Raw genomic sequence first — 41,829 nt, 5'->3', positions numbered from 1 at the left:
GGGGATTGTTACAGAGTGCTGTGATTTGCATTAAAAACCTTTATGTGTATAAAAGCCAAAGTAAATCTTTCTGCGTATAGAACAAAATAGCTGCACTAGTGTTGTGATGTAGTAGATTGCCGGACAAAAGCCAAGAACACAGACTGAGGGTAATACTGCGCCATCATAGCTAAATGTACACAAGAATTCGTGACCCGTGTTAGTATGGACACGGCAAGTATTCGCAAGCGTAGCAACAGGTTACGACCCTTTATGGGGATCGATGGCCTTACCCAACTGGCACAGAACCTGTCAGCACAACAGCACCACATACAAGAATTAGCGCCTGCTGGTAACACACAAAGCACCGCAGCCAATCCCCAACAATTGCGGAGTTACTATTGAAATTGTGACGGTGAAGATGCAGTTAAACGTAATGAAATCACTTGTTGACTCTGAAATGTATTACATCTCCGTCTTGAACAATGTAATCTCTTCCCTCGAATCTCACCTTGCCTGCCTTCTTGCATTCCGCGATGCCTTCGTACTTCACGTAGTCATCAAAACTGATGGTTTCAGCCTTTATAAATCCCTTTTCAAAGTCTGTATGTATTGTTCCGGCAGCCTTATCAGCGCGGGTATTTTTTACAATAGACCACGCCCTTGCCTCTTTGGGTCCAACTGTGAAAAAAGTGATCAGATTGAGGAGGCTGTACATAACCCGCACTGCGGTGTCTATGCCTGATTCTGGTAATCCTACTTCCCGCAGAAAATCATTGCGCATTTCTTCATCTTCTAAATTCATGATCTCTGCTTCCAACTTTGCAGATAAGCAGCAGCACTTACTTCCAGATGCTTCCGCCATTTCTTTTACTGCATTTGACAGCCTATTGCCGGTAGTGACGCTCGTTTCTTCAACATTGCATACATACATTACAGGCTTGCTCGTAATAAGTTGTAGCTGGTGCAGCTCCTGCTGATCTATTTCGGTCACGCTTCGCGCTGGATGTCCATTTTCTAATGCTACTAGTACCCTTTCCAAGGAGTCCTTTCTGCGCTTAATGTCCTTGTCCGAATTTGCAACTTTGGCCATGCTGGTTAGGCGGCGTTTGACGCTTTCAAGGTCTGCAAGCATTAGCTCCATATCTACAATTTCAGCATCATGAACCGGATCGACATTGGAGTGTACATGCCGTACATCGCCGTCTTCGAAGCACCTGAGAACATGAAGTATCGCATCTACCTCACGTATATGGCCTAAAAACTTATTTCCCAATCCCTCGCCAGCGCTTGCTCCTTGAACCAATCCAGCAATGTCAACAAACTCCACCTGGCTGTAGATGGTCTTTTCTGAATTCGCTATGGCAGCAAGGCTCTTTAGCCTGGCATCACGCACTATAGTCTTGCCGGTATTTGGTTCTATAGTGCAAAACGGATAGTTTGCGACTTCAGCAAGCGATGACTGTGTCAATGCATTAAATAACGTAGACTTACCAACATTTGGCAGGCCCACTATTCCGCAGTTCAATCCCATCAAGCAAAACAGATTTCATAACATGGAAGTATTCTACCATCTAATGTCTTTTGGCGATACCCCTACGTTACCTGGTCTGAGCCTGCAAAGCGCATGACACAATAACTTCCTGTGTATTAACTCCGAATACAAAGAGCAACCGCATGGGCAGCTATTCCTTCACCACGTCCTAAAAAGCCAAGTTTTTCTGTGGTAGTGGCCTTTATACTCATACGCGCCGTTTCCAGACCCAACAGGTCAGACAAAGTGTCTTTCATACTTTGCACATGCGGTGCTATCTTAGGGTGCTCACATATTATGGTTATGTCAAAATTCAATATTGAGTAGCCTTGAGCCTCAACATGTTTTGTTGCTTCAACCAGAAAGTGGCTTGATGACATATCTTTCCACAAAGGGCTGTCGTTAGGAAAGTGCTGTCCTATATCCCCTGCGCCTACGCATCCCAGTAATGCGTCCGTCAGCGCATGAATTGCAACATCGCCATCAGAATGCGCTATGATTCCTCTTGTATGGTTAATCTTTACACCACACACGGTGATAAACTGAGCATGTGTTGTTATGTCTGCGAATCTGTGAACGTCATAACCCATTCCTACACGAAAAGGCATATAAAGTGCCATAAACAGGAAAAATACTTTTATACACATAAAGGTTTTTAATGCAAATCACAGCACTCTGTAACAATCCCCCATTGCGCGGTAAGGCTAGAGAACTGCAGGTGTATATGTGCTCATGTACTCTGCAGCTCTGACAACGTCCTGTGCTGTCGTTATTTTGAAATTGTTATAGTCGCCTTCAATCACTGCAACGGACTCACCGCAAGCTATGAGGACAGACGATTCATCTGTAAAGTACCTTTCCGGGTCTTCGTCGTACACTTTTCTGTGGCATGAGAGAATATCTTTGTACCTGAATATCTGTGGTGTTTGGATTACCCTTAATGATTCTCTATCTAGCGTGCCTTCTAAGGTACCATTGTTAATACTGCTAATGGTGTCTATGGGAACTACCGCTGGCACTACTCCTTTGTGATCTGCTAGGCGCTGCAGAACAGCGTCGATATAGGGCAGGCTAGCAAAAGGCCGGCAAGCATCGTGAATCACCACGAATTCAGGATCCTCATCCTCAATGCTTTCCAGGCCTATTCTTACAGAGTCTTGCCTGCGTGTTCCTCCGTAAACTGGCGCCATGAGTGAATACGAAGCGCCTTTAGGAAGAGAAAGCATGGAGTTTTTATACAATTCCTCGTGCCCTTTCTTTATCACGACTCTAGTGGGATACCCATATCCGGAATTCATGTTTACTATTGTATGTGCTAGCACAGCACGGTGATTAATATGCAGATACTGTTTGGGACATCTATCAGCGCCTAATCTGCTACTGTTCCCCGCAGCTACTATCAACACATAGAATGTGCTCATCTCAAATCTTTCCTGCTTTCTGTTGGGTGGCTTTGGTGATGCTCGCATCACCCGCTTCCTGCCCTACGCTACTTTATGCCCGAGCTATGGCACAGGTGCTGTAATGTACGTAACAACCGTACGCCATCACATATCTGTCCCGCCGACTGTGATAGAGTCTATCTTTAGCGTGGGCTGCCCAACACACACGGGGATACTCTGCCCGTTCTTGGAACATGTACCAGTACCCGGATCCAACTCCAGATTATCGCCCACCATAGAGACCCGTTTTAGAACCTCTGGACCGCTGCCAACTAGAGTAGCTCCTTTCAGGGGGGTACCGATCTTACCATTCTCTATCATGTAGCTCTCAGACGCGGAAAAAACGAATTGACCTGAGGTGATATCAACTTGGCCTCCCCCAAAATCGGCAGCATATATACCCCGCTTGACGCTAGAAACTATTTCATCATGAGTATAAGTACCAGGCAGCATGTAAGTATTTGTCATCCGTGGTATGACCATACTCTTATAGCTAGCACGCCTACCATTACCCGTAGAAGATACACCCATAAGTTTGGAATTCATATTGTCGTGCATATATGAAACAAGAATTCCGTCTTCTATGAGAACGTTATACTGTGAAGCTGTACCCTCATCGTCAACATTCAGCGATCCTCTGCGACCGTGTACAGTGCCATCATCCACCACCGTTATACCTTGAGACGCAACCCTTGTACCCATGGCCTCTGAAAACGCAGACACCTTTTTGCGATTGAAGTCGCTCTCCAAGCCATGCCCAACTGCCTCGTGCAATAATACCCCCGGAAAACCTGGACCCAGAACTACGGTGATTTCGCCCGCTGGCGACGCTACAGCATCCATGTTTATCATTGATTGCCGTAAAGCCTCATCGGCGACCTTTTTCCATTGCTCTTCCTGAACAAATTCCGAACATAGAGATCTGCCACCCAAGCCTCCTCTTCCATGTTCCTTCCTTCCACCCTTTTCAACAAGTACATACACATCAAGCCGGACTAATGGGCGTAAATCGCCAACGCAGCTGCCGTCGCGCTTGATAATCTGCACAACCTGCCACTGCGTATTAAGCGCAGCTTTTACTTGCACTACATGTTTACTGGAGTCTCTAAGATATGCATCTACGTTCTGCAGAATACGAACCTTGCTTGCAAAGGAGATTTCACTCACAGGGTTATCTGCGGTATACAGCTGTCTCTTCTTGTCAGGAGCCTCACAGCTGACCACTCCTGTACCATGCATACCGGGTTGTTTAACCAAGACAGCGGCTTTTTTGATTTCTTCATCCCCTATTTCAGATGAACACACCATTGAGGCAACACCTCCAGTAAACGCTCTAAAGCCAAAACCCTTGCGAAAGCCAAAGTCAGCGTTCTTTATCACACCGTTCTCTATGCTCAGAGCTTCCGAATGGCAGAACTCTAAAAAAAGCTCTCCCCCATCTGCATTACGCAGAGTATCCCTTACCAAATCCTGTAACTTACTTTTATCAGCCCGGTCGTAAAATATCTTCTCCACATCGAATTCTTCCATTCCGGCTCTTTTGTGTGTATAACTGCACCAATATACTTGGCGGTCCTTAATAATCAACTGAATTCCGGGGCGTATTTGCCTCGCTGATTATGTGTTTTGTCCGAATGGCGGAATTGGTAGACGCGCTAGCTTCAGGTGCTAGTAACCCTAAAGGTTGTGGAAGTTCGAGTCTTCTTTCGGGCATGCCAGGTATTCCCGCTGGACTAACACCGTATAGACTTAATCTGCAGTAGACCTGCTGTACACAGTGATCGCGTAGCTGAAACATTGCACAAGTGTACATCCACGGCGTCTCCAACTCACACACAAAAGGTTGTATAGGACATTTCTACATGGTATATGACATATACTGCGATTATCTCGGATATCGCCTGCAAGTATGCATAATTATTGTGATATATCATACATAAGCGTAAAATCCTTTATGATTATATCTCACGCTCAGTACACAGATGGGTTAACTTATCCTTCCGTGCAGCTCATGGGAATGACAGATTAACTGAGCGGTAAAATTTACACCTGTTACGTATTGGGGACCCTACATGACCAAACCTGCTATAAACGACACTGCTGTGTGCAAAGACATGGCACGTAGATTGTTAAAAATTTCACTTACTCCCGCAGTTAAGAATATCTTGCAACTCATAAATATGCCATCACATGTGCCGCCTGCACGTGGGTTAAATGACCAATTACACCCGTTACCAGAGCTGGAATTAAATCAAACAATAGTGGCATACAGCGACGAGATAGATGCTGAAGCGCTAAAAATAGACGCTACAGCACGACGCAAATATGCGGAATCTACTGATGATTTCTCCATGAGAAGCGCTTATTTGCTTTCAAATCTATTCAATGCATACGTAATCCCGACATACCTCATACATACACTTGAGGAGGTTGGAAATTTCGGAACCAGCACCATACCGGCGTGGAGTAGCATGATACATGTGTCTTACTCGGTATACGAAGGCAATTTATTGGTACGTAGACACACCTTGAATACTGACCAACTATTATTACTCGATAACAAAACCGTTGATGGTCGCAGGACAGAGTTCTTTGTCGCTGCAGGTGAGTATCTTAGGCGGGAAATCACGGACATAGTAACCTGCATGGAGCCACGTAGACCTTCTAAGCTGGTACTATCGGTGTCACTCGCTCCTGAGTTTATTACCGACATGACTGTAAAGCATGTTGAGACGTCCGTACCTGCCTTGGAGACTCTCGCCCGCGCCTTACAGTTGCTACCAATATATCGTTCATTGCTGTCTGCTAGCACAAATGATTTCGGAATCACAAACGCACCCTACTATCTTGGCGTCGGTTGCTCATCTATAAATTATGTTGAAATGTGCTCGTCCGCACTAAAGCAGAAGCCGCGTCCTGTAAAAAGACACAAGATGCAGGCATGCATATATCTGTATGGCTCACAAGATCACATATTGCCGTTATCGTCCTTTGACATAGCAACACAGCACATGAGGATGTCTATGCTGTCACTGTATGAAATAGAACTAGATAAAGATAAGGCCCACGTACTCGCAGAAACAATTTTGCCTTTTGAATGTTCTTCAAGAAAAGAAATACCGCACTCAGCAACGTTGGAACCATTTTTTCATGCTCGTGGCATTAAAACTCAAAGCCCCCTTGTAGAGCACAATAAATGCACAGTGCTGGATATAAGAATAAACCCAGCTCGTACCCCTGGCAAAAAAGTTTCGGCTAAAATGCTGTCTTCGTACTTACATCTCATAGTCAACTCTAGCAAAAACTTGTTCGGTCTAGGGCATAGAGCACTCGCATACATCTCTACAGTACAAGACATGGACAAATCAAAAAACGTCACTGTACTTCATGTTCTGGACATGGGCACTCCTCCGTATCCTGGGTCGCCGTATAACGTTTGCGATTCCGTAGATCTCATTGCATATGATGAAGCTGCATACAATGCTCAGAGGGGCCGAAATACGACTGCAACACACAATGCTAAAAAAGGAAGTATTTACGCAGTAGCTTCTGTATTGGAAGCAACTTTTGCGTCCGCAAACAAAAGGTTTTCTGAAAGTTTTATAAACACGATTACTCGTTCTGCTGGTTTTTCAACAAATATTGATGCCTTTCTCAGCTCGGGAACAGCCCAGTGTACTATCATAATACAGGATACACAACACATCCCATACCACCCTATGGCGCCACTGTACGAAGAGGTAGCCAGTGTATCGGATTCTATGGGAGATGCCCCAAGCATTACAGCTTCGTGTCACAGTCCTATGATATCCACAGCCACTGCATCACCTCAATCTGGGCATTGTCTTACACCAAGCGTTGCAGGAATCAGAAATGTTGGGAGGCCACACTATACAGTCACAGGGTTGGGGTTCATACCTACAATTGATGACCAATCCGATTACGTGCAATGCACAAGTTCTGCACCTAGTGCTAGTCCTCTCCCTAGCCCATCACTGCCCAGAGCAGTATCGGCCTCTTGCCCTCATATGCACGAAAGAAGGCGCTGCTTATCGGCAAGCCCACAAGTGCTTCACAGGACTGCGCAACAGATAATCGAAAATGAAGTAAGTCTGGCGCAACAAAGTTGCCATGCGGAACCTATTGCAGAAACTATGGAGCCTGGGACTCCAACAGTTGAGAGCTGTGTTGAGCAGCGCGACACCGCACTTGCTCCCACCGCCTCACCTGCTCCCGATTCTACATCCGTCACAATACCAGACAGTATGGTGTACCTTCAGGTTAGCCCTGACGACGTTGCCATTCAGCGTTACAATAAGACTCGCACAGTGCCAAACCGTATAGGTTGTAAAACTGCTTGTGCAATTTCCTTCTCATGCATAGCGCTTTTCTCTCTAACAACAGTCTCTTACGCGTTTTTCTGGAGAAGAGTCATTGACGTAGCCATTGTGCAACGGTGCGATGCTATTTTTGTCGCGGGTATTTCCCTCGCAATGGTAATGTCTATGGCTATAGCTGTAACTGTAGATCGTCGTTGGAACCACGCATCAAGACAGCCTTTAGTTGATACGCTTACAGAACACACGGACACGGGTTGCCCGAGTAATGATCTAAGTGCACCAGCGCCGTGCGAAGCCATAGACTCAAATATGAGCTGTGCGCGGTAGTGCGTCGTATCAAGAGGCTATATGTATTTGCATTACCTGTCCTTTTAAAGTAGGATGGGCGCTGCAGTTTTTACCTCTGGAGGCATATGGAAGTCATAACTGTAAGGGAGGCTTTGCGCCGAGCTATAGAGGAAGAGATGGAGCGCGATCCCAACGTCTTCCTAATGGGAGAAGAGGTCGGAGAATATCAGGGTGCGTATAAAGTTAGCCAAGGGCTCCTAGAAAAGTTTGGTCCCAATAGAGTCGTCGATACTCCCATAAGCGAGCACGGCTTTACGGGGCTTGCCGTGGGTGCGGCATTTGCCGGACTTCGACCTGTGCTGGAGTTTATGAGTTTTGACTTTTCCATGCAAGCCATGGACCAAATAGTTAACTCCGCGGCGAAAACCTTATACATGTCTGGAGGCCAACTTGGATGCCCCATAGTGTTTCGTGGGCGCAACGGCGCTGCCGCGGGAGTAGCTGCTCAACATTCTCAGTGTTTTGCTTCTTGGTACGCACACATACCGGGAATGAAGGTAATTGCGCCATACTTCGCTGCGGACTGCAAAGGGTTACTGAAGTCTGCTATACGGGACCCTAATCCCGTTGTCTTTTTGGAAAACGAAATTTCATATGGTCACCAGCATGAGGTGCCTGCGGAGCAGCTCAGGGAAGATTATCTAGTAGAGATAGGTAAGGCTTCCATTGCCAGAGAAGGTGCGGACGTGTCGATTCTTGCGTTTTCCTTACAGGTTAGGTACGCGCTGGACGCGGCAGAGACATTGGCTAAGGATAATATCAGTGCTGAAGTCATAGACCTGCGCACCCTGCGTCCCTTGGACTCTGAAACTATACTACAATCTGTGCGCAAGACAAACCGGGTTGTCACAGTTGAAGAGGGATGGCCGTTTAGCGGGATAGGCGCAGAGCTGGTGGCAGTTATTAATGAACGTGCGTTTGACTACCTAGATGCTCCAGTGGCTAGAGTCGCAGCTAAAGATGTGCCATTACCGTATGCAGAAAACTTGGAACGCCTCGCGCTACCACAGGTTTCTGATATCGTAGAAGCCGTTCGTAAGACTTGTGACTATACCTTTGCGTAATTTCGGTGGCTGCGGAGACTGTGTCGATGTCTGCTACGTGCTTGCATATTGGCGGCTCAATGTCTTGGCATAGCGTTGCTTCGCTTTCATCGTACGCTGCGAAGTTCTACTAATTTGTTATCTGAGATTACTTATGCGTTTTCGCTACTAACGCATGCTTTCCTGTCCTATCACCACGGCAACTATTCGTACGTGGTGGAGTGATGCTGCCGGTAAAGTAACATCCCCGTCAGCATTAACGTATGAGTACATTACAAATATTAAAATATAAATATACGTAGCCTCCCACAGGCAAACACATTACAATTATCACTGCTTTCTGCCGTAGCGAGTGTGTGCCGTGCCTTTACATTACGAGCTGTACAGGTGGCTAGAAGCATTCCATGTGATTTCAGTGGTAATGTGGATGGCCGGTATGCTTTATTTACCAAGATTGTTCGTTTACCATGCAAGCACCTCTCCCGGCTCTGAGGCAAGTGCGCTGCTAATGGTTATGGAGCGCAGGCTACTTCTTTACATAATGAACCCAGCAATGGTTTCTACCGCGATATTTGGTACCGTCCTTGCAGTGTCCAGCCAGGCGTATTTGTTCGCGTGGTTCCACATTAAGGCTGTTCTTGTACTGTGCATGTTCGCAATCCATGGGCTCCTAGCCAAGTACAGACGCGAATTTGCTCTTGATAAGCGAGTCCGGTCCTCACTCTTTTTCCGTATTTTAAATGAGACTGTCACAATTTTGGTAATTGGCATCATAATCACTGTTATGATCAAGCCCTTCAACTAAGGCTATCCAAAGCAGAGCTTACTTATACTTTTGCGTGGGTAATCTAAGTGCCATCACGGCAAGATACATATCAAATGCCACGTAATTAATTCAGTAGCAGTTTTTTTACCATCGTAGCTTGCGCGGTGCGTTACTAGCATAACACGAAACTGTTTGACTTTGTGCCACACAGCGAGTTAGAATGCCCAGTCTTGAGAGTCACTAAGTTGGGTAGTCTGTGGCGGCCATAGGTACACCAAAATTGGATCCGGATTTCCGCGCACGCGACTTTTTCCTTAAATCTGTTGACGGTAATTACTACGGGCTTGATGATCTCCGTGGAGGAGCTGCCATGCTGGTAATGTTCATTTGCAATCACTGCCCGTACGTGAAGGCTATAATAGGGCGTCTTGTGCCGCAGTGTGAAGATCTTATGGAAAGGTATGGTGTACGTGTAGTTGCAATTATGCCAAACGACACTGTTGCATACCCGGATGACGCCTACGATAAGATGGTGCTGTTTGCGCGAGGGCATAAGTTTCCTTTCCAGTATTTGATAGACGAGAGCCAGGATGTTGCAAAGAGCTATGGTGCAGTTTGTACCCCTGACTTTTTCTGTTTTAATCGAGATCTTGCGCTGCGTTATAGGGGCCGTTTTGACGATCCTAAACGCGAGGCCGTTGACGAGCCCGGTGGTGAGTTGTTTGAGGCCGTAAAGCACATTGCAGCAACAGGCGAGGCTCCTGAGAACCAGGTACCAAGCATTGGTTGCTCGATCAAGTGGCGTTGCCTTGATGATGTTACAAATTGAATTTGTAGGATGCATAGTTCTAGTTACCTTGTAGATGTCATAGTGCTACTCGCAGCTGCTGTTGTGGTTGCTATGGTATTCTGGAAGCTGCGCATAAGCCCCGTTCTCGGATATTTTGTTGCTGGGGCTGCTATAGGGTCGCACGGCCTTAGATTGGTGGAATCCTCCGTAATAATCAGCAACTTGGCTGAGTTTGGCGTGGTTTTCTTGCTTTTCCTGATAGGCATAGAGCTCACGTTTGAGCGATTAGCCGCGATGCGAATGCACGTCTTTGGGTTCGGAACCCTTCAGGTTATAGTGACCGCAACGTTAATATGGTGCATAGCACGGGGTCTGGGAGTGGACTCCGAGAGCGCTGTTGTCATTGGTGGTGCGTTGGCCCTGTCCTCCACCGCTATAGTGCTCCAGGTGCTACAAGAAAAGGGGCAGCAATCGTCGCAAGTCGGTCGACTTTCCATAGCGGTACTGCTGTTGCAGGACTTTGCTGTAGTCCCACTAATAGTGCTGCTGCCTTTACTTGCTGGAGAGTCTACTAGTTTGGTTGCTTCTTTGCTGCACGCGCTCTTAAAGGCTGGAATCGCCCTGGCGCTAATCTTCGTTACCGGCAGATTACTATTGCGGCCATTGTTTGGTACGATAGCGGCCATGAAGAGCAATGAGATTTTTATCGCCTCCACATTGCTAATAGTACTTGGCGCTGCTTTTATAACTGAAAACTTTAATTTATCCATGGCGCTAGGCGCATTTGTTTCAGGATTGCTTGTTGCTGAAACGGAGTACCGGTACGACGTAGAACAAGTGGTACTGCCGTTTAAGAAGCTGCTGCTCGGGCTGTTTTTCATGACTGTTGGAATGTCGATCAACACAGAGTTGTTGCTCAGCAAGTTACCATTTGTGGCGGCGTTATCTCTGTCGTTGATACTTCTGAAGTCTTGCATTGTTTGCATACTGTGCCGGTGCTTCCGCTTCCCACTTTCTGCAGGGATTCAGGCGGGGCTCTTGCTCTCTCAAGGCGGTGAGTTTGCATTCATACTATTTGGTTTGGCCGCTGAGAAGAATGTTCTATCGCATGACTTAGCGCAAGTTTTGATGATGGCCACTACTGTAACAATGGCCTTCACTCCGCTGTTAGCTACGTTCGGCAACTGGATCACCAGCGTGCTAACTGCAAAAAAGGTATCTTTCTCCGCAAAGGCACTTGTTTTAGACACTAGTGACCTGGATCAGCATGTAATTGTTGTGGGCTTTGGCCGGGTTGGGCGTTTGGTTGCCAAGGTTCTTACCGCCGAGCATGTGAATTACATAGCTTCTGATATACAGCCTAGCGTTGTTGCCGAAGGACGGAAAGAGGGTTACCCCGTATACTTGGGAGATTTAACGAAGCTTGAAGTACTCGAGGCTATGGGTGCGGCGCGCGCTACTGCTGTGACACTTGCCATAAATAATGAAGTAACAGCAAAAAAGATCATAACGTTAGTCTCAAAAAATTTCCCTAACGTTGTAATAGCGGTTCGTATCCCTGATTTGAGTAAGGCCGACATGTACATTAAGCTCGGTGCCCATCATATCATACCCGAGACTTACGAAGCGGGGCTACAGCTTGGTGGTGTTGCGCTTAGTATAAGCGGTTATAGCGACAATGCGATACTTTCGCTACAGAACACGTTTCGAATGGAAGATTATAAGCGACAAGAAAACCGCGATGATACTTAATTATCTGCTCTGACGTGAGCGTGTCTCATACCTCTATTGATGCTTTTTACTGCTTTGCCCTTGTAGCATCAGACTACATGGAAAACGAACTAGGAAAATATGGCGGAACTATACGGCACTCTACGCAACCTGGGAGGAAAGTTAATAGACATTTTTTTCCCGTGGGCTTGTGCAAATTGCGGAGCGCTGCTTAAAACCAATGCCGTTGTATGCGCTCCTTGTCGAAGCATGATTACATTTTTGAAGGGCGACTTCTGCATACATTGTAGTGCACCCCTACTCCCCAGCATGAAATACTGCGCACAGTGCTTGGGTAAGCATTCATACCTTACCGCTCTGGAATCTGTATTAGAATACAACGCAAAGAGCAAAAAACTGATTACACAATTGAAGAAATGTGGGGAGATGGCACATGTTAGGATCTATGCGTCCTGGATGTTTGATAGGGGACGTGCAATGCTCGCTCGGGCCGCTATGCTGGTTCCTGTTCCCATTCATAGACCTCGTTTGCTTAATAGGAAGTTTAACCAAGCCGCATTACTGGCACTGGAGTTAAGTAAACTATGTGGTGTACCCACAGAAATGTTCATACTAAAAAAATACCGAAGCACTCCACCGCAAGGCAAATTGTCTGCTGCAATGCGCTCTCAGAATGTTCAGAATTCATTCTCCGTTTCCAACCCTGCAATGGTCGTTGGAAGGTCTATTCTGCTGGTTGATGACGTAGCAACTACTGGAGCTACCTTGCAGTCATGTGCGCAAACTTTGATACTAGCTGGCGCGACTGAGGTTCAAGCTTTAACGTTGGCAAGATCTCTACGCAATACATGATCATGATGCTATTCTAATCACGCCGCGAATATTTTTGAACTACCGCGCCGTATAAACTGCAATACAGTCATGCACTCTACAAGACGGAGAAGTACAACACACAGTTGGTGGTATTATCGCCAACGCGTGGTCGCCGACGACGGTTGTTAGATCAGCGCCTACCGGCTATCGTGACAGCATTGTATCTCACTAAACATATTTTTTGATGATACTGCAAGATAGCTTCTTGTCTGCATTGCGGGATAAAATAGGCCTTTGAGTATCTGTGTGATTGCGATATTCTGGACGGCACAGCAACGTTATTGTGGTTGCTATTTTAGAGGAGTTCGAGATGGATCATGAAGACATGATAAAGGTAGATGCCTCTGTACGTGAACGGTGTGGCACAGGCAGTGCCAGGGCTTTGCGCGCAGCTGGGCTTATACCTGCTGTAATATACGGGAAGGGTCGCGAGCCCATGAACATATCTTTACACTATGTAGATTTTTTGAAGAAGTGTCGCTCGTTTTCTATATTCTCCAAGCTTATCGAATTGTGCATCGGTAAGGAGAAGGAGTATGTGATAACGAAAGACATACAAAAACATCCGGTGAGTGGGATGATCACCCACGTAGATTTTCAATTTGTGGATAGAAACTCTGAGATGAAGATAGAGGTTCCTCTCGTGTTTCTTAATGAGAATAAGTGTGCTGGCGTCAAGCAAGGCGGCGTTCTGAACGTGATGCATCGCTCGTTGTTGATACGATGCTCACCTGACCACATACCAAAAAATATCGAGGTTGATTTGCTTGACGTTGCTATAGGGCATTCTCTCCATGTTAGCGACTTGAAGCTGCCTAGTACTATGAATGTTGTTATGAAGGAGGAGGACCCTGTTATTCTTGCAGTATCTTCTTCAGACGAAACAACAGAGTCAGCTGAGGAAGCTCCTACTGAGACTCCTGAAGACAACAAATAGCTTGTAGCATGTTGCTCTTTGTTGGGTTAGGCAACCCAGGAAAGCGATATGAGATGACGCGCCACAATGTCGGTTTTATGATATTGGACGCGGTGGCGCGTCGTTTTGGCTTTCCGGAGTTTTGCTGTAAGCATAATGCTGATGTTTCCATTGGAGACTTAGAATCGCACCGTGTGGTACTTCTTAAGCCTCTTTCTTACATGAACAATTCGGGTGATCCCGTGCAACGCGCGGTGAGCCTGTACAAGATGTCACTTGATTCCATAACGGTATTTCATGATGACACTGAGCTGCGACAGGGTGTGATTAGGGTGAAACGTGGTGGCGGTAGCGGAGGCCATAATGGTATTCGTTCAATTGACGCCGCCATTGGGAAGGACTACTTGCGGGTAAGGTTTGGTGTTGGACGCTCCGACGGATGCAACATGTCTGACTATGTGTTGTCCGACTTTACGAACCCCGCCGCCGTACATGAAGCCATCGCCAACATAGCTGAAAACATTCCCATGCTTTTAAACGGAGACGCTGCGGAGTTTATCTCTAAAGTGAGCGTGCCGTTTTAAAACATGCAAAAAAGGTATGGAGGTATTCCATTGCCTAAACTCAGTGAGAGAAACCTATTTTTCTCTTATGCTCGGTTGGTTTTACCATACGTAACATAGTAGACCACTCTACCGCAACACCAGAATCTTTGGTCAATTACGGCTGAATACGTGATTAATGCTAGAGGTAAGCATGCCCCGATGGTAAAATGCTTAATGATGGAGTTTGGGGTAGTGCATGCCATTCGCAAGCGTACGTGAGGAGTGCGGGGTTTTTGCAATTCAGAACCACAGCAACGCGGTACACAAATGTCTGCTGGGGTTGCACGCTCTGCAACATCGTGGCCAGGAATCCTTCGGTCTGGCTGCCTATACAGTAGGCTCCACGATACCTGGCTCATTTTACAAGAGTGGCTGTGTAAGCAGCGTATTTGGTAACAGCGTAGTCGGCTCACTAGATGGTAATCTTGCTGTTGGCCATGTGCGCTACTCTACAAGCGGGGGAGTCACAGCTACTGGGACGCAGCCGTTTATTGTAGATAGCAAATTTGGCCCCCTTTCGGTGGCACATAATGGTAACTTAACGAACGCTAGTAGCCTGCGGGAAGACCTTGTAAAACGAGGTTGCGTCTTTACCTCCAATATAGATACCGAAGTAGTCGCGCACTTGATTGCGACTCACGATTCTTCCACGCTGGTTGATTGCGTCTCCTCATCAATACAGAAGGTTCGCGGAGCTTTCGCGTTTGCTATCGTTGCTCGAGACACGCTGATAGGAGTGAGAGATGCCGCAGGAATTCGGCCGCTTGTGTTAGGCATTGTGGACGGCGCGCATGTCCTTGCTTCTGAAACGTGCGCACTTGATATAGTAGGTGCAAAGTTTGTCCGGAATATAGAACCTGGAGAGTTAGTCGCAATAGACAAGGAAAATAACATCTTTAGTGTGTTCCCTTTCAAAACGGAGAAGTACAGTTTCTGCATATTTGAGTACATATATTTTGCCCGTCCTGATAGTGTTGTAGAGAATAGACCGGTATATGAGACAAGAAAAAACATTGGTGCAACACTCGCTGCTGAAAGCCCACCTCCTAAGAACGTTGATATGGTGGTGCCTGTGCCAGATTCCGGGATCCCCGCAGCCATGGGCTATGCAACAGAATCTGGGGTTCCGTTCGAGTTTGGAATAGTAAGAAATCACTATGTAGGACGTACTTTCATACAGCCGTCCGACAAGGCCAGAAAGCTTGGGGTGGAATTGAAACACAATGCTAACGCAGCAATTTTGCGTGGAAAGAACATAGTTTTAGTAGACGACAGCATAGTGCGGGGAACTACACTGCGCGAAGTCATAGCGCTATTGAGAAGGGCTGGCACGAAAAATATTCATCTAAGGATATCGAGCCCGCCCACCATATATTCATGCTTTTACGGTATTGACACGCCCACAAGGTCTAAATTGGTAGCAAACAATTTGTCGATCAACCAATTAACAAAGATGCTGAACTGTGACAGCCTGTCTTTCATCAGCATTAATGGTCTTTATAGAGCAGTTTGCGGTACGGATAGAAATAATACCGCCCCACAGTTCTGTGATGCCTGCTTTACAGGGCTCTATCCACAGGGAGAAATTGAATAGCACGGCACATGCCATATCCTTCAGCATGGACACTAATTATACATGTCATCTGCACTAACAATGTATTTGTATTCACCCAGGCAGAGTTATACATAAGACCGAGACATACAAACTGGTACCTTGTTACAGGGGTAAACCCTTGTATGTCGTGAAGTAAGCAATATACAAACCCTCTCTACCTCATGCATGTACCTCAGTAATGACACTATTGCCAGTGTTAGGTACTCCTTCAATTCATAACAAACTAAGTGTCCCAAGCAAGGCATAACTGGCGCTCCAGCCTTGAACCTTCGATTAATTCAACATTACGCCTCTCGCAGCAAACCCCGCCACAAGACCTAGTGCTGCACACACCAGCACGCAAGTGCCATAACACTACCACCAGTTTTTACGGTAACTTTTGACAATAATCGTGCCCCACCAAGCGTACTGGCCAAAAAGTCGACAGATACTCTCGAGACAAAAGAGGCAGAGAAAATAAAGATCAAGCTATGTTTTGGTCTTAGAATGTGCAACGATCAAATCCTAAAGTTCGCTGCTACAAGCATTTGTCAGACTATCTGCGCGCTCCGTTGGAAGATTTCATATTTACATTTGTACATCAATTACTGGGCGTCACAGCCGAAGTTTTGTATCCACCTCATATCTGCGCTAAATAAAATAGGACCCTCAGCTATGTTTTCTCACCAAAACCAAACACTTATATGTCAGAAAACTGCACACCTACATAGGCACTACGAGGCTGAGGTTTATAAGCTTTACTGCATAGCGTGCCCATAGATCCGTAAATTTATAGCGCTCTTTTCAGTTCTTCTGCAGTCCTTGTAGGTAGCCACATCTCAAACACACGCCTACAGTATACAGCTCCTTACAAGCAAGAGGCCATACCCACAATGTTGTTTTATCTTCAAGCGTCATGCTTGATATATATATATATTCAAAGTGCGCAACATTGGCTATCTTTTATAAGGTTGTACTACTTCAGGCTACTGTAGACCTGAAAAAGCGAACCACTCACACCACTTTCTGTAATAACTAAACTACAGATTTTAACGCGCCATGCCACGCTGTTAGCAATATCCAACAACACCTAATACCTGCAGAATCTCGAAGATGTATGTCATTTGCGTCTGTTAGGATTCCCCTCCCATATACTCTCCCAGAAGTATTAGCGGATACGAGGACAGCCCCCATATCCCCAGTAAGATGCGTCACAGATTGGTGGTGGTAATGCCATAAATGGGGCCTTTTTCAATTCTCTGCATTCCTATACACAGCAAGATACTCTGGAACTATATGTTCTATTGTACCACTGCCTTTTACAGTGTTTGCGTTATCCTTTGCGATGATATCGTATTTCATAAGTTCTATCTGATCTCGGGTAACAATAGGCTCATTATTGCCCGTTACTGGATGTGTTAGCAGTGAAACTAGCTTTCTCTCCAACAAAAACGCACAGCTTTTAGCGATAAAAAACGGAATAGGCAAAAGGGTTTTTTTTCTGCACGTACTTTCCAGTATAAACTCCATAAGCTCTTTAAAAGAGTACACATGAGGGCCGCATATTTCATACGTACCTTGCTCGTTCTTTGCGATCAAATCCACCACGAGGTCTACGACATCTCCGACATGCACAGGCTGCAGCAAATTTTTACCCCCGCCCAAAACAGGCATCACCGGAGTTATACGTGCGATGTTTGCGAACTTGTTAAAGAAATTGTCTTCAACTCCAAAAATCAGATTCGGCCGTACTATTATTGCGCCTTGATGCGTGTCATTAATGAGCTGCTCACCTTGCAGTTTACTCATCGCATACGTTGAGCTCACAGCAACGTCTGACCCCATTGCGGAAAAATGCACAAGCATCTTGCCGTGTTTTTCAGCAAGCTGTGCCAAATAGCCAGGAAACAGTACGTGAAGGTATTTCATAATCGAAGAGCGTGGCTCACTGATCGTACCCACAAGATTTACAACAATATCGCTCTCTGTAACGAGCTTTTCTATTAACCGGGTATTTGAAAGTTTGCCCACGATGGTATCAACCTGGCCTAGGTGACCAAATAGTTTGAGATCCGAAGCCTTTCTTTGGTCACGGGTATAAACGCTCACACAGTACTTACGCGCCACTAGTTCACACACTAGATACTTGCCTACAAACCCACTTCCACCAAACACTACAACTCTTTTCATGACGGCTCCGTGCAACTCCAGAAGATCTTTACATTATTCATACTTTGACGCACTGTGCAATCTCAGCTTCCCGATACGGAAGTACTAGAGCATAACAGTAAAAAATACGTGGGCACGTGGTGGCCCTGGCAGCACCTGCGCACGAGAGCTACGATCACAAGTCTTTTAAAGAAAACACCAGCTATGGTAACGCCGTGATGGGGCCAAACGCTAGGTGATAAAAGTACACAGTACACCACACGGACCGTACATAGCGTGGGTAACCATATTGGCCCATCTACTTCATACATGCTCCAGAAAGCAGCAGTGTTCAGTACAGGTACGGCAAAAGTTGCCATACAAACATAGGAAATTTTCCAGTTTCATCCCATGAGCGGTTGCTACAAACATGTTTGCACTTCGGTGGTTGTTGCTCAATACATGTCAAAATTGCATACACACATGACAAGACTAAATGGGTCAGTAGACTTGGAAACCATAACGGAACGTATCTGCAGCACAAGCGACAGGAATACGCGGCAGAGGCTAATTCCACCACCTAACCCTCCAAAGTTTTTACCGTAGCATCCGCTGACAATGCCAGGACACATATGCAAAAAGTCTCAAGCATGTTCCAAAATCGTATTCACACAAAACATGGTCTTATAGTAGCGTTGGCAGAAGTTTACATGTTTTACGTATCAGTAGTTTATATATGGGAGCGAGTATCCAAATATCTGCGTAAGGCGATATGCCAGCTTGCGTCCATCTTCTGTTTTTACCATATTGTGAGCATCCGCATGCGCCCGCACCATTGTGCTTAAATCGCAGGGATCAGCGAATTTGAACGCAATAACACCTGACTGCCTACAACCTAACATGTCGCCACCTCCACGCAGTATTAGATCCTGCTCTGCTATGTAAAATCCATCTTGAGAATCTCTTAGGGTAATAAGCTTCCTATATGCAATCTTGCTTACCGGCCCATGGAGTAGAATACAAAATGATTGCTGATTTCCTCTACCAACGCGGCCACGCAGTTGATGTAGCTGTGACAAACCAAACCTTTCTGGGTTCTCTATCACAATGATGGTCGCGTCCGGAACGTTGACCCCAACTTCAATGATAGAGGTTGCTACCAACAACTTAAGATTACCTGAATAAAAAGCACGCATGGCCGAATCATTGCTCGATTGCGGCATTGCACCGTGTGATATACCAACTATATCTCCAAAGATATGTTTCAAAGAAGCAAATCTGTCTTCAACAGAAGCAATATCACTGCCCTCTGACCCCTCGATATATGGGCAGATCCAATACGCCTTATGTCCCTGTGCTATCATGTTCTTTAGCCTCATGCACACATCATCAATGCGGCTTACCTTTACTACGCTAGTCTTCACAGGTAACCGACACTTTGGCTTATCTGTCAGAGTCACCCTGTCCATATTTCCGTATAATATTTGCTCCAATGTTCTGGGTATGGGGGTTGCCGTAATGAACAAAACATCCGCGGATTCGCCCTTTTCTATCAGTTTCATCCGTTGCATAACCCCAAATCTCTGCTGTTCGTCTATGATGACAAGGCGAAGATTATGGAATTTTACCGACTCCTGAAATAACGCATGAGTCCCTATGATAACGTTAATCTCCCCCGATGACAGACGCGCAATGACTGACTCTTTATTCTTAGACCTGCCGGTAAGGAGCTCAATGTGTATATCTAGATCGGCCAAAAGCGACTGAATCCATGAACAATGCTGCTCGGCCAATATTTCCGTAGGCACCATAAATGCCACTTGGCCCTTATCTTCTATAACGTTTAGTAGAGCAAAAAGCGCAACAACCGTTTTTCCGCTTCCGACATCCCCCTGCAGCAGTTTAGCCATTTGCTTATCTGAAGTCTGGTCTGCGGTGATATCTTCAATGGCGGCTTGTTGTCCCTCTGTTAGTTCAAAACCGAGCTTTGTTAGAACTTGCTGCCGGTATAAGCCCCTAACATTTATTGCGATACCCTGCTTTCTGCCGTACTGACGGGCAAAATATATTGCTGCATGGTAACTCAACAGCTCATCATAGGATAGCCTTCCTTTACTTCTCTGTACTTCGTCTAGATCACTAGGCACATGGATTTTGCAAACGCTTTCCTGCCAACTGTACCAAGAATGCTCACATATTAAGTCACTGGGCAGCCATTCATACTGTGCCTGTAGAGACTTTAGGGCAACTTTAATAAACTTATGCACCAATCTTGAGTGTATCCCTTTAGTGACCGAATACACGGGCTCTAACGTGTCGCAGATCTCAGTAAGTTTTCTGAGGTTACTGGTACAATAGTCTGGATGCGTTATCTGCATCACGCCTCTATGCACTTCCAGCTTTCCACTGATAACGCATGGTTTGTCAACAACCAGAACATTCTCTAAGTATTGTCGTGAGTAATTAAAAAATATCAGCCACACCTCACCTATCTCAGTAGCCAAAAGAACCTTGTATGGGACATTTCTTGTACGTTTTATCTTGTGTGGTGCTACATGTTTTTTTACCACAGCCACAAATGTTACTGTATTACCTACCACGCTCCCCCGCGCGGATAGTTCTGAAATCTGGGTGTTGCGCCGGTCCACATAACTGTGCGGGGCATACAAAAGTAAATCCACTATCCGTGAGCCACCGCATAATTTTTCCAACAATGTGCCCTTCTCGTTGTCCACGCCTTGCATATCGTATATGCTGGAAAACATCCCAGGAACTTCTGAGGGGCGTTTTACAGTTTTCTTTGCTTTCTCAGACTGTTCTACGTGGGTTGATGGGCTTTGTGTTTCTATCATAGGACAGGCATGGATGTACTAATCATAATAACAGGAAGCGTTGCTGCATATAAATCACTTGAAGTTATCAGAGAGTTGAAAAGAAGAAAATACAATTTGCACTGCGTACTAAGCAGTAGCGGCGAAAGATTTATTACTCCGCTATCGGTTTCTGCGTTATCTGGAACACACACATACACAGAGCAAGACGCGTTCGAAGAAAACGAAAACATGAAGCACATTTCCCTATCACGAAATGTCGACCTGATACTGGTAGCGCCTGCCAGCGCGAATATAATAGGCAAGGTTGCCCACGGAATTTGTGATGATTTGCCAACAACCATATTGATGGCCGCCAATAAGCCCGTAATCATGGCACCAGCAATGAATACTGTGATGTGGAATTCAAATCCTATGGCTCGCAATTTGGAAATATTAAAGCAGGATAACGTACACATAATCGAGCCCGAGTGGGGTGTGTTAGCTTGTGGAGAGGCAGGATTAGGAAAAATGGCCAGCGTGCCTACAATCGTGGACTTTGTAGAAGGCCTAGCTGCTTCTAGTAAGACCTAGGGTCCAATACTGCTCTGCCGTAGGACATTGTACTGTCACACGGTCATTACCGCAGTGATTCCGACACTGTCGATCACTGGTTCCTATTGTCACTACAAGCATGTGTCATGTGTTCTCTGCATCATACAACAACGTGCCAAGTCCTGCCCTGCGCAGGATTCTCCACCTAACTCACCGTAGACATCGTCAAAGGTGTTACCGCTACGTACGCGATTTCCAATATCTCTATCCCGGGCTACCAATACAGGTGTTCCGGCTAGCCTATAGGCAACATCTTGCTAGCGGCAGCTGCACCGCAGCATAACTCGTCCAAAAGTAACGCACCAACCACCTGTGGAGGTTTTCCTGCGCATATGGCTCCGCAGAATCCCGATTCCTGATGCTTTAGCAAATACACATGATCTGGAACTAGGCCCACATTCTCCACCGATGGTTCCAAAACCAACCTTTGCTACTGCGCCAAAATTCGTCTATGCAGGGAGTCTTTCATGTAGTTTCACTACACAACACCTATGTAGTCCAGAGCATTGCTCGGATCCCATTCCACTGCGTTTTATAGAACATACTCTTTATCATGGATAGATCACGAAAAAAGATTTGCTACCATACTCCATCGCACTGCCCAATGCTTTTCGCATGGCTTGCAATGCATATCCTGACAAACCACAGCGCAGTACGCATAGGCATCCACATGCTAATTAGCGATAAATACATCAGTGTGGCTATCCCAATTTTGGAGTCCAAACTCCACCGGGCCACGCACGCATGCATCGTGAATATTGTAAGAGTTTTGCATACAATCCTACCACTTGATACCTACATGAGATCTGTTTGCTATGTTCTTCCATAGCCGTCCTTGGATATTGTATTAGCTGGACAGACATGGCGGTCACTTGTGAGGTTATTTGTCCAGTTGGACTATTTGTAATCCTCTGATGTTTTCAGCACACAATGCAAGATAACCTCAAAAATGGTCACGCGGACCTCTAAACGCATTTTCTACCTATGCCTCACACAACGCACCGGGTTTTGTCATTGCGCCAAAGATTCCCCATGGCTTGCCGGGTTCATAACTTCGTGTTCCTATCCAGTATTCGGTAATAGTCTAGCAGATATTATTCTGTTTCCCCGTGTAGCGGCTCCGTTTCAATTCAACATGTAGTTTTTCGCACTACACACGGTACGCCGCGTGTCCACTTGTGCTGGTTATTTCTCCCATAAAAACTGTAAGAATCTGTCTTCTGCGTAATTTTTACTCGGCTCCTTACTTACCTATGCAGAACTTGCTGAAGATATCGTTCAGAATATCGTCCCCATATACTACTCCCGTGACCCTGCCGATCTCTTGTGATGCGAGTCTGAGATGCTCTGCAAGAATTTCCACCGGCATATCGTGCGTTATAGCTGAGAGAAACTGTAGAGCCTTTTGCAGATGGCTTCTATGCCTATGAGAGGTTATACATACGTCCTCAGTGCCAGGAAAACTATTCTCCGACTTCTCTTTAATAAGTTGCAGCAGTGTACTGACACCAATATCGCGATGTACTGAAATGGGGTGAAATTTTCTGCCATGTAGCATGACCGGTCCACTCTCACTGCTGTTATCCGCCTTACTGAGAACCCAAACTGTTCTCTCATCGTGCGGGCTACTAATCGCGTCTATACTTTCCTGGAACACCGTTCCGTATGGGCACATGACTATCTTAACATCTGCGTGCTCCGCAGCATTCAAAGCACGTCTTATGCCCTCCTGCTCTATTGAGTCAGAACTATCTCGTATACCTGCGGTATCGACAATAACAAAGGGGTATCCATCGATATCTATCGCGACTTCCAGCACATCGCGAGTCGTTCCAGGCTGTGCCGACACTATAGCAGCATTCCTTCGCGCCAAACTGTTGAACAGTGTAGACTTGCCAGCGTTCGGTTCTCCTAGAATAACAACACGTATTCCGTTACGTAGTATTTCTCCGCGATGATTATCGTCAAGGTACAGTGCTAGGTTCTCACGAAACTGGGATATGCCCCCATATATGCCTCCTAATACTTTGCTTGAATCCACATCCTCAGGGAAGTCTATACATGCTTCCAAAGATGATATTATATCTATCAGCATGTTTCGCCATGACGAGTATTGCCGCTTCAAACTGCCAGTAGACTGCGCCACCGCTTGTCGCAGCTGAGCCTCCGTTTCTGCATTGATAAGGTCTGATATGCCCTCAGCCATAGTAAGGTCAATTTTACCGTTCAAATACGCTCGCAGAGAGAATTCACCCGGGTTTGCTATGCGTATCACCGTGTGAAGCATGTCATATAGGCGCCGGATAACCGCTATACTGCCATGTACCTGCAGTTCTATTACATCCTCCCCTGTAAAACTTCCCGGGGCAGGAAAATACAAAACAACTGCTTGATCTATGGGATGACCCGAGCTGTCGCGTAAGATTTTACATGTAGCCATTCTGGGGCTAATCTCGTCGTATATGCCCAGAGTCCTCAGAGCATCAAGCGCGCCGGTACCAGATATCCTTATAACTGCTACTCCAGACTTTCCACGCGGCGTTGAGAGCGCAAATATTGTGTCTTCTCTTTCTCCCACCATCAGTATTTTTACCAATTTTAACAAACGACAGCACATTGTGCGTTATGCAGCACTACCGAATATCACACAAAAGCCCCTGCGCGAAGTTATATCACCCAACTATGGCTGCGTATTCATATTCACAAGAGAAACGTAACTCTACAATGGAGAGCGCCGCTAAACTAATATTATCACCTTAAAAAACAAAAGCACCTATTCTTAAAGCCTGAACGGACCTGCTACTGGCGCGCCTTTTTCTATACGTTATAGAATTGTGGGCTTAAAGCTCTGATTTTTTGCAAAAATCCATTAGTGATCTTATGCGCTAATATGCCCGAAAGTGCCCACTATTTGGCATGTTACATTGGTCAAAGTCATGGACATTCTTTAAATTATGGTTTATATTTTTTACAGTTGTTTCCCTTTACCTATAGCTTTAATGATCAGGGTAGTGTGTACAAATTGTGGTGCTATGTACAGTGTTGCGAGTACGAAAATACCCGAACAGGGCAAAGAGGTTACTTGTGCGAATTGTCACAATACCTGGCTATATAAGACAGAGGAACCACGCGTAACATTTGAGCATGCAAGAGTGAAGAAGGGTCCGCCTGGCTCTGGCACTGCTCACAAAAAAACAAGATTCTGGAAGTATACCATTCCACAAATCATCATTATGCTTCCCTTGTTGTTCCTATTTTCCTCTTCCTTTCAACAGAGTGTGCCGTACAAGGTCAGAAGAATTTATCGTCTTGCAGAAATATACGATACTTCTCACGTTAGGTTGCTAGAATCAGACGCAAAAGTCCTGAGTATAAAGCCTGACGACAAAATGACGGTGAGCGTGAAGTGGGTGATTACTAATACCTCTGAAGAGGAAAGTTTCATACCGGGTGTGCGTTTTACTTTCTACGATAAACATAAAAACAGTGTTTTTTCGAAGAAAATTGCGGTAGATAAGTACGGGTTGATACGGGGCAATTCAGAGTTGTACTTCGAGCAAGTGCTAGAGGACGTGCCCATCACTGCCGAAACTGTAAAGGTGCGCACAGGTAACGCTTTTGAGATCCTTTTTTACTGACACGGTACCGGAATTTACCGTTACCCAAATTACAGATGTACTCCAAAGGTTACTGCATGAGACGTTTTACTGCGTCAAAGTGCGCGGAGAGATCAGTGGTGTCTCTCGGCCAAGTTCAGGGCATGTGTATCTAACGCTGAAAGACAGCAACTCCATAATAAACGCAGTGTGCTGGAACGGCACACGAATAAAAGAGCAGTTTTGCGATGGACTGGAAGTGGTATGTACCGGACATATAAGCATATATCAGTCACGTTATCAGCTCATTATCACAGACATGGTTCTCGCTGGCCCGGGCAAGCTCGCAGCCATGCTTGCAGAGCGGAAAAAAAAGCTGGAAAGTGAGGGAATTTTTGACCCCGCACGTAAGAAAAAGCTTCCGATGCTGCCCATGAAAATCGGAGTTATAACATCACCTACAGGAGCAGTTATCCGCGACATTTTGAGCAGGATTGAGGAAAGATTTCCCTCGCACGTTGTAATATGGCCAGTACAAACACAGGGCCTCCTGGCAAGTTCCATGGTCATCGACGCAATAGCTGGGTTCAATAACTCAACTGATCCTCCGGATGTGCTTATTGTGGCTCGCGGTGGCGGAAGTTTGGAGGAGCTATGGCCATTCAATGATGAAGACCTTGCCCGTGCAGTTGCGGCTTCAAAAATACCCGTAGTGTCTGCTATTGGGCATGAGACAGACTACACGATAATAGACTATGCGGCAGATGTGCGAGCATCAACACCCACCGCAGCAGTAGAGATTGTTCTGCCTGAAAAGAGAAAGCTTGTTGAAAGAATCTCAAATCAACTAATACGATCTAAAAACTCTTGTGAGCGCGTAATCAAACTTCATGAAAATCGTTTGTTGAAATTTAAGGGAATACTGGCAGAAACGAGAAGTAAAATACTCCACATGGGACAGCTAACGACGGAGTATCGCAAAACGATAAGGCATCTCTTACATGTTATTCTGTTGAAAAAGAGACAGAAACTCGAAGCGTTGGTACAGCGTTTGAACTACTATGACCAACAAAACATCTTAAATGTTGGCTACACGGTTATCTGCGATATAAATGGGAACCAGATATGCTCTGCTAATGATCTATCAGCCAACGATACTGTGATTATTAGATGGAAAGACGGACAACGGCGCGCTCTTATTATAACAGACTAGAGTCCCCTAGCAGACCTTTATTAGCCTTAGCACTCCGTATAAAGAAAGCGCAGAAACACCTCATATCCTCTACAACATGCCCAGAATCGAAAGCGTCAGCCGTAACTTCTCATGCTAACGCTATGTAGGTAGTGCGTAGATCGGCACATAACTCACCGATGCCATGATCATCGGGCTGACGGCAATCTGGTAATGCCTGTTGTTAAGTACCTGGAATACCAGCAGCATGGTGATTAGTACCAAATCCCACACACAAACCTAAAATGCAGTCACTATGCCAACATGCCCACACCTTGGCGCGATGCAATACAGCCCCCGCACTTACGGGGAGCACGCACGCAGCACCCCGACCTATACAAAAAGCACAGAATATAGCACTTTATCATTGCGCAAGCCAGCCATGATAGACTTACGAACACCCATTGCGTGGAACTCAACTACTTCTCAGGCACTTTCTCGTCACTCTCTTCGGTGTCCTCTATTAGATCGTCGCCGTCCTCGTATTCGTCGGCACTTTCGTCACCTTCATCAGAACTCCATGACTCATCTTCAAGAAGCTCTTCATCTTCCAACCAGCCGTCGTCAAGCTCTTCCTGACTTCCGTAAACTTCGTCGAAATCTTCATTTGAGTAACCGTCTTCCTCATCGTCATCTAGAGGAAATTCAGAATCCTCTTCTACGCTGTCGCCTCCATAGAGGTCGTCATATTCATCTCTTTCCACAAAATTACCATTATAATCTTCCCCAGCAGCACCATCATGTGGCGGAACGTCACCGCGACCCAAAAGAGCCTGAAGCTCCTCATTGCTCTCGCCTTCAGAAATGATCTCTCCACCACCGTCGCCCCCATCACCACGTGCCTTATCTGGATTGTAAGGCTCCTGCGTTGGAACAAACGTGCTCTTTAATAACCTACGCGTAAAAGTTTTGTCCTCATAGTATTTTATTTTTCTAGACTTTATAGGATAAGTTGACTCTATCAAAAGAATCTGCTCATCCTTGGGCAGCATAATAACTTCCTGCGGCAACAACAATGCCCTTTGCGTGTCTGATATGTGTAGAGAACGCGACGCTGGATTAAGGTCCAAAAACTTCGGCCTGTTAAGTGATTCCTGACTTACCGTTTTGTTTCCTATAAGCTGTGAAATAAGGTTTGCAGTCTCTATGTTGTTAGCCGCAAATGTTATACGGTAGGTGGAATTCGAGAGGAAGGAGTTCATTCCCGCCTCCTCATAAATACCCTTGAGCTGCTCCGTGTCTTGGATGATCAAAAACAATCTCACCCTGTATCCACGGAAGTACGCAATGCCAGTCTGGAATTGTTCCATTTTGCCCAAAGTCGGAAACTCATCCATAAGGAAAAGCACACCGTAAGGTTCATCATCAGAAGGAAGCGTCCTACACAAAAATTCCGTTGCCTGCTGATAGAAAACCTGCATGAGCGGTCTCAACCTGGTTAGATTATCAGGAGTAACTCCGACGTAAACAGTTACTCTGCGACGCTTGAAGTCCTGAATGTTAAAGTCACTCGATGCTGTAGCAGTGTCTATAAGCGGGTTAGCCCACAGTTCCAGTGAAGAGTTCATGGTAGATATAACACCAGACCGCTCCTTGTCGGCCTTCTGTAAGAAGGCAGCTATGTTCATATACGCCACGGGGTGTATTTGCTTTCCTATAGTATCTAACACAACCGCAAGGTTATACACCACATCGTCGCTACGCATTGTGCGCACGACCTCCCCGAAGGACTTAGTCTTCTCAGGCACGGCTAGCAAGTACAGAACTACTCCCACAAACAGACTGCGGGCCTCATTGTACCAGAAGTCTTGCTCGGGCATTATCAGGTTTGCAATTTTCTGCACATCATCCACCATCTGGCCCGGTTTTTTACTTATCCAGTCCAGCGGGTTGTAACAGTGGCTTATTCCATCGGGTTGCGCCGGATTCCACACATATACATCCTGACCTATCTTCTTACGGTAACCGCTGGTCAGGTCATAGTTCTCAAGCTTTACGTCGTGAACAATGACAGAATCTTCCCAGAACAAAAGATTGGGAATTACAAAGCCCACACCCTTACCGGAACCTGTTGGAGCAAAAAGCAGCGCGTGTTGATATCCATCTGCTACTAAGTACCCACGCTGATCCTTACCTAACAATAACCCCCTTCTGCTCCGTAGCCCTATTTTGCGAATATCCCGCTCCGAAGCCCATCTAGAGTCTCCATGTAAGGATTCCTTCTTTTTAAAAGGACGCCAGTCGAAAAGTATGTGTCTCAAATTCCAAAACACGATGCCCACAAGGCTCAATGGCGCAAAAAATGAACCCCACAACTTGACGGAATTCGATACGCCAAAAACACTAGGGTCAACCCACCACTTGTGTATGTAGTCAAAAATCGTAGGCCATAATCTCGCAGGAAAGTCCGAAAGGCTTGGGTTCAACGAATGGAAGTCCAAGTACTCCATCCCCCACACAAATAGCACGAACATGGCACCTGATGTATAGAAGCAAAACTCCATCAGGAAAAACATGCCTACGAAGAAGACAAGTACATTACGAATATGGTTGGAACTATGCATGCTCTGGCTTCTGCAACACAAAAAAGCACAAAAATGTCCTTGCGCAAAGACTATACATTATTACCTGAACATTTAGTGAACAGTACCTCAGAAACGTGACGCATACCACCCTCTGCCCGCTTCAACTGGATTATAATGTCGATAATATTCTCAATGTAGTCAACAATCTGATCAGGTTGCAACCCCATACCTGCTTGTATGACCATAAGTTTCAGCTGCTCTATCGCCATTCTTGGAGTATCAGCATGCAAAGTGGATATTGACCCCGGGTGTCCAGTATTTATTGCTCGTAAAAAGCTGAATGCTTCTGCACCACGTAGCTCTCCCACTATTATTCTATCCGGTCTTAAACGAAGACAAGCCTCTATTAGATCCTGCGTGGTCACGCGTGAGCGCCCTTGCCCACCTTTAGAAGCAAGCAAATGCACACAATTTGGGTTGGAGAGAGTTATTTCTCTAGAGTCCTCTACCGTAATGATCCGCTCTTCGAGAGGTATAGCCCTTAATGCGGCATTAGTGAATGTCGTCTTACCAGTAGACGTACCTCCACTCACTATAATGTTTTTCTTGCTCCGTACAGCCAATTCTAAAAATTCCTTGAACTTCCCCTTGGACAGTAGAGAGCTCAGTTCACTGTTCACACTCTGAGCCTTATCTTTCATGGCTGTCACATGAGAAAAAGCCCCCATTTTTTCGTAGTCCTCCAAGGTCAACTGTATAGACGAAGGCTTACGTATTGATAGTACAACTTTGTCACTTTCACACGCCGGAGGGAAGACTACCTGCACCCGAAAGCCATTAGGTAGCGATGCTGAAAGAAGCGGGGTTTCTTCACTCAGCTTTTGTTCTGTAGCCTGTGCCACGAGCCTACACAGTGCCTTCAGGTGCGAAATAGTCAGGGCTTCTATACGTTCACACCGTGTTACGCCTCTGTTTTCTACCCACACCTCGCATTCGCGGTTTATAGAAACTTCTGAGACACCTTCCTCGTCAAAGATACCCTTAAGAGGCTCCAGATAAGTCTCTAGTGCAGCACCTCCTCCGCTTGTCATAGTTTTATAACCCCATACCCATTGCGATCACCTCAGTACTGCTTCTCTAGGAAATACTATGTCTTGGTTCACAAACACCCTCATCACAGTACCTTGGTCAACATATACGGTTGGCGTAGTATCGGTGTACTTGTTTATTAACGCCTTCATAGACTCGGAGAAATCTTTCACAGCATCCGTAACGATTTTTGCCTGGACAGATGAAGACGAAGTTGTCTTCTTATCCTTATCCTCCTCGGTTTTCACGACCTCAGACTGCAATGCAGGAATCTTAGACGAAACTACCGCAGTTCCTATGTTAATACCTGCCAAGAGTATAGTAGAAGTAAGTGTTGCTCCCACCTTACTGTCAAAAACTCCAGAAATCCCGTTCCGGCCCAATTCATCCGTTCCTGTGGAGTTTATCTGTACATCTACACCGTGAGGAAGAATAACCCTAGTCCAGTTCACGTTCACTCGCATGCTTTTTCCATTGTCGTCAAAGAAGTAGCTGCCTATCAGCCTGGAACCCTTAGGTATCATAACCGCATTGCCAGCAGCAGCGTACACATCCCTGGAGACTATCGCTCTCAGCACGCCAGGTATATCAGAATTTATCGCAGTTTCTAGGACTGCGTCGATCATGTGACCTTGTAGTATGATGTATCTAGGATCACCCACATGCGTTGCCTTTACGCTAGGAGACGAAGTACCTTCGAGTCCGTGCCATGCCGTAAAACGCTTATCTATGTCCCCCTCGCCTCCAGTGCCACTTTCATCACCGCCACCAGAATCGCCACCTCCCAGCGCAATCATAGGCGCACCACGTTTTTCCTTATCGTAGCCCAAAAACGACGGCATCTTTTCTGCTGTCATGGGGGAGTATGGCATGGGCAATAATGGCTCACTGCGCACATCCTTCGGTGTATTGTCTTCTAATGTAGTGGGCACTTCCAGCTCAGTAGTATCGTCTTCCACTCCCACAGGAGGTTTCACTAACTTCGTCACCACCGGTATGTCCGGCACGCTCGGCATAACCAGCGGCGGCAGCTCAGGCAGTCTTGGAGGAGGAGTAAGTATCCTCGGCGTTGTCTCCTGCGCAGGGGATTCAGCATCCTTTAAAAGTTTTTCTACGTTCCTTTCCTCAATAGACTTCTTAGTCTCGTCTACCACCTCAGCAGGCTTTTCACCCATGAAGAACACATAGTACAGAGCCCCAGTAACGAAAAGGACAATAATGGTGACAAAGAGCTTCTTGCTTTTGTGAACACCTACTATATTGACGTCATCCTCAATGTTTTCTTCAGCGCCTGCGCCCTTAATATCGTCTGACATACGCTACTACCCCAAATTTCTTAACCGAGAGACTGATTCGTTACCGTCACACCCCTGTCTCCAAAATCTAGGTACAACAGCTCATGAACACCCTCTATTATGACGTACCCTTTTAACAGCAACATCCTGCACGGTATTTTTCCACCATCTCTATCCAACAAATAGACTTTCGGGATTACCATGTTGCTGTCACTGAACTTTATATACGTCAGCGCTCCGTCATCGAAAGCGTGCATAGGTGCCATGGCGACATCGGCGCTGCCAGCAGTGAAGACGTAATTAGCACGCGTAGCATTGGGCCTTATGTCAATATCTTCAAGCTCCGGATCGTGCGCAAAACTGGGTGCTGTAATTTCTATCTTCTGCCCACGCATATCAAATTCCCGCTCGCTTTGCGGATAATAGAAACGCACTACGTACGCAAGATCCGAAAGCGCACTATCCTCACGGCCGAGATGTTCGCTAACACCCACTGCGTATGTATCATCCATGGGCAAAGACTTGGAAACCAAATCGAACGCATAGCTCCGCCCCTTACTAGTTTCCAGTAACATGTTTGTATGCCCCTCCTTTTCCAAGGGCATTATATACAGTTTGTTGTCCACAGGCTTTATTTTCCAATTCGCGTTGTTACCAAGAGCCATGACCTTAACAGTCTCACCCTTGGCAAACTCAATGTAGGAGTGATACCCGTAGTTAAATACCACTGTAAACACCTCATTTGCACTGTAGACAAAAGTCTTTATCCTGCTGTCAACCGTCACCGGCGCACCTGGATGCGTGTGCATGCCCTGCGCCTGCCCGCTACCAACAAACAGAACCGCGCAAGATAACAACACGAGAAAATTTTTATAGAAATTCATCATCCGCCCTATAGTAAGTTATTTGGAACCCCAAAGGGTTTACCTGACGCTCTTGTTCACTCATCTCTAGAGAAACATATTTAAAGGAAAGAGTAGCAATTCTGTCCCTCTTTATTTCTGCTCCACTGTGGTTACTAAACTCCAAGGTGAACCTTATTTGCACCTTTCCTACTCCAAGGTGCTGTAGAGAGCGTACCTTCAACGTGCCTGTTACAACGTCTGAGTACAGCGTCATAGGACTGGAGGGGTTGCTGGGCCGAATCCAACTGCGAAAACCACTATACGTGTCTTGTGAAGAGAGAAGGCGTACCTTTGTGTAGTAGTTATACTGAAAGTTGTTCGGGTCATAAAGCTCCCGCGCCTTTACATATTCCACAATAAAGTAATTGCTTAGAACCTCATCCGCAGAGTACTGCTTCACGGACATGGGGTTTACCAAAGTCGTGATGCCGGACTTTTTCTCAATTTCAACAACAAAAGGCTCGATAGTACGTGTCTTTCCTATCCTGAAAATAACAAACGTACTGACTGCTATGCAAAACACAGAAAGAACAACAAGGAAAAGCAGTATGTTGCGCTGCACCACGACAGACCCATAGCGGTCATGGTACCAATCTCCAGCTTTACCAGCAGTCTGGTAATTGACCGTCCTTTTCACAGGTGCTTTTCCCGCCTTTCCAAAAAAAAACATACACAATACCAACTAGCTGAAACAAAACCGCGCAACAGGTGGAAATAGCCCCACTGCAAGTTCGCCCAAACGTCATCAGAACCTACTATGCTTTTATTTATATCAAGTTAACACAAAAATCATCCCCTATTAGCATACCAGGGGCGCTTAGTACAGTTTTTCCATATCCGTCAGTAGCTCACTTTTGCTCCTCGTGGACGCATGTTAGAAATGTTAAACATGATGCCACAGCCTGCCACAAACGGCGTAAGAACAAACCGGAAAATTGGCTTGCAAAGCGGCTTCATCAAACTCATCGGCGAAACTACGCTTAATACTAGGAGGAAGGGAAATCCCAAAAGATGAGTCAAAGTGCTTGCACAGATCTTGCAGTCGCGATGCATAACTCTTCTTCTTGCTGGTAAACTTACTAAATGAAATACCATCTAGTATCTCTATACTCACGGCCTTATTCAATAGTACGCAGTCAACTGATATGTTTATCCTCAAAAGAAGGCTTCTTACCGGGTCATCACCAAAGGTTATTACCCCGCTTGTCCCATATACCTTTATGGAGTATAGGCACGATACTATCGCTAGATTCCCACTGCTATATTTCTTGTTCTTTACAACCTCCCAGTGTATCCCAGGAGGCGAGGCATTCCCCTGGCTGCCTTCTTGCGACTGCTACGCATGGACTAGTTTATGACAGCACCGCTCATGGCACCCAATGCAAACATTTTAGGTAAACCTCAGACGTTGCGTGAAACATTTAGAATTCCATGCTCGAGACAGAAGGCTTCATTCAGTTACAACAGAAGGAGGTAAAACAAGCGGTAGGAAATGGATCACCAGCGCAGTTACTTAGAATATTTTTGCAATCGGTTTGTAACAATAACGTAATGCGACACGCCGTACACTTTGGCATTCAGTGAAAAACGGTGAAATCCGGTTTCCGTTATGCCCGGCACTGCGCAAGACACACATAACTAGTTTTGTTTGGAATGATACTACAAGTGTGCTAACTGCCACATCGTAGCCCTATCAACACCCTGAAGAGACTCCTTCAATCATAAAGCTGCTGAGAATAATGAAGGCTGAGTGGTTTCCGTCGCTTTTTTGCGCTTCATCTGTTAGTGATTATCCTACTGACATGAACATTTAGGCCCCAATGGCAGTACAGCAGGTACACCACTCAAAGATAGCTTTAATCCATACTGGCAGTTTATTGACTGCTAAATCCCATATATACGTTGCCTAGTTTTTGTAGACTGTATATTGCTCACCGGTTAACAGCCCAAATCACAACAAATAGAGAGTAATACAATAACCAGAAAAAGATACTTCGTCACATCCGAGACATGCAACATCCTTCACACGCGTACGCTTTGTCACAAATTTACTTTCCAGCCGCAGCGGCGTTTGTACCACCTGTTCGGTAAGTATGAGGCATCAACCTCGGTAGAGTCAGGCAATTGTTTTTGCACTAAGCCCTTACGGAAACGTTGCGCCCCTCCTATCATCAAACTTACAGAAAAAAGCACATTCTACTTCGCCAAGGTTGTGGAAGAGCAAACTTGCGGTATAGCGTCCTCCAACAGTGTACATACCTGAGAACTACCTTCGACAAACTTACTAGAATCTGGAATCTGCAAGCTCGTATCCGGCATGACCTTTTCTGTGCTTGTACACCGCGTTTTTTGATCGGAAGCTGAGTCCACAATTGAACCCTTCTCTATTGCTTTTGCAGGTCCCTTGATAATCAATCCTATCGACACAAATAACTTCATCAAGGACGTAGCCACAAATACGAAAAAAGATAAAAGAACAGCGTCAAACCCGCGAACATTCTGAAACATTCCCCCCCCCCCTCACATAAACACACTTCCCTGCCATTGGCGAGCTTTCGCTGCTTGTAGGCACAGGACTAAAACATAAACTACGTCTGTCAGACCACAAAACAACATACTCACAGCGCTAGGTTTATTACTTATTTATCTCAGGAACACAAGTGTGTATATACTATGGCGAGGTGTCTACAAAGTGCGGGTAGCAAGAACAGAAAACTGAAGATCTGTGTCTGCCAATACCGCAGGAACTTCTGCATTGCCTGCTGGACCAGAAACTTCCTCCCAATAACGAGAAGCCTCTTCTGCGGTCGCATGCTGCGCTATGGAAGGTGACATATCTTCCTCTATACCTATTGCTCTCGCTATTGCTGGATTCCTAATTCGCAATTCTGCGGATAAAAACTCTCGGATAAAGAACAGCGCAATAAAAACCATAAGGTACAAAATCGCGACATCGTTCCGATCATATACTTCGTTCATAACGCCTCCATCTCACAAGATCAACATTACGGTTATGGCCAAGCGTTCTCTACCCATCAGGAAACACAAAACCTGCACAACCTTTGAGACTATTTAGTGACAAACCAAATCGCAGTCGATACAAAGGTTCTTGTCTGTCTTCCATCCGGCATATACTATAGGCAACACAAGCGCTAATAAACGCCCCATCAAGTATTACTTTATTAATTAACGCGTTCGTGATACCTGGGCAGCGCACTGCACACCAGAACAGTCAAGTTGCGTACGCTCCTCGGTATGCTGCCGTAAAAGACAAGAATTTTTCTCTGCATCATTAGTACTTCGTGTCGTATTCCCCACATGCCGATCCTCACTATCGCGCAGATCTGTTTGCGGATCTGTCGCCATAATCGACGGCTCAAGGATGAGCAACCCCATCGATATTATTAAATGCATGAAGGAAAGTATCGCATATACCCACACATATAGCAGTGCGATATCGATGCCGCTATGGCCTTGCATCTCCCTACCCCAAACAACTTCTAATCTCAAGTACTCCGATGTCTAGTCCGAACAGGACCGAAATACGCAATCTACAGAAGACCGCAAGATACAAGCTAAAAATCTTGCCAGCCACACATCTAGTTTGTTAGTTACCTACTCATTCCAGCAATACAAGCACATACAAAACTCTCTCCAGACCTGGAAACTGCGTCTATAGCTTCTAAAACTGGAGACACCAAGCCTTGGGGTTCTATACCTTCTGAGAGTGAACACCCTCTTACAAGGCTGGGAAACAATCTCGAAGCACTTTCTATTCCCGCCTCACTTAGAACCGCTTCCGAGGGGCTATCCACCACATCACCCGCAGGAAGTCCCTCAGGCTCTACCCATTGAGCCTCGTAACCCATAAAGTGCGCTATGCCAACACTAACAAGAAAACCGACTGCTAGCACCAACGTCACCATAGCCATGCACAAACGCTCAAAGTACGACCGCGCGTTGCCCATTACCCCCCCCCATGCCACACCTGGAGTCCCCAAAAGAAGGGCTGCCGACCATTTTTCCGAGAAGATGATTTTCAATCATTCAAACACAGACCTCACTGTACGTTCGTGACAGAACACGTGGCCCATATGTCAAAGAACGCGCCGTAACAACACACTAGCTAAGGCGGCACGCCCCACCGACAAGCCACAAACAAGATTATGGAAACTTAACAGAAACTAAGCCCCAGCACAACGTGAGCTCGTCAAAGCCGTGATGCTTAGTATACTTCCAGTGTAGCAAAAAGTTAAAAATTTATCAACTAGCTGTGTTCCTTTACGCCTTGTGCACACGCAAGAATATTTGTCCTTTTGACGCGCAATTAGCGTGCTGGCCCAAGGCTCGTTGAAAAACATGCTGAAAAGAGCAAGATATGGCGTACTACTGGTGAACGATGCGAGTTTACCCTCATATAGTGCCCGTTATATTTGTTGGGTTCTGTTATAAGCGGGATTGTGTTGGTAACATTAAAATCGTACCTACATATTGCCTGCACTTTATTGGGGTTACTCGTTAAAAGCTGAAGATTTGTCACTCCTAGCATGTTTAGTATACACGCCGCAGGCAAAAACACTCTCTCATCGTCTTCGAACCCCAAGAACCTGTTGGCATCCACAGTGTCTAATGCGTGGTTAGCTTGTAAGTTATACGCCCTGATCTTGTTTGCCAGTCCTACCCCTCACACCTCTTGTGAGATACACAGTATCACCACCTGCTCCCATTTATTCCATGGTCTTCGCTTATTTTAGCAGTTAAAAACCAACTCTATGATGGACGGCAGGACCAAAACACTTACCACACAAAATTGTAATTACCGTCGTCTGCCGGACCCCATGTACGATTCATCACGCACGAAGCTCATGAGACCGTCTTCTACATCGCGCACAATTAAATAACCCGCGACTTCACCCCACCCCTCCAAAGCCATATCAACAGGGTGCTGCTCGTTAACTCGCCACCGGTCTTCATTCTCTACCAGATCTTCTTCCTGAACATCTTGGTCATGCTGGAGTTCAGCCTCGTCCTCGGCTAAATGCCCTACACCTCCACCCATTTGAAAATACGCCGCAAGAACTCCCAACACATATCCAACCGCGGCCGCAAATGCACCCACCACAACAAAAAGCACGGCATTGTCACCATTATGCCCACTCATACCATACCTTACACAAAACAAATCACATCCATGCAGTCCATGCGTTGTCTACTTTTTTCTTTCTACCCAGTACCACACTCGTACTCTATAGATTCATTAGCAATACTTCCATCCCAATATTTCGAAAGTAACAGCTGTAAGCCCAACACCCGCGTTTTTCACCACAAAACATACCTCGGGACTCCACGCTACAGCCCGTGTTGGCGACAACAAAAAGACCGCCAACACCCCCGTGCTCCGTGCAGGTTTTCTATAAAGCACAACCTACTATACACTCTACTCGTCCGAACTTTTTAATTCAGTAGCCGGTATGTAACCCGGCAAAGAGAATTCTCCGAGAGTTTTCTCCCTTAACCAACAGACTTCAATGACAATTCACACGTCAACGCAGTTCCACAACAATCCAGAAAATATTGTGCGAAAGTTTCGTCATCCAAGGCAGGCTACTTCTTTTCAATTGACCCTGTATGCTGCTACACCGCACCTGAGCCCTCCTCACAATAGTAAAGTAACAGGGGCATTATACTCAACACTCCCATAGATTCATGCAATCTGCGACACCCCAACCTCTGTATAATACCACGCGCGTATGCTAGCAGCCGAAAATCATCTCCATACAAGATGGTAAGAACTAAAACACTTCCTACTCAAAGGCGGTACTACTGCCGTCTACCGGACCCCATGTACGATTCATCACGCACGAAGCTCATGAGACCGTCTTCTACATCGCGCACAATTAAATAACCCGCGACTTCACCCCACCCCTCCAAAGCCATATCAACAGGGTGCTGCTCGTTAACTCGCCACCGGTCTTCATTCTCTACCAGATCTTCTTCCTGAACATCTTGGTCATGCTGGAGTTCAGCCTCGTCCTCGGCTAAATGCCCTACACCTCCACCCATTTGAAAATACGCCGCAAGAACTCCCAACACATATCCAACCGCGGCCGCAAATGCACCCACCACAACAAAAAGCACGGCATTGTCACCATTATGCCCACTCATACCATACCTTACACAAAACAAATCACATCCATGCAGTCCATGCGTTGTCTACTTTTTTCTTTCTACCCAGTACCACACTCGTACTCTATAGATTCATTAGCAATACTTCCATCCCAATATTTCGAAAGTAACAGCTGTAAGCCCAACACCCGCGTTTTTCACCACAAAACATACCTCGGGACTCCACGCTACAGCCCGTGTTGGCGACAACAAAAAGACCGCCAACACCCCCGTGCTCCGTGCAGGTTTTCTATAAAGCACAACCTACTATACACTCTACTCGTCCGAACTTTTTAATTCAGTAGCCGGTATGTAACCCGGCAAAGAGAATTCTCCGAGAGTTTTCTCCCTTAACCAACAGACTTCAATGACAATTCACACGTCAACGCAGTTCCACAACAATCCAGAAAATATTGTGCGAAAGTTTCGTCATCCAAGGCAGGCTACTTCTTTTCAATTGACCCTGTATGCTGCTACACCGCGCCTGAGCCCTCCACACAATAGCAACAGGAGCATTATACTCAACACTGCCCATAGATTCATGCAATCTGCGACACCCCAACCTCTGTATAATACCACGCACATATGCTAGCAGCCGAAAATCATCTCCATACAAGATGGCAAGAACTAAAACACTTCCTGCTCAAAGGCGGTACTACCGTCGTCTACCGGACCCAATGTACCATTCATCACGCACGAAGCTCATGAGCCCATCTTCTACATCGCGCACAATTAAATAACCCGCGACTTCGCCCCACCCTTCCATCGCCATATCAACAGGGTGTTGCTCATCAACTTGCCACCGTTCTTCATCTGCTACTGGACCCTCTTGCTGTTCATCTCGGTCGGGTCGAGGCGCAGCATCAAAGTCCAAGCTTCTTCCTACCCCCCCCCTAAACATTTGAATATACGTCGCAAGAGCTCCTAAGATGTACCCGACTGCAGCCGCAAATACCACTGCGACAAAAAGCACAGCTCCGTCACTATCATGTCTACTCATACCACACCCTACACAAAATCACACAAACCACATCAAAGCAGTATATGAGCTGTTCCTTTTTCCCCTTCCCATACTATACCCACACTCCATAGATCCGTGCGTATTGCTCTTTGCCCCAATATTTTGAAAAAGTAACGGCTGCCATTATAACATCTGCGCATCGCTACCATAGAACCGCCCGCTGGGCCCTTTGCTACAGCCCGTGTGGGTGCAACCAAAAGACCCGCAGCATCCCTGAATGCTACGCGTCGGTTTTAAAGTACAATTCACCGTACACTATATTTGTCCGAGCTTTCTAATTTGGTATCCTGTATGCAACCCGGCAAAGGGGACTCTCCGAGAGTTTTCTCACTTAACCAACAAACTTCAAAACTATTCACACATCGACGCAGTTCCACAGAAATATTCTGCAAAAGATTCGTCCAGCACAGGCAAGCTACTTCTTTTAAATTGAACCCCGTCTGCGACTCCGATGCGTCTGAGCTCTCCTCACCATCGCAACAGGTGCATGAACTCAACACCGCCCCATAGATTCACGCAATCTGTAACGCCCCAGCCTTTGTAATACCACATACGCATGAGGCTTCATCTATCGCAACATCTGACAACATGCTCTCGGTACCAGACGCAGGATCCTTCTTCTCTTCTTCTTTAGCAGAAATATGTGCACGCATATCATCCCAAGACAAGGGGCCATACTCAGATCCTGTCTCAGAAATAAAATATAAATATCCAGAGCGGCTTATTATCGCTCTGTTACGATAACCACTAGGCAAAACTCCCTCGTGACAGCTTTCTGTTTGCGTTGCCCTGGTAACATATGCAGTCCTACAATGGAGTCTATGCGGACTTTTTTGTGAGATTCCATCCATTTCTAGAATCTCCTCCAATTTCTCTGACGCTGCCACGAGAAAGCACACTACTAATACAACAAAAAGCAACACCACAACGAAGCATTTCTCGTAAAACGACTGCATATTGCATCTCATTTCTAAAAACAACGGGTAATTTATGTCCAAACAGCAGCGCGACTGCCTTATCAAACATTTACTGAAACCATAGCTCGGCACACAGTAAAATCCGCACATAACACGACGACGGGCCAGCAAAACTCGCGCAAGTGCCCATCATTGAACAACCTAAACCGCTAAACCCGAGATCTGACACCAAGCCTACAGAGAGACACCTAGCCACGTGCCTCAAAACCCCACGACCGACTACACACTGCAACAAAGCTCTGTTTGTGAAGACAATAATTACTTCGCCACGACATGAGATGCCACCATCTAGGCATAAGGCACCAACATGCGAACTTCTTCAGCGAAAACGTAAAATACATTTATCAAGCGCTATGCACGAGCTGTTCTACGACACTTACCGCAACCTTCTTTATCTTCAATGCAAGAAGTCAAGGCCACCCATGACTTGGGCCCATGTTCTGCTCCAGTCTTTTCTACAAAGTATAAGTGCCCGTCACGGCTTTCTATGGAGCTAAGCCCATAACCGCCATACAGAATACCCGCGTGCAATTCATTCGTCTGAGTCTCTGCGGAAACAGCATTCACCACATGAGAAGAAGATTGAACATCTGCTTGCGCAGGACCCACGTCCAAAAGCTCTGAAAGTTTTGCAAAAGCGGCTACAAGCATACACGCAACAACCATCCCCGATACAATGCCCATAAGGCATCTTTTACTGAAAGAAATCAAGGCACCGACGCCAATAATTTTATCCGCACTCATTTTTACACCTCGTAAAAAACAGCAAGCAACGGCTTACCCCTTCCGTAGTTCTATTATAAGACAGATTTAACGATAACGCACTTATCGCAATACAACTTACGCTATACAGGGCTCGCAGGATCCGCATGTCTTACCAACAGCAGGCGTTGTAACACACAAGTTCTGCGAGTTTCGAAATACCCGCCACCACTAGGCCAATATCGTAAAACCGTATCCGAGGTAGTAGCTCATACGCTACTCGCCTTCGGGCACAAATCACACACAATAGAAAAAAACAAAGTCCAAGGCACTAGCAGGATACTCGAAAAAAGACCGAGGATTCTGAGATAAATCACAGCGCCCGCCGTAGAGCTGCAGAATACACGACTTAGCGCCGCAAATAACGAATTTCAAAGCGTAGGAAACGACACCTGATTGCGAACGTTACGCAATGTGTTTTGCAAACCCAAGATTCAGCCACTAACACCAATTATTATCTTCTACCACACATCGTATCGAATGCACGCACACTCCCAGAAACATGAAATACCTCGGAAGAAACTTCCTCTGCACATTCCGGTCCATGCACTACATCATCAACCTGAACCCGTGACTCTTCTTTGAAGATACACATAGCCTTTTTCATTGCTCTGCATAGTAGAGTAATAAAAGACATTGCTGCAACACCGCACGCTGCCCCATAAGCCCACATCTCATCACTTTCCGAGAGCTCGATAAGAATGCGCCTGACATCAGGCACTTTCTTAA

The 41,829-nt window shown here is 46.0% G+C and carries 39 protein-coding genes, 1 tRNA gene and 1 pseudogene; 14 read left to right on the top strand and 27 right to left on the bottom strand.

Annotation, left to right across the window (positions count from 1 at the left end; translation table 11 throughout):
- Positions 1–421: 421 nt before the first annotated feature.
- From ychF to PGW94_RS01695, 4 genes are all read right to left on the bottom strand, one after another.
- Positions 422–1,513, bottom strand: coding sequence for a redox-regulated ATPase YchF (gene ychF / locus PGW94_RS01710; protein WP_271758010.1), 1,092 nt, complete (start codon positions 1,511–1,513; stop codon positions 422–424).
- Between the two features lie 116 nt (positions 1,514–1,629).
- Positions 1,630–2,121 carry a 2-C-methyl-D-erythritol 2,4-cyclodiphosphate synthase gene (gene ispF / locus PGW94_RS01705; RefSeq protein ID WP_271758008.1) on the bottom strand — a complete coding sequence of 164 codons (492 nt, stop codon included), beginning with the start codon at positions 2,119–2,121 and terminating at the stop codon, positions 1,630–1,632.
- A gap of 96 nt (positions 2,122–2,217) precedes the next feature.
- Positions 2,218–2,934 carry a 2-C-methyl-D-erythritol 4-phosphate cytidylyltransferase gene (gene ispD / locus PGW94_RS01700; RefSeq protein ID WP_271758006.1) on the bottom strand — a complete coding sequence of 239 codons (717 nt, stop codon included), beginning with the start codon at positions 2,932–2,934 and terminating at the stop codon, positions 2,218–2,220.
- A gap of 126 nt (positions 2,935–3,060) precedes the next feature.
- Positions 3,061–4,485, bottom strand: a complete 1,425-nt coding sequence (locus PGW94_RS01695; protein WP_271758004.1) for a metallopeptidase TldD-related protein — start codon at positions 4,483–4,485, stop codon at positions 3,061–3,063.
- Between the two features lie 98 nt (positions 4,486–4,583).
- Here PGW94_RS01695 and PGW94_RS01690 point away from each other — a divergent pair.
- From PGW94_RS01690 to purF, 11 genes and pseudogenes are all read left to right on the top strand, one after another.
- Positions 4,584–4,668 (top strand) — tRNA-Leu (locus tag PGW94_RS01690).
- Between the two features lie 359 nt (positions 4,669–5,027).
- Complete coding sequence (locus PGW94_RS01685; protein ID WP_271758002.1) at positions 5,028–7,622, top strand: hypothetical protein; 2,595 nt, start codon at positions 5,028–5,030, stop codon at positions 7,620–7,622.
- An 86-nt stretch (positions 7,623–7,708) separates the two neighbouring features.
- Positions 7,709–8,707, top strand: coding sequence for a pyruvate dehydrogenase complex E1 component subunit beta (locus PGW94_RS01680; protein WP_271758000.1), 999 nt, complete (start codon positions 7,709–7,711; stop codon positions 8,705–8,707).
- 340 nt (positions 8,708–9,047) lie between these two features.
- Positions 9,048–9,491 carry a protoporphyrinogen oxidase HemJ gene (gene hemJ, locus PGW94_RS01675; RefSeq protein ID WP_271757995.1) on the top strand — a complete coding sequence of 148 codons (444 nt, stop codon included), beginning with the start codon at positions 9,048–9,050 and terminating at the stop codon, positions 9,489–9,491.
- Between the two features lie 217 nt (positions 9,492–9,708).
- Positions 9,709–10,281, top strand: a complete 573-nt coding sequence (locus PGW94_RS01670) for a thioredoxin family protein (protein ID WP_271757993.1) — start codon at positions 9,709–9,711, stop codon at positions 10,279–10,281.
- Positions 10,282–10,290: 9 nt separating this feature from the next.
- Positions 10,291–11,994 (top strand): cation:proton antiporter, encoded by a 1,704-nt coding sequence (locus tag PGW94_RS01665; protein ID WP_271757992.1) that lies wholly within the window; start codon positions 10,291–10,293, stop codon positions 11,992–11,994.
- 99 nt (positions 11,995–12,093) lie between these two features.
- Positions 12,094–12,294 (top strand): annotated as a pseudogene (locus PGW94_RS04515) (double zinc ribbon domain-containing protein); the annotation flags it as partial.
- 135 nt (positions 12,295–12,429) lie between these two features.
- Positions 12,430–12,825 (top strand): ComF family protein, encoded by a 396-nt coding sequence (locus PGW94_RS01660; protein WP_271757990.1) that lies wholly within the window; start codon positions 12,430–12,432, stop codon positions 12,823–12,825.
- A 331-nt stretch (positions 12,826–13,156) separates the two neighbouring features.
- Positions 13,157–13,783 carry a 50S ribosomal protein L25/general stress protein Ctc gene (locus PGW94_RS01655; RefSeq protein ID WP_271758016.1) on the top strand — a complete coding sequence of 209 codons (627 nt, stop codon included), beginning with the start codon at positions 13,157–13,159 and terminating at the stop codon, positions 13,781–13,783.
- 8 nt (positions 13,784–13,791) lie between these two features.
- Positions 13,792–14,346 carry an aminoacyl-tRNA hydrolase gene (gene pth, locus PGW94_RS01650; protein WP_271757988.1) on the top strand — a complete coding sequence of 185 codons (555 nt, stop codon included), beginning with the start codon at positions 13,792–13,794 and terminating at the stop codon, positions 14,344–14,346.
- 217 nt (positions 14,347–14,563) lie between these two features.
- Positions 14,564–15,961, top strand: coding sequence for an amidophosphoribosyltransferase (gene purF, locus PGW94_RS01645; RefSeq protein WP_271757986.1), 1,398 nt, complete (start codon positions 14,564–14,566; stop codon positions 15,959–15,961).
- An 86-nt stretch (positions 15,962–16,047) separates the two neighbouring features.
- Here purF and PGW94_RS01640 read toward each other — a convergent pair whose 3' ends face one another.
- The 3 genes from PGW94_RS01640 to PGW94_RS01630 all read right to left on the bottom strand — a co-directional run bounded on the left by PGW94_RS01640 (position 16,048) and on the right by PGW94_RS01630 (position 20,961).
- Complete coding sequence (locus PGW94_RS01640; protein ID WP_271757984.1) at positions 16,048–16,227, bottom strand: hypothetical protein; 180 nt, start codon at positions 16,225–16,227, stop codon at positions 16,048–16,050.
- A gap of 985 nt (positions 16,228–17,212) precedes the next feature.
- Complete coding sequence (locus PGW94_RS01635; protein ID WP_271757981.1) at positions 17,213–18,151, bottom strand: complex I NDUFA9 subunit family protein; 939 nt, start codon at positions 18,149–18,151, stop codon at positions 17,213–17,215.
- A 680-nt stretch (positions 18,152–18,831) separates the two neighbouring features.
- Positions 18,832–20,961: an ATP-dependent DNA helicase RecG gene (locus PGW94_RS01630; protein ID WP_271757978.1), complete on the bottom strand. Its 2,130-nt coding sequence runs from the start codon at positions 20,959–20,961 to the stop codon at positions 18,832–18,834.
- A gap of 9 nt (positions 20,962–20,970) precedes the next feature.
- On the opposite strand from PGW94_RS01630, the gene PGW94_RS01625 reads away from it, so the two are divergent.
- Positions 20,971–21,513 carry a flavoprotein gene (locus tag PGW94_RS01625; RefSeq protein WP_271757976.1) on the top strand — a complete coding sequence of 181 codons (543 nt, stop codon included), beginning with the start codon at positions 20,971–20,973 and terminating at the stop codon, positions 21,511–21,513.
- 256 nt (positions 21,514–21,769) lie between these two features.
- Here PGW94_RS01625 and PGW94_RS01620 read toward each other — a convergent pair whose 3' ends face one another.
- On the bottom strand, positions 21,770–21,952 hold the full coding sequence (locus tag PGW94_RS01620; protein WP_271757969.1) for a hypothetical protein: 183 nt from the start codon (positions 21,950–21,952) through the stop codon (positions 21,770–21,772).
- 825 nt (positions 21,953–22,777) lie between these two features.
- Positions 22,778–24,112, bottom strand: a complete 1,335-nt coding sequence (gene mnmE, locus PGW94_RS01615) for a tRNA uridine-5-carboxymethylaminomethyl(34) synthesis GTPase MnmE (RefSeq protein ID WP_410519517.1) — start codon at positions 24,110–24,112, stop codon at positions 22,778–22,780.
- Between the two features lie 376 nt (positions 24,113–24,488).
- On the opposite strand from mnmE, the gene PGW94_RS01610 reads away from it, so the two are divergent.
- Complete coding sequence (locus PGW94_RS01610; RefSeq protein ID WP_333939434.1) at positions 24,489–25,172, top strand: zinc-ribbon domain-containing protein; 684 nt, start codon at positions 24,489–24,491, stop codon at positions 25,170–25,172.
- Positions 25,153–26,343 (top strand): exodeoxyribonuclease VII large subunit, encoded by a 1,191-nt coding sequence (xseA, locus tag PGW94_RS01605; RefSeq protein WP_271757965.1) that lies wholly within the window; start codon positions 25,153–25,155, stop codon positions 26,341–26,343. The genes PGW94_RS01610 and xseA overlap by 20 nt, the downstream gene beginning before the upstream one ends.
- 437 nt (positions 26,344–26,780) lie before the next feature.
- Here the strand turns inward: xseA and PGW94_RS01600 are convergent, their stop codons facing one another.
- The 18 genes from PGW94_RS01600 to PGW94_RS01515 all read right to left on the bottom strand — a co-directional run.
- On the bottom strand, positions 26,781–28,925 hold the full coding sequence (locus tag PGW94_RS01600; protein ID WP_271757962.1) for a type IV secretory system conjugative DNA transfer family protein: 2,145 nt from the start codon (positions 28,923–28,925) through the stop codon (positions 26,781–26,783).
- Positions 28,926–28,975: 50 nt separating this feature from the next.
- On the bottom strand, positions 28,976–29,977 hold the full coding sequence (virB11, locus tag PGW94_RS01595; protein ID WP_271757960.1) for a P-type DNA transfer ATPase VirB11: 1,002 nt from the start codon (positions 29,975–29,977) through the stop codon (positions 28,976–28,978).
- Between the two features lie 27 nt (positions 29,978–30,004).
- Positions 30,005–31,291 carry a TrbI/VirB10 family protein gene (locus PGW94_RS01590; protein ID WP_271757958.1) on the bottom strand — a complete coding sequence of 429 codons (1,287 nt, stop codon included), beginning with the start codon at positions 31,289–31,291 and terminating at the stop codon, positions 30,005–30,007.
- A gap of 20 nt (positions 31,292–31,311) precedes the next feature.
- Positions 31,312–32,157: a P-type conjugative transfer protein VirB9 gene (virB9, locus tag PGW94_RS01585; protein ID WP_333939433.1), complete on the bottom strand. Its 846-nt coding sequence runs from the start codon at positions 32,155–32,157 to the stop codon at positions 31,312–31,314.
- A complete protein-coding gene (locus PGW94_RS01580) occupies positions 32,141–32,851 on the bottom strand; it encodes a virB8 family protein (RefSeq protein WP_410519516.1) in 711 nt (236 codons plus the stop codon). Before PGW94_RS01580 ends, virB9 begins: the two co-directional genes overlap by 17 nt.
- A 207-nt stretch (positions 32,852–33,058) precedes the next feature.
- Positions 33,059–33,289 (bottom strand): hypothetical protein, encoded by a 231-nt coding sequence (locus PGW94_RS01575; protein WP_271757954.1) that lies wholly within the window; start codon positions 33,287–33,289, stop codon positions 33,059–33,061.
- A gap of 1,082 nt (positions 33,290–34,371) precedes the next feature.
- Positions 34,372–34,683: a hypothetical protein gene (locus tag PGW94_RS01570; protein WP_271757952.1), complete on the bottom strand. Its 312-nt coding sequence runs from the start codon at positions 34,681–34,683 to the stop codon at positions 34,372–34,374.
- A gap of 177 nt (positions 34,684–34,860) precedes the next feature.
- Positions 34,861–35,154: a hypothetical protein gene (locus PGW94_RS01565; protein WP_271757950.1), complete on the bottom strand. Its 294-nt coding sequence runs from the start codon at positions 35,152–35,154 to the stop codon at positions 34,861–34,863.
- Positions 35,155–35,361: 207 nt separating this feature from the next.
- Entirely contained in the window at positions 35,362–35,655 is a 294-nt protein-coding gene (locus tag PGW94_RS01560) for a hypothetical protein (RefSeq protein ID WP_271757948.1), read from the bottom strand.
- A gap of 131 nt (positions 35,656–35,786) precedes the next feature.
- Positions 35,787–36,218, bottom strand: coding sequence for a hypothetical protein (locus tag PGW94_RS01555; protein WP_271757946.1), 432 nt, complete (start codon positions 36,216–36,218; stop codon positions 35,787–35,789).
- Positions 36,219–36,502: 284 nt separating this feature from the next.
- Positions 36,503–36,838, bottom strand: a complete 336-nt coding sequence (locus PGW94_RS01550; RefSeq protein WP_333939435.1) for a hypothetical protein — start codon at positions 36,836–36,838, stop codon at positions 36,503–36,505.
- 153 nt (positions 36,839–36,991) lie between these two features.
- Positions 36,992–37,336: a hypothetical protein gene (locus PGW94_RS01545; protein WP_271757942.1), complete on the bottom strand. Its 345-nt coding sequence runs from the start codon at positions 37,334–37,336 to the stop codon at positions 36,992–36,994.
- A 659-nt stretch (positions 37,337–37,995) separates the two neighbouring features.
- On the bottom strand, positions 37,996–38,340 hold the full coding sequence (locus tag PGW94_RS01540; RefSeq protein WP_271757940.1) for a hypothetical protein: 345 nt from the start codon (positions 38,338–38,340) through the stop codon (positions 37,996–37,998).
- A 382-nt stretch (positions 38,341–38,722) separates the two neighbouring features.
- Positions 38,723–38,956 (bottom strand): hypothetical protein, encoded by a 234-nt coding sequence (locus tag PGW94_RS01535; protein WP_271757938.1) that lies wholly within the window; start codon positions 38,954–38,956, stop codon positions 38,723–38,725.
- 39 nt (positions 38,957–38,995) lie between these two features.
- Positions 38,996–39,340, bottom strand: coding sequence for a hypothetical protein (locus tag PGW94_RS01530; RefSeq protein WP_271757936.1), 345 nt, complete (start codon positions 39,338–39,340; stop codon positions 38,996–38,998).
- A 533-nt stretch (positions 39,341–39,873) separates the two neighbouring features.
- Entirely contained in the window at positions 39,874–40,317 is a 444-nt protein-coding gene (locus tag PGW94_RS01525) for a hypothetical protein (RefSeq protein ID WP_271757934.1), read from the bottom strand.
- Between the two features lie 372 nt (positions 40,318–40,689).
- Positions 40,690–41,082 carry a hypothetical protein gene (locus PGW94_RS01520; RefSeq protein WP_271757932.1) on the bottom strand — a complete coding sequence of 131 codons (393 nt, stop codon included), beginning with the start codon at positions 41,080–41,082 and terminating at the stop codon, positions 40,690–40,692.
- Between the two features lie 472 nt (positions 41,083–41,554).
- A partial coding sequence (locus tag PGW94_RS01515; protein ID WP_271757930.1) for a hypothetical protein occupies positions 41,555–41,829 on the bottom strand: 275 nt, incomplete at its 5' end.

Origin of the sequence: Candidatus Anaplasma sp. TIGMIC, from assembly GCF_028204095.1 — a bacterium.
Classification (GTDB): domain Bacteria; phylum Pseudomonadota; class Alphaproteobacteria; order Rickettsiales; family Anaplasmataceae; genus Anaplasma.
The sequence above is the reverse complement of the archived record's forward strand: the minus strand, read 5'-3'. Positions and strand labels throughout refer to the sequence as shown.

Bases quoted from the DNA above. Each gene is read 5' to 3' on its own strand.
- ychF (WP_271758010.1), bottom strand. From the start codon at position 1,513: ATGGGATTGAACTGCGGAATAGTGGGCCTGCCAAATGTTGGTAAGTCT.
- ispF (WP_271758008.1), bottom strand. From the start codon at position 2,121: ATGCCTTTTCGTGTAGGAATGGGTTATGACGTTCACAGATTCGCAGAC.
- ispD (WP_271758006.1), bottom strand. From the start codon at position 2,934: ATGAGCACATTCTATGTGTTGATAGTAGCTGCGGGGAACAGTAGCAGA.
- PGW94_RS01695 (WP_271758004.1), bottom strand. From the start codon at position 4,485: ATGGAAGAATTCGATGTGGAGAAGATATTTTACGACCGGGCTGATAAA.
- PGW94_RS01685 (WP_271758002.1), top strand. From the start codon at position 5,028: ATGACCAAACCTGCTATAAACGACACTGCTGTGTGCAAAGACATGGCA.
- PGW94_RS01680 (WP_271758000.1), top strand. From the start codon at position 7,709: ATGGAAGTCATAACTGTAAGGGAGGCTTTGCGCCGAGCTATAGAGGAA.
- PGW94_RS01665 (WP_271757992.1), top strand. From the start codon at position 10,291: ATGCATAGTTCTAGTTACCTTGTAGATGTCATAGTGCTACTCGCAGCT.
- PGW94_RS01660 (WP_271757990.1), top strand. From the start codon at position 12,430: ATGTTTGATAGGGGACGTGCAATGCTCGCTCGGGCCGCTATGCTGGTT.
- PGW94_RS01655 (WP_271758016.1), top strand. From the start codon at position 13,157: ATGGATCATGAAGACATGATAAAGGTAGATGCCTCTGTACGTGAACGG.
- pth (WP_271757988.1), top strand. From the start codon at position 13,792: ATGTTGCTCTTTGTTGGGTTAGGCAACCCAGGAAAGCGATATGAGATG.
- purF (WP_271757986.1), top strand. From the start codon at position 14,564: ATGCCATTCGCAAGCGTACGTGAGGAGTGCGGGGTTTTTGCAATTCAG.
- PGW94_RS01640 (WP_271757984.1), bottom strand. From the start codon at position 16,227: ATGCCTTGCTTGGGACACTTAGTTTGTTATGAATTGAAGGAGTACCTA.
- PGW94_RS01635 (WP_271757981.1), bottom strand. From the start codon at position 18,151: ATGAAAAGAGTTGTAGTGTTTGGTGGAAGTGGGTTTGTAGGCAAGTAT.
- PGW94_RS01630 (WP_271757978.1), bottom strand. From the start codon at position 20,961: ATGATAGAAACACAAAGCCCATCAACCCACGTAGAACAGTCTGAGAAA.
- PGW94_RS01625 (WP_271757976.1), top strand. From the start codon at position 20,971: ATGGATGTACTAATCATAATAACAGGAAGCGTTGCTGCATATAAATCA.
- PGW94_RS01610 (WP_333939434.1), top strand. From the start codon at position 24,489: ATGGTTTATATTTTTTACAGTTGTTTCCCTTTACCTATAGCTTTAATG.
- PGW94_RS01600 (WP_271757962.1), bottom strand. From the start codon at position 28,925: ATGCATAGTTCCAACCATATTCGTAATGTACTTGTCTTCTTCGTAGGC.
- virB11 (WP_271757960.1), bottom strand. From the start codon at position 29,977: ATGACAAGCGGAGGAGGTGCTGCACTAGAGACTTATCTGGAGCCTCTT.
- PGW94_RS01590 (WP_271757958.1), bottom strand. From the start codon at position 31,291: ATGTCAGACGATATTAAGGGCGCAGGCGCTGAAGAAAACATTGAGGAT.
- virB9 (WP_333939433.1), bottom strand. From the start codon at position 32,157: ATGATGAATTTCTATAAAAATTTTCTCGTGTTGTTATCTTGCGCGGTT.
- PGW94_RS01570 (WP_271757952.1), bottom strand. From the start codon at position 34,683: ATGTTTCAGAATGTTCGCGGGTTTGACGCTGTTCTTTTATCTTTTTTC.
- PGW94_RS01565 (WP_271757950.1), bottom strand. From the start codon at position 35,154: ATGAACGAAGTATATGATCGGAACGATGTCGCGATTTTGTACCTTATG.
- PGW94_RS01560 (WP_271757948.1), bottom strand. From the start codon at position 35,655: ATGCAAGGCCATAGCGGCATCGATATCGCACTGCTATATGTGTGGGTA.
- PGW94_RS01545 (WP_271757942.1), bottom strand. From the start codon at position 37,336: ATGAGTGGGCATAATGGTGACAATGCCGTGCTTTTTGTTGTGGTGGGT.
- PGW94_RS01540 (WP_271757940.1), bottom strand. From the start codon at position 38,340: ATGAGTGGGCATAATGGTGACAATGCCGTGCTTTTTGTTGTGGTGGGT.
- PGW94_RS01530 (WP_271757936.1), bottom strand. From the start codon at position 39,340: ATGAGTAGACATGATAGTGACGGAGCTGTGCTTTTTGTCGCAGTGGTA.
- PGW94_RS01525 (WP_271757934.1), bottom strand. From the start codon at position 40,317: ATGCAGTCGTTTTACGAGAAATGCTTCGTTGTGGTGTTGCTTTTTGTT.
- PGW94_RS01520 (WP_271757932.1), bottom strand. From the start codon at position 41,082: ATGAGTGCGGATAAAATTATTGGCGTCGGTGCCTTGATTTCTTTCAGT.